We start from the raw sequence: 52171 nt of genomic DNA, 5'->3' as shown, positions 1-52171 counted from the left end.
ATCGTGTGGATGTACCGGCCTCTTCCCGGCTAAAGCCGGTCCCACGTCGTCGCGCGAATATTGAGATCACTCGCTCCAACAGTCAGATCACCGTTCCCGCAAACTCCGCTCCATCCGCGCAATCCCTTCTTCCAGCAAGGCGCGGGGGCAGCCGAAGTTCAGGCGCACGAATTGCTGACAGTCCGGGCCGAATTCACGGCCAGCGCTGAGGCCAACTTTGGCGCTGTCGAGGAAGAACTGGTACGGGTCTTCCAGCCCCAGTGCCGAGCAATCCAGCCAGGCCAGGTAAGTGCTTTGCGGCAGATGCATGACCACGCCCGGCAGACGGGTACGTACGGCCTCGGCCAGGTAATCGCGGTTGGCCTGCAGATAGGCGTTGACCTCGCGTAGCCAGTCGGCGCATTGGCTGTAGGCGGCGCGGGTCGCTTCCAGGCCCAGCACGTTGACGCTGTCTACCAGGCCCAGGCGTCCGGTGTTGAAACGCTTGCGCAACTGCGGGTCTTGAATCACTGCAAACGCGGTCTTGAGGCCGGCAATGTTGTAAGCCTTGCTGGCCGACATCAAGGTTACCGTGCGGCTGGAGATTTGCGGGCTGAGAGATGCGATGGGGATATGGCGACGGCCGTCGAACAGGATGTCAGCGTGAATCTCGTCGGAGATGATCAGCACATCGTGGTCAACACAAGCCTGGCCGATCATGTGCAGTTCTTCGCCACTGAACACCTTGCCCAGCGGGTTATGCGGATTACTCAGGAGAAACGCCCCTGCACCCGCCAGATGGGTATTCAGTTCGGCCATATCAGTGTGGTATTCACCGTTGCTATCGGCTTTGAACGGCAGTTCGATACTTGGCTGATGCCGATGACTTGGGGCCTGGGCGAGAGGTGCGTAGTTGGGCATTTGCAGCACCACCGGCGCGTTGTCGGCAACCAGCGCATTGAGCGCCATATTGAAGCCTGGCTCGACACCAGGCAGGAATACCAACTCCTCGGGCAATACACGCCATGCATAGCGCTGCCAAAGGTAATCGACCACCGTCTTGCGCAGGTTGTCCTGAGCCACGCCGTAACCCAACAGTGGGTGTTGCAGGCGTGTTTGCAGGGCTTCAATGATGGGTTGAGCCACCGGAAAGTCCATGTCCGCCACCCACATCGGCAGCACATCGGCGGGGTACAGGCTCCACTTCTTGCTGTCGGTGCCGTGGCGTTCGAATACGGTGTCCAGGTGGGTTGTCATTTGGGGCTCTAAACCGAGGGGCGAGGCGACAGGTTAGAGCAGGGTCCAGAGTGGAGCAAGACCTGTGGGAGCGAGGCTTGCCCGCGATAAGGTCAACTCGGTTTGTCGGGAAATCGCGTCCAGCCTTATCGCGGGCAAGCACCGCTCCCACAAGGGACCGCATTCACACGGGCACGCGCGGTATTCGCCATTCCACAGCACTCAATCACCCCGAATGTACTGCTCCAGCTGTTCGATCATGTTGGCCTGTTCGGCGATGGCTTCTTTCACAAGGTCACCAATGGACAGCAGGCCCAGCAGTTGTCCGTCTTCCACCACCGGCAAATGGCGCAGATGGCTGTCGGTCATGATGCCCATGCAGGTTTCGACGCTCTGGGACGAGGTCACGGTGATCACCTTGTTGCTCATGATCGCGCTGACCGGTGTGCCCACGGATGAGCGGCCCATCAGAATCATCTTGCGGGCGTAGTCCCGTTCACTGACCACACCCACCAGCTTGCCGTCGTCTACCACCGGCAAGGCACCGATGTTCTTCTCGGCCATAAGCCTGAGAGCATCGAGCACCATTTGACCGGGAGCGATGGTGTGGACCTGTTGATGGTGCTGCGCTTTGAGCTTGAGCAATTGTGCGACGGTTTTCATTTGTTGTTCTCCCGATACGACCCCAGGCGGCGTTAAGCGGCCTGCTTGTTGTCATTTAAGCCAAGCCAGTAGCATGTTAGAGCGCAATTCCCGGGGCAAGCGGCAAAACGACATCCAGGCAATAGAAAACGCTATCTGTGCAGAATAGCCTGATGCATGTCATGCAGCGGCAAGATGCGCTGGGCGGCATTGAGTTTGATGGCTTCCTTGGGCATGCCGAAGACCACGCACGAGGCCTCGTCCTGGGCAACAGTGGATGCGCCAGCATCGAGCATTTCCTTGAGCCCCCGCGCGCCATCGTCACCCATGCCGGTCATGATGATGCCGGTGGCGTTCTTGCCGGCAAACCGGGCTACGGAGCGGAATAGCACATCTACCGATGGCCGATGGCGATTGACCAGTGGGCCGTCAATGACTTGCACGTGATAAAAGGCGCCACTGCGGGTGACCATCATGTGCTTGCCTCCGGGCGCAATCAGGGCCAGCCCGGGCAGGATGCGATCATTGTTTTTCGCTTCGCGGACTTCGATCTGGCTCAGGCTGTTGAGGCGCTCGGCGAACGAAGCGGTGAATTTCTCCGGCATGTGCTGAACGATGACCATACCCGGGCAAACCCGAGGCAGCGCGGTCAACACCGCTTCCAGCGCCTGGGTGCCACCGGTGGAAGTGCCGATGGCGACGATCCGCTCGGTGGTTTGAGCCATGGCCTGGCCCTGGGCGGCGGGCAGTACGGCGTCAGCGCTCAGCCGTGTGGCTGGGGTCAGCACTGGCGCGGCGGGACGCTTGCCCAGGTTGCGCACGTTGGCATTGGCTGCGGCACGAATCGCACCCACCAACTCTGCAGCCGATTCCAGCAGGAAATTTTTCAGCCCTGTGGTGGGCTTGGTGATCACTTCAACCGCTCCGGCGGACATCGCTTGCAAGCTGGTCTCGGCGCCTTTCTGAGTCAGGGACGAGCAGATAACCACGGGGGTAGGGCGCTCGCTCATGATTTTTTTCAGAAAAGTGATCCCGTCCATGCGCGGCATCTCGACATCCAGCACGATCACGTCCGGCCACTCTTTGGCCAGCTTGTCCATGGCAAAGATGGGGTCGGACGCTGCACCCATGACATGGATGTCCGGCGTGTCATTGAGAATTGCCAACAGAACCTGACGCACCACCGCCGAATCATCGACTAGCAGTACGCTTATTTTTTTCGTCGCCATGTTCTGAGCTTGTCCTAATTGGTTGGTGCCTGACCCAGACATGTCCGTTGCAGAGGTCAAAAATGACGTTGCGATAGCCGGTGCTGCCCATGTCCTGGGCAATCAGGTCCAGATCATGGCTGTCGGCAAGTTCCAGCGCCGCGCGGATATTCATCCGCGCGACATCACTGAAATGCACGTTGCGCCTGTGATTAGGGAACATTTCGCCGCCGCCGAACAGCTTGATTTCATAGTCCTCCGGCGCCGTTCGGTGGGCACGAGCCTGTTCAATGAACATCTCGATGGCCTCGTCCCCGTATTTGCCGTTGAGCGCGCCGCATCTGTGGGTTCGGCTGGGTAACATGAAATGGCACATGGCGCCGATTTTACGCGACGGATGCCAAAAGGTAATACCGACGCAGGAACCGAGGATTGTGCGGATACGTGTGGGGCTGGTCGCGAAGCAGAAGTCGCCGGGAGCCAGAAAGACTTCGTCTATGTGGGTGTTCATGGCTTGCGATAGATCGACGGTGCTACCAGTTTCACCGCATCGCTGACGCCATTGAGGCTCTCGGAATGGCTGACAATGAAATATCCGCCGGCCTTCAGGCGCGGCAGCAGACGGGCAACCACCTTGATCTTGGTGTCTTGATCAAAATAGATCATCACGTTGCGCAGGAAGATCACGTCGAACTCGCCGAGGTCCGGCAGCGCCTCATTGAGATTGACCTGGATGAAATTGACCCGGCTGCGCAAGCTCCTTTCCACCAGAAAGGTGCCAGCCTGATTGCCGATGCCCTTCAGGCAATATTTGTGCAGCAGCGGTTGGGGCAGGTTGGTGGCGCGTTCCATGGGGTAGTGCCCGGCGCGAGCCTTGGCCAGCACTTGGCTGCTGATATCCGAACCGATGATTTCCCACGGCGTGGTGCCCAGGCTTTCCGCGAGGGTCATTGCCAGGCTGTAGGGTTCCTCCCCGGACGAACTGGCGGCACTCCAGACCCGGAAGGTCTTGCCCGGCGTTGCTTTGGGCAGTACCTGTTGGCGCAGGAAGTCAAAATGCCTGGGCTCGCGGAAAAAATAGGTTTCGTTGGTGGTGAGCAAGTCTAGAGCGACCTGCAGTTCGCCATTGCGCTGGCCGCTCATGATCAGCTTGAAGTACTCGCCATAACTATCAAGCTCGTAGTGCTTGAGGCGTTTGAACAGGCGGCCGGCCACCAGTGCCTTCTTGGCAGGTGACAGGTTGATACCCGCGGCCCCGTAAAGCCAGGACTGAAACTGACCGAACTCCCGATCGTTTAGCGCTGTTCCATTCACGATTTCGGTCCGTCCCTGCTCAGCGTGGTTCGGCTTCAACAGCCGCGATCTGATCGACTTCGGCCAACCGCGACATTTCGTCGATGGACAGCACCTGATCGACCTCAAGGACGATGACGAACTTGCCATCGACCTTGGCCATGCCGCTGATGAAGTCGGCACGGATCTTGGCTCCGAAGCTGGGGGGCGGTTCGATTTGCGAGGCGGGGATGTCCATCACCGCCGACACGGTATCCACCAGCAGACCAATATCCTGAGCCTGGCCATCGGTCGCATTGGCTTCAATGATCACCACGCAACTGCGGCGGGTAATCCCGGAGTTGGGACGACCGAAGCGCGCTGACAAGTCCACCACTGGCACCACGGCACCGCGCAGGTTAATGACCCCGCGCACGAACGCCGGCATCATCGGCACCACGGTCAGGTTGCCGTACTCGATGATTTCCTTGATGCCCAGAATTCCAATGGCGAACATCTCGGCGCCGAGCATGAAGGTCAGGTATTGCTCTTGTTCCTCAACGACCGTGGCGATCTGTCGTGTACTGCTGATTGCGCCCATGTCTTTCTCCTTCAAGGCAAGCCGGTGGGGGAATCCACTCAGAATCGAGTGAACTCGGATTCATCCGGGGCGCTGGCCATGTTGTACGCAAAAGCTTTCTGCGGCGCTGGCACAGCCGGGCGCGACGGCTTGCGGTTTGCGGAACCGGGCGGATTGCTGGAACGAGCGGGCTGGGTGGCCGGTTTTACCGGGCCGTCCAGGGTGAAGAAGCTCATGGCCTGTTGAAGCTGTTCGGCCTGGCTGCTCATTTCTTCGGCAGTGGCTGCCAGTTCTTCGCTGCTCGACGCATTTTGCTGGGTGACCGAGTTGAGCTGGGTCATCGCCGTGTTGATCTGCGCGACGCCTGCGGCCTGTTCTTCGGAAGCTGCGCTGATTTCCTGGACGAGGTCCGAGGTCTTGTTGATAGATGGCACCATTTCGTTCAGAAGGTTGCCGGCTTTCTCGGCCATCTCGACGCTGCTGGAAGACAGCTCGCCAATTTCCTGCGCCGCCACCTGGCTGCGTTCGGCCAGCTTGCGCACTTCGGCGGCAACCACCGCAAAACCTTTGCCGTGCTCCCCGGCCCGGGCCGCTTCGATGGCCGCGTTGAGCGCCAGCAGGTTGGTCTGGTAGGCAATGTCGTCGATGATGCTGATCCGCTGGGCGATCTTCTTCATGGCCACGACGGTTTGTTGCACTGATTCTCCGCCGTCAGTGGCTTCCTTGGCGGCCTTGCTCGCCATGCCGTCGGTAACCTTGGCGTTCTCGGTGTTCTGGTTGATGCTGGCGCTCATCTGTTCGATAGAGGCGCTGGTTTCTTCGACGCTGGCGGCTTGCTCGCTGGTCGCCTGGCTCATGGATTGGGCCGTGGCGCTGACTTCTTCGGAAGCGCTGGCCAGGTTGTCGGCGGCGTTACGCACCTCACCAATGATGTGCGAAAGTTTGCCGACCATGTTCTGCATGGCGTTGATCACCATGCCGGTTTCGTCCTTCGAGCCCGGCTCGATGTGGACGTTGAGGTTGCCTTCGGCCAGTTGTTCGGCGGCCGCGGCGGCTTGTTGGAGCGGTCGGGAAATGATCCGCGAGATGAACAGCGCCAGGCCCAGGCCAATCACCAATGCGGCGATCAGTACGCTGATGATGGAGATTCGTGCGTTGTCGTAGAGCATATCGCCACGCACGCTAGCAGCTTCGGCCCCGACATCATTGAGCTCTACGAGCTTTTGCAGGTCGCCGGTGACCAGATCGAACTGACGCTTGGATTCACCAGCCAGCATGGTCCGGGCTTCTTCTTCGCGGTTTTGGCTAGACAGCGCCTGCAGGTCTTTGCTGACCGCCAAGTAGCTTGCCCAGTCATTTTTCGTCACTGCAAAGAGCCGGCGATCTTCATCGTTGGTCAGCAGTTTTTCGTAGGTGTCCAGACGGGTTTCAAACTGCTTCCGCTCGGCAAGGGCTTCTTGAGCGATGGCGTTTTTGTCTTCAATCAGCGCGGCCGCCACATGACGGTTTTCCTTGATGCGGTAGTTGGCGGCGTAGAAACGCATGCCCGATGCTGCACGCATGGACGGCATCCAGTTGTCGCGAATTTCGCCGGCGGTGTCATTTACGGCACCCAGCTGAATGATGGAAAACACACCCATGACTGCGGTAAGGGCGAGCACCGTCAGAAATGACGCGATCAACTTTGTGGCGATCTTCAGATCGTAAAACCATTTCATCGGGTGTTACCTCCATGGAAAAACAGATGCATCAACGGGCAGTTGCAGGCAGTTGGGTTGCTTGGGCGGTGTAGCGTGTTTCGAGTTGTACGATCTGACTGAGCAGTGCCGGGATGTCGAGAATCAGCGCCACAGCGCCACTGCCCAGAATGGTTGAGCCACTGATGCCGCGCAGTGCGCCGAACAGCTTGCCCAAGGGTTTGATCACGGTCTGGAATTCCCCGAGCAGGTCATCCACCACCAGCCCGGCCTTGTGTTCGGCATAACGCACGACCACCACGTTCTGGCGTCGGGCAGCCGGACCTTCGTGCTGGAAATGGTCACGCAGGTACACCAGCGGCAGCACTTCGCCCCTGAGGTCCAAATAACCTTGCTCGCGGCTGACCTGCCGATCGTCTTCGCTGAGTTCGATGCACTCTTGAACCATATCCAGCGGAATGACGTAGGTGGACTGACCGATACCCACAAGGAATCCATTGATGATGGCCAGGGTCAGGGGCAGGCGGATGCGGATAACAGTGCCCTGGCCGGGCTTGCTGTCCAGGTCGACTGTGCCCCGTAGCAGGGTGATATTGCGTTTGACAACGTCCATGCCAACGCCACGCCCGGACAGGTTGGTGACAGCCTGGGCGGTGGAGAAACCGGCTTCGAAAATCAGGTTGTAGACTTCCTGATCCGTGAGGCTTGCGCCGGGTGCGATCAGGCCGCGTTCCTGGGCTTTCTCCAGAATCCGGTCACGATTGAGTCCGGCGCCGTCGTCGGCGATTTCCAGCACGATGCTGCCCGAGTCATGGTAGGCGTTGAGGTGCAGGTGACCTTTGGCAGGTTTACCGGCAGCGAGTCGCTCGGCAGCGCTTTCAATGCCGTGATCCATGGCGTTGCGCAGCAGGTGCATGAGCGGATCGCCAATTTTTTCCACCACCGTCTTGTCCAGCTCGGTTTCGGCTCCGCTGATGACCAGCTCGATGTCTTTGCCCAATTCCTGGCTGACGTCGCGGACCACCCGACGGAACCGGTTGAAGGTATCGCCGATGGGGATCATCCGCAGACGCAAGGCGCCATCAAGGATTTCCTCGACCAATCCGGAAACGGTGGAAGTCGATTCCTGCAGGGGATCGTTATCGCAGGTACGGGCGAGCAGGGTAGCGCCGGCACTGGCAATGACCAGCTCGCCCACCAGGTTGATTAACTCGTCGAGCTTGTCGGCGTTGACCCGCACGTAGCGGCCGTCTTTGGCTTTGTTCTCAGCCGGCTTGTCGCTCGAAAGCTGCTTGTCGTTGGAAAGTGGAGCCGGCACCCGTGGTTCCGAGCGCTGGTCTTCCAGCAGTTCGCCCATGGGCACCATGGCCGTGCCTTGCCCTTGCCCGATGTTGTCCGGCATTTGCGAAACAAGTGCTGTGCCGGGGTTTTGCGGCAAATCAGAATCTTGGTTTGTGTCGGCCTGAATAATTTCGATCTGGCAGTCCTCGCGCACAAAATCGAAGACTTCATTGATCGCTGCGTGACTCGCACTGGAATGGAAGTCGATTTCGAAACCCAGGTAGCAAGACTCGGCATCCCATGCTTCGAGGTGCGGCAGGTTGTCGGTCAGGGTCTGCACTGTGACGATCTCGCCCAAGGTGTTCAGGAAGCGCAAGAACGACAAAGGGTCCATGCCATTACGGAACACGTCTTTGGCAAAAAGTAGGGAGATATGCCAAAGCACCGCCTGGGTCTCTGCACTTGCAACGTCGGTGTCAGGAAGTACTTCCGGCGCTACGCTGTCTGAGTGCGAGGGCGCCTGATAAGCCTGCAAGGACTTGCGCAGCTCGGCTTCCCGCGCCAACGCTGGCGCTTGCAGTTGTGCACCCTGACTGGCGACCACATCAATCAGTTCGAGCATGTGATCGCCGGACTTGAGCAGCACTGCGATCAGGCCAGCGTCCACGCTAACGCTGCCATCGCGCAGACGGTCTAAAACGTCTTCGACGATGTGGGTGAAACTGACGATCGGATCGAGCCCAAACAGGCCAGCCGAGCCTTTGATGGTGTGCGCGGCACGGAAGATCGCGCCAATGGCGTCATCGTCGCCAGGCTCGCTTTCCAACTGCAGCAACGACTCTTCCATCGCCTGCAACAGCTCGCGCGCCTCGACAATAAATGTCTGTAATGCCTGATCGAGATTGATGCTCACGCTCACGTCCTTTGTGACTGTTTAAGGTGTCAGAGCGCTAAGCCCAGACCGCTCAATTGCAGGGTTTCCAGTACGGCCTTGCTATGCCCGGTCAAGGTGAGCGCCGTTCCGGCCCTGGAGGCTTCGCGAGTGACCATGATCAGCAGTTGCAGACCGGCTCCGTCCATCTCGGTGATTTGCGACAGATCGATCTGCATCTGCGGCGTTGCGCCCAGTCTGGGTAACAACTCGGCAGACAGTTCCGAGGCGGTGTAAATGGTCAGCTCGCCGTCGATGTTCACGTGCGCTGTATCGTTGAGAATTTCGTAGAGCAGCGGCATCGCAACCTCCGGGTGTGCGGCAATCAGGGCAGAATCAGTTTGGACACGGCCGCGAGCATCTGCGCAGGCTGGAATGGCTTGACTACCCAGGCTTTTGCACCTGCGGCCTGGCCTTCCATTTTTTTCGATTCCTGAGATTCAGTAGTGAGCATGATGATCGGCGTGAACTTGTAGTTAGGCAGCTTCTTGACTTCCTTGACGAAGGTGATGCCGTCCATGTTCGGCATGTTCACGTCACTGATGATCAGGTGGACTTTCTGGCCGTTGAGTTTGCCCAGGGCATCCTTGCCGTCGCAGGCTTCGATGACGTCATAACCGGCGCTTTTGAGGGCAATACCAACTACTTGCCGGACGCTGCTGGAGTCGTCGACAACCAATACACTTTTAGCCATGAGGGGCTCCTAGAAGAAGGTGATTTCCTGAGAATTCTGTTGTGCGCGGGCGCTGCCATGGTGGCTGTGGCGCTGCTCATCCGTGGCGTAGGTCGCTTCCATTTTTGCCAGCCAGCTTCGCGCATCGATGGTCACGGTCTGGTCGGGCATCTGCGTGGCTTGCTGAAGGTGGGCGTGCAAGTCGTCGATGTTGTCGCGCACGTGAGTCAGGATCTGGCTGACCCGATCCTGAAATTGCAGGCTGACCAGTACTTCCGTCATCTCGTCACGTATGCCGAAACTTTCCTGCTGAAGCATCTCGGCAGATTCAGCCAGACGCCCGGTCACATTTTTGAAGCTTTCCAGGACCCGTTCAATGCTGCTTTCAGACGCTGCCACTGAATCCTGATCCTGATCCGCGCCGCTGGAAGCCGCCTGTACCAGTTGGCTGATGGCGCTGTTGATGATGTCGACCTTGGCGGACATCTGCTGGCCGGTTTCGCTGGATTTGCTGGACAGGCTGCGCACTGCATCGGCCACGACTGCAAACCCCCGACCGGCTTCACCAGCACGGGCGGCTTCGATGGCAGCGTTGAGGGCAAGCAGGTTGGTCTGTGCGGCAATGGCGGCGACATCGGCCGCCATGGAGCGCAGCTCTCCGGTGTAGGCGGTGAGGTTGCGAACCTGGGCCAGGGTTTCATCGCGACTGGTCTGGGTAGCCTTGAGGGAATTTATGACTTGCACCAGATCATGGTCGCTCTGGGCCAGCACCTGCAACGCGCCCCCGGTACTTTGGCCTGCCAGATCACCGGCCGCTTGCTGGGATGCATGCACAGTCTCTTGCAGCCGTGAGGAGATGCCGGTGAATCGGCCGGTGAGGGAAACAATGGCGGTTTCGGTCTGCTGCCGCGAGCTTTCCACCTGCTTGGCCCAGATTGGCATAGCGCCCATCAGAACTTCATTGATCTGCGCATGGGATTGCAGGGAGGTGTTATCAGCGGTTTCCAATTGATGCAGCGCGGCGGCCTGGGAGATGGCCCGTAACTTGCGATTCTGCGCGGCGGCGGCGAACAATCCGGTGGCGACACCGACGGCTAATACAGCGGCACTCAGGCCGATATTCAGTTGCGTAGGCGCCGATAGAACAAGCGCCGCGCATCCGGCCACGGCAGGGGCCAAGGGAAACCAGAGGAAGATTGCCTGGCGGCTTTGGGCAGAAGAGCTACCGTGTTGACTTGGCGTCATGGTTCGGTCCTTGAACAGCTGAAAAGGCTTTTGCGAATACCCAGTTATCTGCCTGGCCGGGTGAGACTTTAGTCACAAATATGACACCAGGCTTTTGTCACCAGGTTGCCGTATTGTTTTTTGTCGTGGCGACAATTTACCGGCGCATGATTTTATTGCTCTAAGTGACTGATTATTAATGATATGTCTATATTTTGCGCTCGATGACGGGCAAGGCTAGGCGCCATTTACACATCCAAAATTGCGGAATTATTTTTTACTGGCGGTGTCGCCATCCAAGGCGTCGCCTAATGTATTCCCGGGGTCTTCAACCGTGGGTAGTACGAACCCTTCCGCATAAGGAGAAGCACCATGCAATATCGGCAATTTGGCAATACCGGACTCAGCGTTTCCCGGCTGTGTCTGGGCACCATGACGTTTGGCCTGCAAACCGAAGAGCAGGTATCGCATCGAATCATCGATCGGGCCGCCGATGCGGGCGTTAACTTCATCGATACGGCTGACGTTTATCCCTTGGGCGCGAAGCTCGATACGGTTGGGCGTACCGAGGAAATCGTCGGCGGCTGGCTCAAGGGCAAGCGCGACCAATTCATTCTGGCCACCAAGGCCAGCGGCGTGATGGGCCCGGCAGCGTGGAATCAAGGTAATTCGCGCAAGCATTTGCTGGATGCGATCGAGGCGTCTCTCAAGCGTCTGAACACTGATTACGTCGACCTGTATCAGCTGCACCTGGACGATCCGCTGACCCCGCTCGACGAGACACTTGAAGCGCTGGACATCATCGTCAAGCACGGCAAGGCACGGTACATCGGCGTTTCCAATTTTCTCGCTTATCGCATGGCACGGATGCTTGGCCGTGCGGACACGTTGAGGCTGGCGCGGTTCGTCTCAATCCAGCCTCGCTATAACCTGTTGTTCCGACAGATTGAACGGGAGCTGCTACCGCTGGCGAAAGAAGAAGGGTTGGCTGTGATGCCCTATAACCCGCTGGCGGGTGGTTTGCTCACGGGCAAGCACGCCCTGGAACAAACTCCCAGCGAGGGGCGCTTTACGGCAACCGTGGGTGAGGCGGGGGAGATGTACCAGAAGCGCTATTGGCACGAGCGCGAGTTTCACAGCATTGCGCAGCTCAAGACGCTGATCGGCGAAGCTGGCCTGTCCATGACCACGACCTCGGTGGCCTGGGTCCTGGCCAACCCGGTGATAACCTCAGCGATCATTGGTGCCAGCCGTCCAGAGCAACTGGATGACACCCTTGCCGCGGCGGACGTGGTGCTGGATGAGTCGCTCAAAAAACGGCTGGACGATGTCACCCATGAGTACCGGTGGGGTGATGCGGCGCGCTAGGGAATGTCTGGGCGGTATGAACTTGCAGCGCCGCATTTCTCCCGGCGAAAAATAATCCTTGTAGGAGCGCGCTTGCCCGCGATTGCGATAAACCAGATGGTATTCATTTCACTGGACCTCCGTTATCGCGGGCAAGCGCGCTCCTACAGCGTCCGTTGTTTACTGCACGAGTAGGGATTTCCTACAAAATATGATTCATATCTCGTTGGCGATATTTTACGGCCTGCCCCAAAGCTCCATCACAAAGTCTACAAAGCTGCGCAACTTCGGCGATCGGTAACGATCCTGCGCGTACAGCAAGCTCATGGGGCGGCTGGGCAGTGTGTAGTCAGGCAGCAGCGCAATTAGCCTGCCATCGGCAAGGTCTTCGCGCACCAGCGCGTCGGGCATCATCACGATGCCTGCGCCAGCTCGGGCAGCTTTGTGCAGGCCTGCCGAGGTGTTCATGGTGATCGGGCCGTTGACCGGAACCAGCACCTCATCGTTACAGCCGGTCAGGCGCCAGTGTTTCTCCACTGCACTCCAGTCATCGCCTGCCGGATAGGCAAATGCCAGGCAGTCATGGTTTTGCAGATCCATCGGTTCAACGGGCGTTCCTCTGCGTTTCAGATAGTCCGGTGCGGCGCAAAGGGTGAGGGTGTAATCCACCAGCGGCCGGGCGATGAGGCTTGAGGTGGGCAAGACGCCGAGACGAATGGCGGCATCGAAGCCCTGACCGATCAGGTCCATCCGCTCATTGCTCCACACGATGTCCAGCTTGATCTTCGGATAGCGACGAATGAATTCACTCAGCGCGGGGGCCAGACTCTCCGAGCCAAACGTGAACGGCGCGGTGATTCGCAAAGTGCCTTGGGGCGTGTCCTGGGACTGCGCTGCCAACTGTTCAGAGTCCGCCACAAGCGCCAGAACATCTACACAACGCTGATAGTACGTCGCCCCGAACTCTGTCAGGCCCTGGCGACGCGTGGTGCGTTTGAGCAGGCTGACCCCTAATCGCTGCTCCAGTCCGCGCAAGTGGTTACCGACCATAGTGGTCGATAGACCGCACTCCAGCGCTGCGGCCGTCATGCTGCCGGTTTCTACCACTTTTACAAATACCGACATTGCCTGAAGTAAGTCCATTATCAAGCCTGGCTTTAAAATGAATGAAGGAATTGGCCGTTTATCCAGCCCGGGTTGCTAACGATACTGGAAAAAACAACGCCTGATGATGGAGTTTCAGCCCATGACCGCCAATTGCCTGATGGACACTTACAAACCGCTACCACTATGTTTTAGCCATGGGCTGGGGACGCGACTGTGGGACAGTGCCGGGCGCGAGTACCTGGATGCGGTAGCCGGCGTTGCCGTCACTAACGTCGGGCACTCCCACCCCAAAGTGGTGGCGGTGATCAGGGATCAGGCCGGGCTGCTCATGCATACCTCGAATTTGTACACCATCGAATGGCAGGCGCGGCTGGCGACCAGGTTGACCGTGCTATCGGGGTTGGAACGGGTGTTTTTCAATAATTCGGGCGCCGAAGCCAACGAAACCGCCCTAAAAATCGCCCGGCTCTACGCCTGGCACAGGGGTATCGAAAAGCCGCTGGTGGTGGTCATGGAAAACGCATTCCATGGACGCACCCTGGGGACGTTATCGGCGAGCGACGGCCCGGCGGTACGACTTGGGTTCAACTCGCTTCCGGGTGATTTCCTGAAGGTGCCGTTTGGCGACCTGCCTGCGCTGGACAAGGCGTGCCAGACCTACGGCCATCGCATCACGGCGGTGCTGATGGAGCCGATTCAGGGTGAAAGTGGTGTACAGCTGGCACCACCTGGTTATCTGAAGGCGGTACGCGAGCGTTGCAGCCGGCGGGGCTGGTTGTTGATGCTCGATGAGATCCAGACCGGCATGGGCCGTACTGGACAATGGTTCGCTTTCCAGCACGAAGGCGTCGTTCCGGATGTCATGACGCTCGCCAAAGGCCTGGGCAACGGTGTACCCATCGGAGCTTGCCTGGCCCGTGGCAAGGCCGCCGAATTGTTCACGCCGGGGAGCCACGGCAGTACTTTTGGAGGTAATCCGCTGGCCTGTCGGGTGGGTTGCACTGTCGTCGACATCATTGAAGAACAGAATTTGCTGCAGAACGCACGGCAACAGGGTGAACGCCTATTGGCCGGGCTGCGGGCCAGGCTCAGCGAGCATCCGGACGTGCTGGCGATCCGTGGCAAAGGCTTGATGATCGGCATCGAACTGACCCGTCCGTTGCCTGATCTGGCGCTTTGCGCGGCACAGGATCACGGGATATTGATCAACGTCACTCGTGGCAAGACGATTCGCCTCTTGCCGCCGCTGACCATCGATGAAACGGATGTGGACGCGATTGTCATGGGGGTTTGCCGGACGCTGGCGTCGTGTACGGGAATTGGGTGGGTTGATTCGTCGACCGGGCTGATACCCGATGAAGCCAGAGCTGTACCGGTCTGACTTTGCCCGGGAACCGGTTGATTTCCTGTGGGAGGCTCTATGTTGGTCCGGCAAGATGGGCCGTGATGGACCGGCGCCATAGCGATCAAGCTCACTCCTGCAGACGACCAGATCCCTGTGGGAACCGAGCTTGCTCGCGATAAAGGCGACGCGGTTTAACAGAAATACCCCGTCATCGTTCTTCGCGAGCAAGCTCGCTCCCACAGGTTCTGTTTTCTGGCGACTGCGCAGTGTCAGCGACACCGCGCACCATCCGTTGGCTATTTGACCACTCGATAACAGGGCTCATAAGCCGCGCCACCGGGCAGTTTCATGCGGTGCTGTTCAACGAAGGCATGCAGCAGTCGGTCCAACGGCTGCATGATTTCGCTGTCACCGTGGATTTCGTAAGGACCGTGTTCCTCGATCAGGCGGATGCCTTTGTCTTTCACGTTACCCGCTACGATGCCTGAAAACGCACGGCGCAGATTGGCTGCCAACTGGTGAGGCGGCAACGAACGGCTTAACTGCAAGCCAGACATGTTCTCGTGGGTGGGATCGAACGGGCGCTGGAAGCCCTCGTCGATTTTAAGCAGCCAGTTGAAATGAAAGGCGTCGTTGCGCTCGCGGCGGAACTGTTTGACGGTCTTGAGCCCGGCGGTCATTTCCCGAGCCACTTCTGTCGGATCATCGATGATGATCTTGTAGTGCTTGTGGGCGGCTTCGCCCAAGGTCGCGCCGACAAAGGCGTGCAGCTGCTGCAGATATGGCGCGGCGCTCTTAGGCCCGGTGAGAATGACCGGGAAGGGCAGGTCGTGGTTGTCCGGATGCATGAGGATGCCCAGCAGGTACAGGAACTCCTCCGCCGTGCCTGCACCGCCGGGGAAAATAATGATGCCATGGCCGACCCGCACGAACGCCTCAAGGCGTTTTTCAATGTCGGGAAGAATCACCAACTCATTGACGATGGGGTTAGGCGCTTCGGCGGCAATGATCCCGGGCTCGGTCAACCCCAGATAGCGCCCGGCATTGATCCGCTGTTTGGCGTGGGCGATGGTTGCGCCTTTCATCGGTCCTTTCATGACGCCAGGGCCACAACCGGTGCAGATGTCCAGGCTGCGCAAGCCCAGCTCATGGCCGACTCTCTTGGTGTATTTGTATTCTTCGGTGTTGATCGAGTGGCCACCCCAGCACACCACCATCTTCGGCTCCAGGCCCGGGCGCAGAGTGCGCGCATTGCGCAACAGGTGAAAAACGTAGTCGGTAATGCCCTGAGAACTCTCCAGATCAATGCGCTGACTGTCCAGTTCGCTCTCGGTGTAGACGATATCGCGCAAAGCGCTGAACAGCATCTCACGAGTACTGGCGATCATTTCGCCATCAACGAACGCGTCGGCGGGCGCGTTGAGCAGCTCAAGACGAACGCCGCGATCCTGCTGATGAATGCGCACCTCGAAGCTTTTGTACGCCTCGAGAATGGTTTTGGCGTTGTCCACATGGGCGCCGGTGTTGAGAATCGCCAGGGCACACTGGCGGAACAGGGTGTAAATGCTGCCTGAACCGGCTGCGCTGAGCTGTTGTACTTCGCGTTGGGAAAGTGTTTCGAGGCTACCCTTCGGGCTGACCGAAGCATTGATGACTTGGCGTTGAGACATTCTGAATTCCTTGAAAAATGCGCGCAGGCCAAACGGGCACTGACGCATTTGATATTGAAACCCTGAGCAACCGTGGATAAAGCCACAGCGGTCGCGCAGGGCAAGCGTCGCGGCAACATCATCGGGGGGCGTTAGCCAGCACCGCGATGAAGAACTCACCGACAAAAGCCTTCGACTCGATATCCTCCATGTCGGGTTTTGACAAACGGTTGAATGGACCGAGCGGGCCATTCAACCGGTGATTCAATTCAGCGTCAACTGCGCGCTATTGGCTGGTTACAGCTGCATCCTACTCCCGATCAAAGTTTGCTTGCAGCCTTCGTTGTACGCCGGGTCTTGCCAGGGGAGCCAGCGGTTTTTTGTTTGCCCGTCTTGCGTTGCTTTTTCCAGGGGGCGCTAGCGGCCGGGCTGGCCGGACCGGTTATGGTCAGGCGCAAACCCGCGCAGCGGCTGAGCTGTCTGCTCATCCATCCGGCCTGCTTGGCGACGAATTCCTCGAGACTCATCTCACCGCTTTGCACCATGTCCAATGCCTGCTCCCAGATGGCCGTGGTGCCAGGATCGGCAATGGCTCGGGGCACCGCGTCGATCAGGCTGAAGGCCGCCGCTGTCGCCGCCAGAGCCTTGCCGTTCTTGGTCAGGTAACCGCGATCCAGCAAACCCTGGATGATGCCAGCGCGGGTTGCTTCAGTGCCGATACCGGTGGTGTCCTTGAGTTTCTGTTTAAGCAGCGGGTCCTGTACCAGTTTCGCGACGTTCTTCATCGCCTTGATCAGGTCCCCTTCGGTGTAAGGTTTTGGCGGCTGGGTCCACAGGTCTTTGAGGGTCACATTGTCCACCTTGCACTCGCAGCCTTGCTCCAGCATGGGCAAGGGCTGCGGGGCAGGGGCTTCGCGGCCTTTTGCAGGTGCCAGCGCTTCGGGCAACGCGCGCTTCCAGCCTGGCTCGACGATTTGTTTGCCCACTGCCCGGAGATTTTCCCCGGAGCAGTCGAAGTCGGCCTGAGTGCGATCAAATTCATGATTGGGCAGAAACTGGGCCAGATACCGCGCCCGGATCAGGGTGTAGACCGCCCGTGGCTTACCCGTCAACTGATCGACGGACTTGCCTGCGCCGGTGGGGATGATGCCGTGGTGAGCGCTGACTTTGGCGTCGTTCCAGGCTCGGGAGCGTCGCGTCGGGTCCAGGTGCCTGAGCAGTTCACTCAATGCCGGATCGGCTCGCCCCAGGCTGGCGATGATCGAAGCGGCGTCACCGTGCTGGCTGATCGGCAGGTAACCGCAGTCACTGCGCGGGTAGGTGATGACCTTATGTGTTTCATACAGCGCCTGGGCGATATCAAGGGTTTCCTGTGCGCCGAGGCCGAGCTTTTTCGAGCAGATTTCCTGCAAGGTGCCCAGGTCAAAAGGCAGCGGCGCAACTTCACGAACACGCTCGGTGCGCAGTTTGATCAGTCGTGCGCTACCTGCGTTGCTGATCGCTTGCGCGGCCCGTTGTGCGGTCGGCTGATTCAGGCAGCGATCGTGTTCGTCACAGTCATCTGGATTTGCTCGCCATTGAGCAATGAACGGCTGCCCCTCGTGCAGCAGTTGCACGTCAATGGCCCAGAACGCCACCGGGACAAAGTCGGCAATGCTGCGGTCGCGGTCCACCACTAGGCGCAGGGTGGGGGTCTGCACGCGACCCACCGGCAGCACCCCCTGGTAGCCCGACTGCCGACCAAGCAGGGTAAACAGGCGGCTCATGTTCATGCCGATCAGCCAGTCAGCACGGGATCTGCCCAGTGCGGAGTGATACAGGCTGAACGTTTCAGCCCCCGGTTTCAGGGCGCTCAATGCCTTGCGAATCGAGGCTTCGTCCAAAGCTGATAGCCAAAGGCGCTGAATAGGTCCGCGATAACGACAGTGATCCACCAGCTCCCGGGCAATCATCTCGCCTTCACGGTCGGCGTCCGTGGCGATCACCAGCTCAGACGCTTCACCCAGCAGGCGCTTGACCGCCTTGAACTGGCTGGCCGTGCGTGGTTTGACCAGCATCTTCCACTTTTGCGGGATGATCGGCAGGTCTTCAAGCACCCAGCGCTTGTAGCGGGCATCGTAGGTGTCCGGTGGAGCGGTTTCCAGCAAATGCCCGATGCACCAGGTCACGGTGACATTGGGCCCGAGCCAGCAGCCATCGCCACGCCGGTTTGCGCCGAGGACCGCAGCGATGTCTTTAGCCTGGGAGGGTTTTTCACACAGAAACAGCCGCATGGTTACCGTCGGGTTTGATTTCGATGGGGCACAGCATGCGGGGCCTGGCAGCTTTCAGCAAGTTTTATATGGATGGATATACAGTCTTTTTCTGTGGGAAATTGCCGCGTAGGTTGCGAGCGTCCTTGCATCCACCGCTCTAGCGCCGCTATTTTGTAAAGCACATTGGTTCCACCTGACGTTAAGGATGATTGATGGGCTGGATGTTTCTGTTGTTCGCGGGAGCCTGTGAAATCATTTATGCGGCCGTCATGCCCCGTACCGATGGCTTTACCCGCTTGTTGCCCAGCCTGTTCTGCGGACTTTTTATCTGCTTGAGCATGTATCTGCTTTCCCTGGCCACTCGCACGATTCCAATGGGTACGGCTTATGCTGTCTGGGTTGGCATTGGGGCAGTGGGTACGGCGACCTATGGGATGCTGGTTCTAGGTGAAGACCGCAGCCTGTTACGAATCATGTGTTTCTTGTTGATTCTGGCTGGCATTGTGGGGTTGAAGCTGGTGTCGACCGCGCGTTAACGAGCCCCCAGGTATTGAGCTATACCAGTTAGAACAAAACACGAAACACGGCGTCGAAAACTCGAACACGTTTGAAGGAGCCCTTTATGTTTATCCGGTCATTGACCATCGCCACTTTGCTGGCCGCCGCAAGCCCACTGTTTGCGGCCGACAGTGATAGCCCGCTGAATCAGGACCGCGGCAAAGCCAGGCCGTTAATCGTCATTGCTCCCAATAGCGTGGATCCGACCTTGGTCAACCTGCAGAAAGCGCTTAAAGAACCGGATAACAAGAAGGGTTTTGAAGAACGCAATATGGTGCTTTACACGGTGATCAACACCATCGGCCAGCGCGACGGCAAGAACCTCGACGCCCAAGCCACGATGGCGCTGATTCGCGAGTTGAAGTTAGGGGCCAGCACTGGCACCAAGGTCATTCTGGTCGGCAAGGACGGCGAGAAGAAGCTTGACCAGCTCGGCCCGGTTGGGGTCAAGGAATTATTCAGCGCTGTTGATCAGTTGCCCGCTCAGGAGAAAACCGCAGCCGCGCCTGCGGCACCGGTGACCCCGGAACCCGAGGCCAAACCGGGCAAAGCAGAGAAGGGTGGCAAAGCGGTGAAAGGGGCTCCGAAAGCGCTGGAGGATTGAGGTCATAACCCATGGTGCGAAGGTTCTGTGGGAGCGAGCTTGCTCGCGAAGAGGGCTTCTTATCCATCGCGAATCCTGAGGCCTGAAACATTACTTTCGCGAGCAAGCTCGCTCCAACGGAACGACACCATTAGATTTGGGGAAAGCTCCGGTGCCACCGCACAAATCGGTACAATCCAGTCGGTCATCGGCTCCGCAGCCACTCGATGTCGAGCCATGACCGTGACCGCTTTGACAGCGATTCTGGCGATGCAAATACCATGAAGACCGTAGCTATCATCCTGTTTCCCGATTTCCTTCTGCTCGATATGGCCGGGCCGATGGAGGTATTTTCCATTGCCAATCGCTTTCTCGACGCGAACAAGCACTATCAGCTAACCACCATTGGCACGCAGTCCAGCCCGATTCGCGCTTCAAATGGCGTATCTGTGCATCCCGATATCTGTGTTGCAACCGCCAGTACCAACCATGACGTGGTGCTGGTGCCAGGTGGTCCGGGGTCTTATAACGACGACCATCCGCCGCTCTGGGCCTGGCTCCAGACTATTGCACAGGGGCCCGGCCTCTACGGTTCCATCTGTACCGGCGCCTTCATTCTGGGCAAGGCCGGTTTGCTTGATGGTTACCGGGTCACGACCCACTGGCATTACACCGATCGCTTGATTAACGGCTTCCCCGAGGCGCAGGTTACGACCGATCAGATTTACATCAAGGATCGTCAACTGGTGACCTCCGGTGGCGTCACTGCCGGGATCGATCTGGCGTTGGCCATGGTCGAGGTGGATCACGGTCGAAAAGTCGCCCTTGATGTCGCCAAAGTGCTGCTGGTGGTGATGAAGCGCCAAGGTGGTCAGGCGCAGTTCAGTCCCTTGATCGCCACCGTTGCGACTCAGGAGACGCCCATTACCAAGGTGCAGAATTACCTTCTGGAACATCTCGAAGAGGAATTAAGCATCGAGCGCATGGCTACCATGGCGACCATGAGTCCACGGCATTTCGCTCGGGTTTTCAGTCGTGAAGTGAACATGACGCCCATGGAGTTCATCCAGAACGCTCGCCTGGACCGCGCTCGCCACCTGCTGGAAACCAGTGCACTGCCGCTCAAGACCGTGGCCCATCGCAGCGGTTTTGGCAGTGTGCGCTACATGCGCTCGCTGTTCACTGACAGGCTCGGACTCACCCCCGTCCAATATCGCCAGCAATTCGGTTAATCGTCCCGCCCTGAGTGTGTTTTCGGCTCAATGTGCGGCGGCATGTCGCTATTGCGCATAGGTTTGGCCGTTCTGATCCCCCCGCGAAGGTTGTCTGCGAAGCGATGCCTGCGAAGATGAGATGGAATTTTCGCAAGATTCAGGGTCATGGAAAAACCTCTCAGCGAACGGGCTGGATGTGACGATACGTTAGCCCATGAAGCAATGAACCTTAACGCTCAGGCGACTGTGATTGGCGGTCTGGCGTCTTGGCGTCTGGAGTTGGTCAAGCAAATGATCAGGGCTGACCTGGGCAAGAAGATCTCGGTGCCGATGTTGGCGCAGTCCTGTGCCCTGACCCGCAGCCATTTTTCACGAGCGTTCAAGCGCAGCATGGGGCTCTCGCCACAGGACTGGATTCGTCAGCAGCGCATTGATCAGGCCAAGGACTTGATCCGAAACTCCCCGTTGACGCTGACGCAAATCAGCGCCGAGTGCGGATTTTGCGATCAGGCGCACTTCTCGCATATGTTCAGCAAAACCGAAGGTACCAACCCGGCCTCATGGCGTGGCCAGGAACGCAAAGCCGCAGCCGTGCGTTATCGGGCGTTGGGAAGCGGCCGCCACATGTGGACTTTGGAAACGAATCCATCATCCACGGCCACCGCCATCGGCTCCAGCCCGAAAGCTGTAAATCCGCACTGCTCGTAGAGACGCAAGGCTGCTGCGTTGTGCTCACTGACGGTGAGCTGGATCAGTGACGCGTGAGGTCGAAGGCTCGCCTGGAGCAGGGCGGCATCCACCAGCTTTCGGCCGATGCCCTTGTGCTGCTGGGCGTGGGGGACGTACATGCCAAACAGTGAGACCTTGTGGCTGGCTTTTTCCTGGCAATTGAACCCAAGCCCGACCACCCCATGGATTGCTTCTTGATCGGAGATGGCCAGAACCACTTCCAGGGCGTCCTGCTTATCGTCCAGTCGGGCTTCCCACCAGGACAGCGGCAGGGCAGCCCGTTCGTTTGCCGATGAGGTAAACGCGTCAGGATGCAAGCGGTACGCCTCCAGCATAAGCGCGCGATAGGTTGCCGCATGTCGAGGTTGCAGGCGTTCGATAGTGCTCATGTTCTGATCCGCTTCTGCTGATTGCGATGACACTTAAACGACGGCGATCAGGTCCAGTTCGACCGTGGCGTTCTTGGGTAGCTGATAAACGCCAATCGAGCTTCGGGTATGCGCGCCAGCCTCTCCCAGCACGAAGAACAGCACCTCGGAAGCCCCATCGGCCACTTCGCTTTGCTGGGTGAAGTCTGCTGCACACTGTACGTACAGGTTCATGCGCAGCAGCCGTTTGATTTCGTCCAGTGAACCGACGCTCCGCTGGAGCAAGGCCAAGGCACGCATTGCGCAGACTTTCGCAGCAAGACGGGCTTGCGCCAGGGTGGCGTCAGCACCGGCGCGGCCCGTCACCACGATGGCATCGCCGACCCTTGGAATCTGCCCACTGATATAGATCTCATTACCATTGCGGACCAACGGAACGTAATTGCCGCCGATCTTTATTTCGCCATCAAAGCTGTAACCCAACTGCGTGGCGATCAGGTTGAAGCGAGCGTCTGCTGACATGCGGCGTCCTTGAAGTTGCAGATAGAGGTGAGAAAGATGGGCGGATTGACCGTGCACAGCAGACTATATCGCCGCTGTAATCCCCACAACCTGCGCGCTGAGGCCAATGCCACGTAGAATCCCTCTCTGAAATCCGGTTTTGAGGTTTGTGGTGGTGGATGTGCAGCAGGGCTTTATCCTGAGTCGACATTGGCGTGATACGCCGGTCGGCACCGAAGTTGAATTCTGGCTGGCGACCGACAACGGTCCTCGGCGCATTCGCTTGCCTGTACAACCTTCAGTGGCGTTTATTCCGGCCGAGCAACGTGCCCGGGCCGAAGCCGTTCTGCGCAACGAATCCGGGGTCGAGCTGCGGGAACTGAGCTTGTGCGACTTCCGCCACCGGCCGGTACTTGGAGTTTACTGCCAGCAGCATCGGCAATTGATGAATCTGGAAAAGGCGCTGCGCAAGGGCGGCGTTGACGTCTATGAGGCCGACATCCGCCCGCCTGAACGCTATCTGATGGAGCGTTTCATTACGGCGCCTGTGCAATTCAGCGGTATAGCCGACGCTGATGGTACCTTGTGCAATGCTCAGATCAAGCCCGCCGAGAGTTATCGTCCGAACCTGCGGCTGGTGTCGCTGGATATCGAAACCACTGAGAAAGGCGAGTTGTACTCCATCGCGCTGGAGGGTTGTGGCGAGCGGCAGGTGTACATGCTTGGCCCGGCCAACGGTGATGACAGCCAGGTGGATTTTCAGCTGGAGTACTGCGAAACCCGCAAGCTGTTGCTGGAGCGGTTGAATCAGTGGCTGGAGCGTCACGACCCGGATGCAATCATTGGCTGGAATGTTGTGCAGTTCGATCTGCGAGTGCTGCATGAGCACGCGCAACGGCTGCAAGTCCCTTTGCGCCTCGGCCGCGGCGGTGAAGCCATGGGCTGGCGCGAGCATGGTTCGCGCAATAATCACTTCTTTGCCGACGCGAGCGGGCGTTTGATCATTGATGGTATCGAGGGGTTGCGTTCCGCGACCTGGAGCTTTCCGTCATTCAGCCTGGAAAATGTCGCCCAGACACTGCTCGGCGAAGGCAAAGCCATTGATACCCCCTACCAGCGCATGGACGAGATCAATCGCATGTTCGCCGAGGACAAACCCGCCCTGGCACGCTACAACCTCAAGGACTGCGAGCTGGTGACGCGGATCTTCGCCAAAACCGAGCTGTTGACCTTCCTCCTTGAGCGGGCGACGGTGACGGGCTTGCCGGCTGATCGCAGTGGCGGTTCAGTGGCTGCGTTTTGCCATTTATACATTCCGCTAATGCATCGTCAGGGCTTTGTCGCTCCTAATCTCGGCGAGCGGATGCCTGAAGCGAGCCCCGGTGGTTTTGTCATGGATTCGCAACCGGGGCTTTATGAGTCGGTGTTGGTCCTGGATTACAAAAGCCTGTACCCGTCGATTATCCGGACCTTTTTGATTGACCCGGTGGGTTTGGTCGAGGGGCTGCGCCATCCTTCGGATGAAGACTCAGTACCTGGTTTTCGGGGGGCGCGGTTCTCCAGAACCCGCCATTGCCTGCCGGCGATTGTCGAGCGGGTCTGGCAAGGTCGGGAAACGGCCAAGCGCGAACACAACCAGCCGCTGTCCCAGGCGCTGAAAATCATCATGAATGCGTTCTACGGTGTGCTGGGTTCCAGCGGCTGCCGTTTCTTCGATACGCGCCTGGCGTCCTCAATAACTCTGCGTGGCCACGAGATCATGCGCAGAACCCGGCAGTTGATCGAGGCTCAGGGTTACACGGTGATCTATGGCGACACTGACTCGACCTTCGTCTGGCTCAAAAGCCTGCACAGCGAGGAGGATGCCGCACGCATCGGCCGCTCACTGGTGGCGCAGGTCAATCAGTGGTGGCAAGGGCACTTGCAGGAAGAATACGGTCTGAGCAGCGCGCTGGAACTGCAGTTCGAGACCCATTTTCGGCGGTTTCTGATGCCGACCATACGCGGCGCGGAGGAGGGCAGCAAAAAGCGTTACGCCGGGCTGGTCAGGCGCGCTGACGGCGCTGAGGAGATGATCTACAAAGGTCTGGAGACAGTCCGCACTGATTGGTCGCCCCTGGCTCGAGAGTTTCAGCAGGAGCTGTATTCACGGATCTTCAATCGCCGACCTTATCAGGAGTACGTGCGCGATTACGTGCGGCGCACCCTGGCGGGAGAGCTGGACGACCTGTTGATCTACCGCAAACGACTGCGGCGCAGGCTGGATGACTACGAGCGCAACGTACCACCCCATGTCCGCGCCGCGCGCCTTGCGGACGAACACAACCAGAGTCTGGGGCGTCCGAGGCAGTATCAGAACGGCGGCTGGATCAGCTACGTCATCACCCTGGCCGGGCCGGAGCCACTGGAAAAGCAGCACACGGCCATCGACTACGATCACTACGTCACTCGCCAGCTACAGCCGATTGCCGAGGCGATCCTGCCGTTTGTAGATGATGACTTCAGTACTTTGATCGGTGGGCAGTTGGGGTTGTTTTAGATCGTCGATCGAGCGCTCAAAGCGGAACATCATCGGATGCATATCCGGCTGGCTGAAGGATAACCGCCGCATCGGCACGCGCGTCGGTGAGCGGGCAATAACGATGGTCTCATTGGTTTTGCGGCGCGGTGTTTACGACAATGTTTTTGGTACAGAGCTTGAATTTTTAGTGGCGCGGAAAGTTGTCTCGCGTTGACTAAAAACGTGCCGCCGCAAGGGGCTTGGAATCGCGTGATATAAACTACTCAGATTATTGCCAATCAATATAGGTTTCTGAGATGCGCGGAGTCATTGGGTCTAATGTAAAAGGGTGAGTTTGATTTAGTCGGGTCGGTAAGTATTGTTGTTGATAGTTGTCGTAATAGCAGCAGTTTGGATCAGTTTCTCTACAGGAGTTTTATTATGCCTAATCAGAGCAAAGTCCTACCCGTACAAGATGAAAAAGGGCATAAGATCGGCAGGCAACAGCTTACGCCTCCCCTGATTACGGAGCTGCGCACCGCCAGCAAGTCTATCTACGGTGGAGGCGTCCTGGACACTCCGGCAGTCGACGTGATAGGCACAGCAGACCCAGGAACAAATATCAGGGTTGATGACACGGCGGGCAGGACCCTCTCTTGCCAAACGGGTGCAGATGGAATATGGATTTGCGGAAGATTAATCCTCGAAAGAGGTCAGCACGTTTTCACCGCCTTAGCCTACACAATCGACCCACCCGTGGAACCAGTACAGTCTCCGCCGTTCTCCATAAACGTTGTTATCGGTGAGAGGTTTCGGATGAACGGATTCTATGCATTGGACGTTTCCGGGTCTCTTTACCCTTGCGGCTCGATTATTCCGATAGTCTCGCCCGCGCAGCACCCCCCACGCCTGCTAATCACTGGACAGGCAGGAACCCGTATTCAAATGGCGAACTCCGGGCAATCAGCTGACACTCCTGCCCACGACAGCCCGTTATGGGGAGAAAAACAGACGATCCCGTATTATGGAATATCACTTGAAGTCACACCCATCGGGTTACTACCCATTAGCAACTGGTTCCACGTCCGCACCGTCGATGAGCTTCCGCCGATTGTAGCCAAGTGTGTGGCGAACTTTGTAAACGTCGGTTAAAACCGCGACGCATTAAAGATGCCACATAGAGCGTCGGGAGTAATAACCAGCCAGCCAGAGCCCCGATAACGAGGGCCAGGCTTGCATGGACCAAGTCGCCCTCTTAACAGGTGATGGGCGAAGCCTTTACTAATGCCGGGATCATTCGAGGTCCACCAATGCCATACCCTCGCTGACCATCTCGCCCTCGCGGCAGTGCACTGCGGTAATGACCCCGGTTTTGCTCGCCCTGACGCTGTGCTCCATCTTCATGGCTTCCAGGACCACTAACTGCGCACCAGCTTCTACATTCTGCCCAACCTCCACCAATACCCTCACGATGCTGCCGTTCATGGGGGCGGTCAGTCCGCCCTGAGGGGTGTGGCTGGCATCTGCTGCTGCAATAGGGTCGTAGCGAGTGATGGTGTGTAGATCACCGGCCCATTTCAGATACAACACATCGCCCTTGCGGACGGCCAGCGGCGGGTTGGCTGGAGTACTTTGATGACCCAGGTGGACGACCTGTTGTTGAGCTGCGCAGGCAAGGTGCAGGTCAGTTTCGTTTGGCAGCCCACAGCGCAAGCCCGTCAGGGACGTCCAAGGCGAATGCGGATCGTCGTGGCGGACAACGTCAGGCTGGCTCTGAAGAAATGCCGCCCCGGCAGCCCGCCAGAACTCGGCAGACAGGTCGGCAGGTTCCGGCAACAGTTGCTCCCGATACCGGGGGATGAAGTCAGTGTCCAGTTCGGCAGCGGCAAATGCAGGGTGGTCGATGATGCGTCGCAGGAACGGCAGGTTGGTTTTCACGCCGCCCACGACGAATTCGTCGAGCATTGCCAACAGCCGCAATCGGGCTTGCTCGCGGTTTTCGCCCCAGGCGATGAGCTTGCCGAGCATGGGATCGTAGAACGGCGAAACCTGGTCGCCTTGCGCTACACCACTGTCGACGCGACGTCCAGCGCCGCTAGCGCTCTCCCGGTAGACCTCAAGGGTGCCGGTCGCGGGCAAGAATTCGTGATCCGGATCTTCAGCGTACAACCGCACTTCAATGGCGTGGCCGCGCAGGGGCACCTGTGCCTGGGTCAAAGGCAGTACTTCGCCCTGAGCGACGCGTAGCTGCCATTCCACCAGGTCCAGACCGGTAATGGCTTCGGTCACCGGGTGCTCGACCTGGAGGCGAGTGTTCATCTCCATGAAGAAGAACTCACCTCGGGAATCCAGCAGGAATTCCACGGTGCCAGCGCCCACATAGCCGATGCTTTGTGCTGCCCGCACCGCGGCTTCGCCCATGGCTGCGCGCAACTGTGGGCTGAGGCCTGGAGCGGGGGCTTCTTCCACCACCTTTTGATGACGGCGTTGAATCGAGCAGTCGCGCTCGTTGAGGTAAATGCAGTGCCCGTGCTGATCAGCGAATACCTGGATCTCCACGTGCCGTGGCTTGAGCAGGTACTTCTCCACCAGCATCTGCGAATTACCGAATGAAGAGGCGGCTTCCCGCTGGGCGGAGGCCAGCGCCTCTGCCATGTCGGCAGCGCATTCCACGACTTTCATGCCTTTGCCGCCACCACCGGCCGTGGCTTTGAGCAGCACCGGGTAGCCGATGCGTTCAGCCGCCGCCAGGAAGGTATCGGCGTCCTGTGCCTGGCCGTGATACCCCGGCACCAATGGCACACCGGCCTGTTCCATGAGTGCCTTGGCGGCGGATTTGCTGCCCATGGCGTCGATGGCCGAGGCGGGCGGCCCGAGGAAGATCAGACCGGAGTCTTCCACGGCTCGGGCAAAGTCAGGGTTTTCTGACAGGAAACCGTAACCCGGATGTATCGCCTGAGCACCGCTGGCTTTCGCCGCTGCGATCAGCTTGTCGATCCGTAGATAACTGTCGGCGGCCTTGCTCCCCCCCAGATCCACCCTGATATCCGCTTCCCGGCTGTGGCGGGCGTCTTTATCAACGGCGCTGTGTACCGCGACGGTGGTCAATCCAAGGTTTTTTGCCGTGCGCATGATGCGGCAGGCGATCTCTCCGCGATTGGCGATCAACAAGGTAGTAAGAACGGGCGCGCTCATGGGCGAGGCTCCTGAGTGGTGTCGGGTTTCCAGGCAGGGGCACGCTTGCCGAGAAAGGCCCGCAAGCCTTCCTGGCCTTCAGGGCTGACACGAATGCTGGCAATGGTGCTTTCGCAGTGCTGACGTAGCGCCGGGGTCAATACGCCGCTGCCCACTTCCAGCAGCAGCGCCTTGCTGGTGCGCATGGCCTGCGGGCTGTTGAGCAACAGATTGTCGGTCCAGTGCCCGACGTGCAGGTCCAGTTCAGCCGACGGATAGCATTCGGCAAGCAGGCCGATCTCCCGTGCCCGGCTCCCACTGAAGCGTTCGGCGGTCAGGGCGTAGCGGCGCGCAGCCCGTTCGCCAATGGCCTGAACCACGAACGGGCTGATCACCGCAGGCGCGAGGCCAATACGGACTTCCGACAGGCAGAACTGTGCGTCATCGCTGCCAATCGCCATGTCGCAACAGCTGATCAGGCCAAGCGCGCCGCCAAACGCCGCGCCCTGGACCACGGCCAGGGTCGGGATTTGAAGGTTTACGAGGCGATACATCAGCTCGGCCAGCTCTCGAGCGTCTTTTAGATTACTGTCGTAGTCCAGATCGGCGCACTGTTGCATCCAGGCCAGATCCGCACCGGCGCTGAAGTGTTTACCGCGGCCACGAAGCAGCAAAAAACGCAGGCTGGCGTCGGCCTGAACCTGATCCAGTGCCGCGATCAGCTCGCGAATCATCTGCCCGTCGAAAGCATTGTTTTTCTCTGGGCGGTTGAGCCATAAAGTGGCGAAACCCTGGGGGTCGTGAAGCAGTTCTACGCTATGCAAGTCAGTCATGATCGTTTCCCGGTCTACAGGTACTGCTTTACAGGCGGTGGTTTACATGCGGAACAGGCCGAAGGTGGTCGGCTCGATGGGGGCATTCAACGAAGCGCTCAGCGCGAGGGCCAGGATGTCCCGGGTTTGCGCCGGGTCGATGACGCCGTCGTCCCAAAGACGAGCGCTGGAATAGTACGGATGGCCTTGATGTTCGTACTGGTCGAGGATTGGCTGCTTGATTTGTGCTTCTTGTTCTGCGGTGAAGGCCTGGCCGCTGCGTTCGGCTTGCTCGCGTTTGACCTGCACCAGTACGCCCGCCGCTTGTTCGCCGCCCATGACGCCAATCCGGGCGTTGGGCCACATCCACAGAAAACGCGGGTCGTAGGCACGGCCGCACATGCCGTAATTGCCGGCGCCAAAGCTGCCACCAATGATCACCGTGAATTTCGGGACCTTGGCGCATGCCACGGCGGTTACCAGCTTGGCCCCGTGCTTGGCGATGCCACCCGCTTCGTATTTCTGACCCACCATGAAGCCGGTGATGTTCTGCAGGAAGATCAGCGGGATACCGCGTTGGCAGGCCAGCTCGATGAAGTGCGCACCTTTCTGCGCCGACTCGGCAAACAAAATACCGTTGTTGGCGAGGATGGCGACCGGGTAGCCGTGCAGACGGGCGAAGCCGCACACCAGCGTGGTGCCGAACAACGCCTTGAACTCATCGAACACTGAGCCATCCACCAGCCGCGCGATCACTTCTCGAATATCGAAGGGCTGCTTGGCGTCGGAGGGGATCACGCCATACAACTCCTCGGCTGGATACAGTGGGGAGATTGGCTCAACGCTGTTGAGCTCGCCCAGCTTGCGCCAGTTGAGATTGGCGATGCTGCGTCGCGCCAGCTCCAGGGCATGTTCGTCGTTGTCCGCGTAATGATCGGCGACCCCTGACGTGCGGCAATGCACATCGGCGCCGCCCAGATCCTCGGCGCTCACCACTTCGCCGGTCGCAGCCTTGACCAGGGGTGGTCCGGCGAGAAAGATCGTTGCCTGCTGGCGGACCATGATCGCTTCATCGGCCATTGCCGGCACATAAGCGCCGCCCGCCGTGCAAGAACCCATGACCACGGCAATCTGTGGGATGCCCAATGCGCTCATATTCGCCTGATTGAAGAAGATCCGACCGAAGTGTTCGCGATCCGGAAACACTTCATCCTGACGCGGCAGGTTGGCACCACCGGAATCCACCAGATAGATACACGGCAAGCGATTCTGTTGTGCGATAGCTTGCGCACGTAGATGTTTTTTGACAGTGAGAGGGTAGTAGGAGCCGCCTTTGACCGTCGCATCGTTGGCGATGATCATGCACTCGACGCCTTCGACCCGGCCGATCCCGGCAATGATGCCGGCGGCGGGAACGTCCTCGTCGTAAACCCCAAGGGCGGCGAGCTGGCCGACTTCAAGGAACGGCGAGCCGCAATCAAGCAAGCGATTGATTCGTTCACGGGGCAGCAGTTTGCCTCGGGAGGTATGCCGTTCCTGAGCCTTAGGTCCGCCGCCTTGCTGGACGTTGCCCAGCAGATCGCGCAGGGCGTTGACCTGCTCCAGGAGGTTCGCGCTATTGGCAGCGAACTCGGCGGAGCGAGGGTTGATACGAGTGTGAAGAATGGCCATGGCTACTCCGTAGCAGCTGCAAGCTATAAGCCGCAAGCTGCAAGATGACTGGGCTTGGCGCTTGAAGCTTGTCGCTCGCAGCTGCTCTTATTTCGACTCATTGAACAGCTCGCGCCCAATCAGCATTCGCCGTATCTCGCTGGTGCCTGCGCCGATTTCGTAGAGTTTGGCGTCGCGCAGCAATCGGCCGGCGGGGAATTCATTGATATAGCCGTTGCCGCCGAGGATCTGGATGGTCTCCAGAGCCATTTGCGTGGCACGTTCAGCGCTATAGAGGATCACGCCTGCAGCGTCCTTGCGCGTGGTCTCCCCGCGCTCGCAGGCTTGCGCTACGGCATAGAGGTAGGCGCGGCTGGCATTGAGCTGGGTGTACATGTCAGCGACTTTGCCCTGAATGAGCTGAAATTCACCAATGCTCTGGCCAAACTGTTTGCGGTCGTGGATATACGGCACGACGACATCCATACACGCCTGCATAATCCCGGTCGGGCCACCGGAAAGCACCACGCGTTCGTAATCAAGGCCGCTCATCAATACCTTCACACCACAATCCAGAGCACCCAGCAGGTTTTCTTCGGGGACTTCCACATCGTCGAAAAACAGCTCGCAGGTGTTGGAACCGCGCATGCCGAGTTTGTCGAACTTGTTACCCCGGGAAAATCCCTTCCAGTCACCCTCGACGATGAACGCACTGATGCCGTGGGCCGCCTTTTGCACGTCGGTCTTGGCGTAGATCACGTAAGTGTTGGCATCGGGACCATTGGTGATCCAGGTCTTGCTGCCATTGAGAATGAACCGGTCACCGCGTTTCTCGGCTCGCAGCTTCATGGACACCACGTCCGACCCGGCATTGGGTTCGCTCATCGCCAGCGCACCGATGTGCTCGCCGCTGATCAGGCAAGGCAGGTATCGCTCTTTCTGCGCGGCGGTACCGTTGCGATTGATCTGATTTACGCAGAGGTTCGAGTGGGCCCCATAAGACAAAGCCACCGAGGCCGACCCCCGGCTGATCTCCTCCATGGCAACCACATGGGCCAGATAGCCAAGACCGGCACCGCCGAATTCTTCGCTGACGGTGATACCGAGCAGACCCATGTCGCCGAACTTGCGCCACAGATCAGCAGGGAACAGGTTGTCCTTATCGATTTGCGCGGCACGAGGCGCTATTTCAGCCGCAACGAATGACTGCACCTGGTCACGCAAAATGTCGATGGTTTCGCCGAGAGCGAAGTTCAGACTGGGATAACTCATGGTGAGCGTCCTTATTATTTTTGGATGAGTCGCTATGACCTTTACGTTAACGTAAGCCTGCAGATGCAGACATGTCAATGAAGAAGGCGGCGGTCTGACTGATATGAAATGAGCGAAACGACCCAAAGCTGCGATGTAGAGCTTTTTAGCTCTTGATCTGCTTTTGCTTTTCTTTCGAAAGCCATGTGCAGAAATAGCAGGCACCGCGAAACGAGCGTCGGGAGGCTGAGTGGAGGTGCCGTGGTGTGGGTCGCTCGGCATGGATGCCGAGCGAGCGCCGCTGGGCCAGGGATGGCCCTTCGGCGCGTGCCCGCACCACGGTGCCGGAGCGAAGGAACCCCTGGGAACCAGGGGCCGGACGCCAGCGAAAATGGTTTTGGTTACTTTTGCCAAAACAAAAGTGACCCGGCCGCCAGGACGGAACCGAAAATAAGCAGCGCAGACAATTGGGCTGACACCACACCATTCCCAAACCCCAGACAGCAGAAAGGGGAGCCTGAGCTCCCCTCTAAATTACTGCATGCTCTTTTTTATTATTGGGCGGCCTATTGTTGTTTTTGGTGGCCGTACCCTTGTCGCTGTTTTCGAGCGATCCCCATTCGAGATCAAGAGCAAACGTATTTTTTTGAGCGCTGATGCTGCTTTCATCACTGCTTCACAACAATGATCCAACCAGTGCGGGAGCTACCTGAAGGTAGTTTTATTGTTTTCTGCCCGGTTGCGAGGTCCTCTTTCAAGGTCCTACGAAAAGCTATCCACTCCAAAAAAATCTGTTAGCTGCGCCTCTGTCCGTGTTGTTCTTGTTATGTCAGAGCCGTACATGTTGTTTTTATTGGGTTACTGCATATTTTTTTGTTTTTGTTGTACCTGAGATATAGCAGGAGCCGTGCCAGTTTTTGTAAAGCCCATTAAATCAAGGGCTTGGAGGAAAATGGCGTCAGGCGAAGGATGTCCATTCGTCAGCAATTGTTTCCGTGTTACCCGCTTTTCCTCTGCGTGCCGGGCTAGGGTAACACTCTGTGACAACATGTCGCACCAGCGATTGCCCTAGAGGCTCAATCGCGCCTTCGCCACCCGCGAGCCATTTGGCCGCCCCAATAGCAAAGAAATTCGCTGCCCCGCACTGATCAGCCGGTCAAGATCAACACCGGTTTCAATCCCGAGTCCTTGCAACATGTACAACACGTCTTCGCTGGCGACATTGCCACTGGCGCCCTTGGCGTAGGGGCATCCGCCTAGGCCTGCGACCGAGCTGTCGAACACCTCAATGCCTTCGAGCAGGCTCGCATAGATGTTGGCCAGCGCCTGCCCGTAGGTATCGTGAAAGTGCCCGGCGAGTTTGCCACGGGGAATTTGACCGGCCACGACATTCAGCAATGTCCGCGTCGCGCCTGGTGTGCCGGTGCCAATGGTGTCGCCCAGGGAAACCTCGTAGCAGCCCATATCGACAAGCTCGCGGGACACGGAAGCCACCTGCTCAGGGGCGATCTGACCCTGATAAGGACAACCCAGCACGCAAGAAACATATCCCCGCACTTTGATCCCATATAACCGGGCCGCCTCGAGGACCGGGGCAAAGCGCGCCAGGCTTTCGCTGATAGAACAATTGATGTTGCGCTGCGAGAATGCCTCCGAGGCTGCGGCGAACACGGCAACCTCCCTTACCCCGGCGGCGAGGGCGTCTTCGAAACCACGCAGATTGGGCGTTAACGCGGCATAGGTGACACCTTGGTCCCGCTGGATCTGAGCGAAGACTTCCGACGACCCGGCCATTTGCGGCACCCATTTGGGGGACACGAAGCTGCCGACTTCGATATGCCTCAACCCGCTGCGGGTCAGTTCGTTCACCAATTGCACTTTGTCGGCGATGCTGATCAATTGCGCTTCGTTCTGCAGCCCGTCACGAGGGCCGACTTCAACCAGGCGTACTTTCTGGGGGAACTGCATATCAGGCTCCAACCTCGATAGATTCGAGGATTAGTCTGTAACCAGCTGATTTTCATTATTCTTATCGAGCTCAAGCTTGCAGCGCTCTTCTGCGGTGTCGAGCTCGATCTGCATCTGTCTGATATCCAGCAGCTGTTCTTCAAGTTGCGCCCTGCGCTCGCCAATTTTGCCCAGCATGGTATGTAACTGCTTGTGGTTGCCGCCACTTGGCTCGTAGAGCTCAATCAGCTCGCGGCATTCGGCGAGGGAAAAACCGATGCGTTTGCCGCGCAGGATCAGCTTCAGGGTAACTTTGTCTCTAGCCGAATAAACACGCTCAAGTCCACGGCGTTCGGGGCTCAACATGCCTTGCTCTTCGTAAAAACGGATCGTGCGAGTGGTGATGTCCAGCTCGCGAGCGAGATCGGAAATGCTATAGGTCTGGGTGCTCATGGGCAGGCTCAGCGGATAAGCGAAGGGCTCAAACTAAGGCGTCCTTTACGTAAACGTCAAGTGCGGTAAGCATCAAACTAGTAGGAGCGCAACGAGCAACGCGAGGCCGCGATGGCGTGTATTAGACAAGACGCCATCGCTGCCTTGCGTTGTTCGAGAGCTCCTACAGCGTTTCGATTGAGAATTAAAACAATAGGTTAAATGCCAGGAATCAAGCCACTTCCAGCTTGGATTCATGGGCCGTCACCTGCTGACAGAGCTCAATCATCTGCTCGCGCATCCAGCGATTGGCCGGGTCCTGATCGGTGCTTTCGTGCCAATAAAGATGAGTTTCCACTGTCGGCACATCCTGCACGGGCAAGGGGAGGTACCGCAGATCATGGCGCTTGGCGAAGCGTTCCGGGACGGTCATGACCATGTCCGTCTGTTGCAGCACTTGCGATGCCATCAGGTAATGCTGGGAGCGCAGCGCGATCTTGCGCTGAATGCCCATTTTACCCAGCGCCAGATCGACGTAACCCAAACCGCTGCGACGGCTGGATATATGGATGTGGGTCATCGACAGGTAGTCGTCGAGCTTGATGGCTTCTCGAGTGGCCAGCGGATGGCCCTTGCGCATGGCGCAGACGTATTTGTCTTCCATGAGTTTGACGTGCCGCACCTGCGGGTCGGTGTTGAGCGGCGCATCTACAGCAAAATCCAGGCGTCCGGCGGCCAGCTCCTTGGTCGTTTCACGGCGTTTGGAAAGAAAACTTTCGATGGTGACGTTGGGTGCAAGGCGCTTCAGGCGCTGGAATAGCGGCGGCAGAATCACCGCCTCGGTCAGGTCGGTCATGCTGATCCGATAATTCTTGTTGGCCTGCAACGGGTTAAAGATGCGGCTTTCCTGAACCGAAACCCGTAACAGTGATAACGCATTGCGCACCGGGCCAATGATGTTTTGGGCCATGGGGGTGGGCACCATGCCTTGGGCCGTGCGGACGAAAAGCGGGTCGTTGAAGGTTTCGCGAAGCCGCGCCAGGGCGTTGGATACAGCGGGCTGAGTAATGCCCACGATCTGGCCTGCGCGGGTCAGGTTGGCTTCGGTATAAATCGCGTCGAAGACAATGAATAGGTTGAGATCGACCTTGCTCAGGTTCATGCCATGCCCCTCTTTACCGTTCTTGTTTTGTCGCTCTCATACCGGAGCGTGGGTCGATCATATATCGGTTATGAATGTTTATACACGCCGAGAATAGATTAGATAAATGTTGCCTGCCGGCCTAGCATCCCCTCCATGACCTGACAAACCTCATTCAGAAGGTAGCCTCACATGGATTTTGCTTACTCTGCGAAGGTTCAAGAACTGCGCGAACGTGTGACGGCGTTCATGGACAACTACGTTTATCCTGCCGAGCAGGTGTTCGAGCGTCAGGTGGCGGAGGGCGACAGATGGCAGCCGACGGCAATCATGGAAGAGCTCAAGGCTAAAGCCAAAGCTGAGGGGCTGTGGAACCTGTTTCTGCCCGAGTCAGAGCTCGGAGCCGGGTTGAGCAATCTGGAGTACGCGCCGCTGGCGGAAATCATGGGCCGTTCGCTGTTGGGGCCCGAGCCCTTCAATTGCTCAGCACCGGACACCGGCAACATGGAAGTTCTGGTGCGCTATGCCAATGACGAACAGAAACAGTTATGGCTGGAGCCTTTGCTGCGCGGCGACATACGCTCGGCGTTTGCCATGACCGAGCCCGACGTGGCGTCATCCGATGCCACCAATATGGCTGCCCGTGCAGAGCGCCAGGGCGATGAGTGGGTGATTAACGGCCGCAAATGGTGGACGTCCGGGGCCTGCGACCCGCGCTGCAAGATTCTGATCTTCATGGGCTTGAGCAATCCCGATGGGCCGCGCCATCAGCAGCATTCGATGATTCTGGTGCCCACCGATACTCCGGGCGTGAAGATCGTCCGTCCGGTCCCGGTGTTTGGCTACGACGACGCACCCCACGGGCACGCCGAAGTGCTGTTTGAAAATGTGCGGGTGCCTTACGAAAACGTATTGCTGGGTGAAGGGCGTGGGTTTGAGATTGCCCAGGGACGCCTGGGTCCCGGCCGAATTCATCACTGCATGCGCTCAATCGGAATGGCCGAGCGTGCCCTCGAGCTTATGTGCAAGCGGGCCGTCAGTCGTGTGGCATTCGGCCGGCCATTGGCGCGCTTGGGTGGGAATGTCGACAAGATTGCCGACTCGCGTATGGAAATCGACATGGCCCGGCTGCTGACCCTCAAGGCGGCCTACATGATGGACACGGTGGGCAACAAAGTCGCGAAAAGCGAAATCGCCCAGATCAAGGTCGTTGCGCCCAACGTGGCACTGCGGGTGATTGACCGGGCCATTCAGATTCACGGTGGAGCGGGGGTTTCAAACGACTTCCCGCTGGCTTACATGTACGCCATGCAGCGCACCCTGCGCCTGGCCGACGGCCCGGACGAAGTGCACCGGGCGGCGATTGGCAAGTTTGAGATTGGCAAGTATGTGCCCAAGGAGATGCTGCGGGGGTGAAATTGGAAATGCGGTCCTGTGGGAGCGCAAAGCAGGCTAGCGACGTGGGACCGGCTTCAGCCGGGAAGGCGGCATTTCAGACGATAGATACGGAGTGGATCTACTGGCCCCTTCCCGGCTAAAGCCGGTCCCACGTCATCACATCGGCTTTCGGACAAACCTGGAACCTCCCAAGGGGGTGAAATCACCACCATCAAGCTGCAATCTGACTTGCAGCTTGCAGCTTGCAGCTCCGGGCTACCGGTTATTCGTCATACCCCAGATTCGGCGCCAGCCAGCGCTCGGTGACGCTCAGGTCCTGGCCTTTGCGGGCGGTGTAGCTTTCGACCTGATCCTTGTCGACCTTGCCCACGGCGAAGTATTGCGCCTGTGGGTGGGCGAAGTACCAGCCGCTGACGGCCGCCGCCGGGAACATGGCGTAGTGCTCGGTGAGGAATACGCCGCTTTTGCCAGGCTCGCCATTAGGCATTGGGTCGAGCAATTCAAACAGGGTGCCTTTTTCGGTATGGTCCGGGCAGGCCGGATATCCGGGAGCAGGGCGGATGCCGACGTATTGCTCTTTGATCAGTTCGTCGTTGCCCAGCTGTTCGTCCTTGGCGTAACCCCAATACTCTTTACGCACTTGCTGGTGCAGCCATTCGGCGCAGGCTTCGGCCAGGCGGTCAGCCAGGGCTTTGACCATGATCGCGTTGTAGTCGTCGCCAGCGTCCTGATAGGCCTTGGACACTTCTTCCGCGCCAATGCCGGCCGTGGTGATGAAACCGCCCACATAGTCCGTCACGCCGCTGCCCTTGGGTGCGACAAAGTCGGCCAGGGAGAAATTCGGTTTGCCGTCAGTCTTGATGATCTGCTGGCGCAGGTGATGCAGCTTCGCCAGTGGCTGGCCGTCGTCGCCGTAGACTTCCAGATCGTCGTTGTCGATCTGGTTGGCAGGCCAGAAGCCGAATACCGCACGGGCACTGATCAGCTTTTCGTCGATCAGTTTGCGCAGCAGCTGTTGAGCGTCGGCGAACAGCGAGGTGGCTGCTTCACCCACCACTTCATCAGTCAGGATGCGCGGGTATTTGCCAGCCAGATCCCAGGAGATGAAGAACGGCGTCCAGTCGATGTATTCGGCCAGCACGTCCAGGTCGATGTTTTCCAGCACTTTGGCGCCGGTAAACGTTGGCTTGACTGGGGTGTAGCCGGCCCAGTCGAACTGCGGCTTCTTGGCCACTGCCGCGCCGTAGCTCAAGCGCTCGGTGCGTGCGCTGCGGGCCGAGGTTCGCTCACGGACCTCGATGTATTCCAGGCGGGTTTTCTCGATGAACGCTGGTTTCAGCTCTTTGGACAGCAATTGCGTCGCCACGCCCACGGCGCGGGAGGCATCGGTTACGTAGATCACGGCATCGTTGCTGTACTTGGGCTCGATCTTCACGGCGGTGTGCGCCTTGGAAGTAGTCGCGCCGCCAATCATCAGGGGCAGGTGAAAGTCCTGACGCTGCATTTCCCGGGCAACATGGACCATTTCATCCAGCGAGGGGGTGATCAGGCCAGACAAACCGATGATGTCGCATTTCTGCTCTTTGGCGACCTGCAGGATTTTCTCCGCAGGCACCATCACGCCGAGGTCAACGATGTCATAGCCGTTGCAACCCAGCACCACGCCAACGATGTTCTTGCCGATGTCGTGCACGTCGCCCTTGACCGTGGCCATGAGAATCTTGCCTTTGGCTTCGGGTTTGTCGCCTTTTTCCAGCTCGATGAACGGGATCAGGTGGGCTACCGCCTGCTTCATCACGCGTGCCGACTTGACTACCTGAGGCAGGAACATTTTCCCCGAGCCGAACAGGTCGCCGACAATGTTCATGCCGGACATCAGCGGACCTTCGATCACTTCGATCGGGCGTGCGAAGGACTGCCGGGATTCCTCGGTGTCTTCCACGATGTGCGTGGTGATGCCCTTGACCAGCGCGTGTTCCAGACGCTTGTTCACCGGCCAGCCACGCCATTCTTCGGTTTCTGCTTCTTTTACGCTGCCATCGCCTTTGAACTTGTCGGCAATGGCCAGCAAAGCGTCGGTGCCTTCAGGATTGCGGTTGAGCACCACGTCTTCGACGCAGTCGCGCAATTCGGCAGGGATCTGGTCGTAGATTTCCAGTTGCCCGGCGTTGACGATACCCATGCTCAGGCCGTTGCGGATCGCATGCAGCAGGAACACCGAGTGGATCGCTTCACGCACCGGGTTGTTGCCACGGAACGAGAACGACACGTTGGACACGCCACCGGAGGTCAGCGCATAGGGCAGCTCGTCGCGGATGTAGGCGCAGGCATTGATGAAGTCGACGGCGTAGTTGTTGTGCTCTTCGATGCCAGTGGCGATGGCGAAGATGTTCGGGTCAAAGATGATGTCTTCCGGCGGGAAGCCGACTTCGTTGACCAAGATGTCGTAGGAACGCTTGCAGATCTCTTTCTTGCGCGCTTCGGTGTCGGCCTGACCGGCTTCATCGAAGGCCATCACCACCACAGCCGCGCCGTAGCGCTTGCAGAGTTTAGCGTGATGGATGAACTGCTCGACGCCTTCCTTCATGCTGATGGAGTTGACGATGCCCTTGCCCTGAATGCACTTGAGGCCTGCCTCGATCACTTCCCATTTGGAGGAGTCGATCATGATCGGCACCCGGGAGATATCCGGCTCGCCTGCAATCAGGTTGAGGAAGGTCACCATGGCCTTCTTCGAGTCCAGCATCCCTTCGTCCATGTTGATGTCGATCACCTGCGCACCGGCTTCGACCTGCTGCAGGGCGACTTCCAGGGCTTCGGTGTAGTTATCTTCACGGATCAGACGGGCGAAACGGGCAGAACCGGTGATATTGGTACGTTCGCCGACGTTCACAAACAGCGATTGTCGGTCAATGGTGAACGGTTCAAGACCGGACAGACGACAGGCTTTCGGAATATCCGGGATCTGACGCGGGGCATAACCGGCCACGGCTTCGGCAATCGCCTTAATGTGACCTGGCGTGGTACCACAGCAGCCGCCGACGATATTGAGGAAGCCGCTCTGGGCAAACTCTTCGATGATTTTCGCGGTCTGGCTCGGCAGCTCGTCGTATTCGCCAAATTCGTTAGGCAGGCCTGCGTTAGGGTGGGCAGACACATAGGTGCTGGCTTTGTTCGACAGCTCCTGCAGATACGGACGCAGATCGCTGGCACCCAGGGCGCAGTTCAGGCCAACAGAGATTGGCTTGGCGTGGCTGATGGAGTTCCAGAACGCTTCAGTGGTCTGGCCGGACAGGGTGCGGCCGGAGGCGTCAGTGATGGTCCCGGAAATCATGATCGGCAATTCGAAGCCGATTTCCTCGAACACGCCTTGCACGGCAAAGATCGCAGCCTTGGCGTTGAGGGTGTCGAAAATGGTCTCGATCAGAATGAGGTCAGCGCCGCCTTCGATCAGGCCGCGAGTGGCTTCGGAGTAGTTTTCCACCAGCTCGTCGAACGTCACGTTGCGATAGCCAGGGTTATTGACGTCAGGCGACAGCGAGCAGGTGCGGCTGGTCGGGCCCAGGACGCCCGCGACGAAACGTGGCTTGTCGGGGGTTTCCAGGGTTTTGGCGTCAGCGACCTTGCGCGCCAGACGGGCGCCTTCTACGTTCAACTCGTAGACGATTTCTTCCATGCCGTAATCGGCCTGGGAAACCTGGGTCGCGTTAAAGGTGTTGGTTTCCAGAATATCGGCGCCTGCATCCAGATACGCTTTCTCGATGGCGCCAATCACGTCGGGCCGGGTCAGGATCAACAGGTCATTGTTGCCCTTGACGTCGCTGGGCCAGTCGGCGAAACGCTTGCCGCGATAATCTTCTTCCTCGAGGCGATAGCTCTGGATCATGGTGCCCATGCCGCCATCGAGGATCAGGATCCGCTGTTGGAGAGCTTGCTGGAGAGCATGGAGACGGGCGCTGCGATCAGACATAGGGCTACCTGGAAAAGGTCGATACAGAAAGGCCGAAATGATAACAAACCCGAACACTTTTAGTGTTGATAACGCTTTGCTATGAATATCGCTCATGTTGAGGGGCGATCTGACCTGTAGAATGACGGCGCTTTTTCACCTTATGAATAGTTACCTTAATAGTCACTTTGCACGTGACCCTTTGGACGCTGGATATGCCGTATCGCTTCTTTATAAGCATCGTTGTGCTGTTGGTGGGTGGCATATCACAGGTCCAGGCGGATGAACCGTCTGTGCAGCCGAACATTTCATACGTTCGGGACATCCAGCCGATCCTCACGGAAAAGTGCGTGGCCTGTCACGCCTGCAACGATGCCCCTTGTCAGTTGAATCTGGGGGCCGGAGAGGGTGTAGCTCGCGGGGCCAGTAAAATTCCGGTTTACGATGGTGAACGCAGCGTTGCCCAGGCACCGACGCGGTTGTTCTACGATGCCAGTGGCCCGGGAGCCTGGGCGGAAAAAGGCTTTTACTCGGTACTGGATGCTCAGGGCAGCCAGGCTGCCCTCATGAGCCGCATGATCGAGTTGGGGCGCAATGCTCCATTGACGCCTAACGCGAAAATCCCCGATGAAATCTCCTTGGGCATCGGTCGTGAAAATCTCTGCGCGCAACCGGGTGAATTCAATGCCTATGCCCAGGCACATCCCAGAGAAGGCATGCCGCTGGCCGTGGCGGGTTTGAGCGACGCGCAATACCAGACGCTGCAGCGCTGGTTTGCGGCTGGCGCCCCAATAGATGAGGCGGCGCAACAGACTTCTGTCAGCGAAACTGCGCAGATTGCCGAGTGGGAGGCGCTGCTCAATCGGCCCGGTTCCAGCCAGGCGCTGGTGGGACGCTGGTTGTACGAGCATCTGTTCCTGGCTCACATCTATTTTGTTGGCGGCGAACCTGGGCATTTCTTCCAGTGGGTGCGTTCCCGCACGCCGAGCGACCAACCGATTGACCTGATCGCGACCCGCAGACCCGACGATGATCCGGGCAGCAACTTCTATTATCGGCTTATGCCTGTCAAAGGCGTGATCGTGCACAAGACCCATATCACCTATGGTCTGGGGCCGCAAAAAATGGCCCGGGTCAAACAACTGTTCTACGACAACCAATGGCAAGTAGACGCACTCCCGGGCTATGGGCCGGGACGGCAGGCCAATCCATTCGAGACCTTCCAGGCCATCCCAGCGGTGGCGCGCTATCAATTCATGCTGGATAACGCTGAGTACTTCGTGCGCACGTTCATCCGTGGTCCGGTATGCCGGGGGCAGATCGCGACGGACGTGATTCGCGATCAGTTCTGGGTGCTGTTCCAGGAGCCCTCCCATGATCTTTACGTGTTCGATGGCAAATATCGCGCAGCAGCAACGCCGTTACTGGCCATGCCAGGGCAGAACGACGATGTTGGCAGCGTGCTGAGCCTGTGGCGCAGTTATCGGGACAAGCGCAACGAATACGAGGACATGCGTCGTGATGCCTACGCCGAGCTGCCGCCGCCCGGCTGGGCGACGTTATGGGCCGGCAATGACAATGCATTGCTGACAGTCTTCCGTCATTTTGACAGCGCATCAGTCAACAAGGGTTTGATCGGCGAAGCACCGCAGACCCTGTGGCTGTTTGATTTTCCGTTGCTGGAACGCACGTATTACCAATTGGCGGTGAACTTCGATGTGTACGGCAACATCTCCCATCAGGTTCAGACCCGGCTCTATTTCGACTTGATCCGCAACGGCGCCGAGGTGAACTTTTTGCGTCTGATGCCGGCAGACAAGCGCGACGATCTGTTGAGCGACTGGTATCAGAAAGGCGGCAAGCTGAAGATGTGGCTGGATTACCAACGCATCGACGATGACACCGCCAGCGGTATGAAACTGGACGAGAAGGACCCCAAGCGTGACTTCGCACTCAAGCTCGTCGAACGGGCGGGAACGCTGAATGCTGCGCCAGATCCGATCAATCGCTGCAGTGGCGCTTATTGTTCACTGAGTCGCAACGACAGTAGTTTTGCTCCCGTCGAGCAGTCTCTGAGCCGGTTGGTCTCGCGACCGGCGGCAGGCTTGAAGGTCATCGACTTTCTGCCTGAGAACACGGTGCTGCGCGTTGAAGATGCTGCCGGCAAGCGGATGATCTACAGCATGCTGCGTAACCGCGCGCATTCCAACGTGGCGTTTTTGCTGGGCGAATCCCACCGTTATCAGCCAGGCCTGGATACCCTGACGATCTATCCGGGCGTGCTTGGCAGTTATCCCAACTTCATCTTTAACGTCCCGGCCAGCGACGTGACGGTGTTCGTGGACGCGATGCAGCAGGCCCGGCACCAGGTGGAGTTTGAAAAAATCATCGAACGCTGGGGTGTGCGGCGCAGCCATCCGTTGTTCTGGACCTATTTTCATGACCTGAATCGCTACATTCAGGAAACCACGCCGCTGGAGGCAGGGGTTCTGGATATGAATCGGTACGAGAATCTTTAGATTTTTTGGGCCGGACGTTCACCTGTGGAAGCGGTGATCGGTGGGAGCGAGCTTGCTCGCGAAGGCGGTCTATCCCATAAGAATAGGCGGGGGATGTTCTGGCCTCTTCCCAAGCAAGCTTGCTCCCACAGATGTGTGGATGAGCTCGATTCTGTGGGAGCGAGCTTGCTCGCGAAGGCGGTCTATCTCCAAAGAATGGGCGGGAATGTTCTGGCCTCTTCCCAAGCAAGCTTGCTCCCACAGGTTCTGGACCAATTAAGACGCGCAAGCCACACCGGACATGGCCTGCGGCCATCTACCGTTGACCGGAAAACAACAGAAACTGACGATCTTTTTTGAATAACCGCGGTCGGACGCCCTGAGTGTTCAGGTTACAAGCGGTGTTTTTACCGCCCTGAATGGTTGTTCAAAGGCCAAGAGGTTTCTGATGTTGATTTCGGTTCAAGCCCTGCGGGCACTCGCCGCGTGGGTCGTGGTGTGTCATCACTTCATGCAGATTTTTTTCAACTTTCACGCCAGTGGCCCCATTGGTGATTTCTTCGTAACCAAGGGCGCCGTGGGCGTCGATATTTTCTTCGTCATCAGTGGTCTGGTGATCTTTCTGTCTACCCAGAACAGCGAAATGCCCGCCGGGCGGTTCATGCTCAATCGCATCATTCGGATTGTCCCGGCGTACTGGTTCTATACCGCCGCCATGGGGCTGTTGCTGCTGGTTGCCGCCCCGCTGTTGCCGCATCAGGTGATCAATTGGCAGACCTTCATGCTGTCGCTGTTTTTCATTCCGGCGGAAAACCCCGGCGGCTACGGTTTGTACCCGACCCTGAACGTCGGCTGGACGCTCAACTATGAGATGTTCTTCTACCTGTTGTTCTCTACGGTATTCCTGTTCAAGCAGCGCCATCGCCCCTTGATCGTGGCTGCGGCGCTGTTTGCAGTCTGCGAAGTGCTGGCCCGCTCTGGCCTGATCAGTCGCTTCTATGGCAATGACATCATTTATGAGTTTCTGCTGGGCATCGGTATCGGCATCATTTACCGCCGAGGCTGGATCAAGGAAGGGGTATGGCTGCCGTTGTTGGGCGTTGCCTGCGGCCTGACTGCGATCTATCACCTGTCAGCAGACCAGCAACGGTTACTCACCTGGGGACTGCCCAGCGCTTTGATCGTGATGTCGTGTATCGCCATGGAGCCGTTGTTCCGAGGCAACCGAGTGCTCAAGGTATTGGGTGATTGTTCTTACTCGGTGTACTTGCTGCATGTGCTGGTGTTGTACGGTGGCTGGCTCGCTTCTCAGCATTACAACCTCAACCCGTATCTGGTGTTTGCCATCTGCGTGCCGGTTATTGGCCTGGGTGCATGGGGCAGTTACGAGTGGATCGAAAAGAGCCTGTACCGTCGAATGAAGGCCTGGCTGGACAATCGCCGCGCTGAAAATGCTTCCCAGGTTCTTTCCTGACAAAAATACTAGGACTTTGTAGGATGCATTCGATTGGCGTAAACTGCCCGCACGTCTGCGAGGAATTTTCATGACCGCTATCACTATTACCGATGCTGCCCACGATTACTTGGCCGATCTGCTGGAAAAGCAGAATGCCCCGGGCATCGGCATCCGCGTGTTTATTACCCAACCTGGCACCCAGTACGCTGAAACCTGCATCGCCTATTGCAAGCCGGGCGAAGAAAAGCCGGACGACAAGGCCATTGGCCTGAAAAGTTTCACGGCCTGGATTGATGGTTTCAGCGAAGCCTTTCTGGATGACGCCGTTGTCGATTACGCCACTGATCGCATGGGCGGCCAGCTGACCATCAAGGCGCCAAACGCCAAAGTTCCGATGGTCAACGCCGACAGCCCGATCAACGAGCGCATCAACTATTACCTGCAAACCGAAATCAACCCAGGCCTTGCCAGTCACGGCGGCCAGGTCACCTTGATCGATGTGATCGAGGAAGACGCGCAAAACATCGCGGTGTTGCAGTTCGGCGGCGGTTGCCAGGGTTGCGGTCAGGCTGACGTGACCTTGCGCGAAGGCATCGAGCGTACCTTGCTAGAGCGCATCCCCGAGTTGACTGGCGTGCGTGACGTCACCGACCACACCCAGAAAGAGCATGCTTATTACTAAGCGGTTTTCTTTGCTGGATCAAAAACCCCGATGTGTTCGGGGTTTTTTGTGGGTGGGGTAAGCGAAATTCACGGTGAAACCTGTTGGAGCGAGGCTTGCCCGCGAAGAACGAAAACACGGATTTCCTGTTGCACCGCGTTGACCGTTTCGCGGGCAAGCCTCGCTCCAACAGGTGGAGCTACTGTCTGTAGAGATGCGCATGCCCTGCGCGATACAGGGAAGACTCACTGAAAGCATCACTGGCCAGCACGCGCCCGACCAGAATCAGCGCGGTCCTGCGAAAGCCTTTCTCCGTGACCTTTGCTTCAATGTCGGTCAGGGTTCCCACCACCCAGTCCTGATCCGGCCAGCTCGCACGATGCACCACGGCAATCGGGCAGTCGGCGCCATAGTGCGGAGTCAATTGGGCGACGATTTTCGCCAGGTTGTTCACCCCCAGGTGGATCGCCATGGTGGCTTTATGCTGGGCCAGTTCTGCCAGGGATTCGCCTTCCGGCATTGAAGTCCTGTCTGCGTAACGGGTCAGGATCACGCTTTGGGAGATATCCGGCAGGGTCAGCTCGGTTTCCAGCAGCGCAGCGCAGGCTGCGGTAGCGGTCACGCCGGGGATGATTTCGAATGGGATGCCCAGTTCACGCAGATAGCGAATCTGCTCACCGATAGCGCCATACAGGCTAGGGTCCCCGGAATGCACACGTGCCACATCCTGGCCTTGGTCATGAGCGGATTTCATCAAGGTGATGATCTGCTCCAGATGCAGTTCCGCGCTGTTGCTGACTTGAACCGCCTGATGACCCTCAAGCACCGCCGCTGGCACCAGTGAGCCGGCATAGATGATCACCGGGCAAGTCCGGATCAGGCGCTGGCCTTTGACCGTGATCAGTTCGGGGTCGCCGGGGCCTGCGCCAATGAAATAGACCGTCATGGTGCTCCAGAATCGATAGATGGCAAGAACTGGGATTATCGGTCAAGAGAGGGGCTGATGGCCAAGGCGAAAGTTGCCAGGGCGCTTTTTTGCCGGGTGATTCTTAATTGTGCAGGGCCTGACTCGCTGGCCAACGCCAGGGCAGCGCTTTCCGCCACGCCATAACAACCACTGTGCTGGAAGGCGACTGGAGAGCGATGGCTGAGTTGCGTTTCGTACACTGCCAGTTGCGTAGCACTGAAACATTTCAATGGCCGATCAAGCTGTGCGGCCAGTTGCAACAGCCCCGGCTCGCGAGCTTTGAGATCGATGGAGGCGAGGGCGGTGACGTCAGCCAGACAAAAATCAGTGCGGTGCAGGCTGTGCTCGATCAACTCCAGCAACTCGCCTGCAGAGCAACCCCGTTGACAGCCGAGGCCGACGACCAGCGTCGGCCGGGAGGCTTCAGGATTGATCAAGATCAGGCCTGATCGAAGGCAGGATTGTGCCGGCGGAACAGCCAGGCGCTGATCACGCCCATGGCGATCCAGAACAGCGCATTGGTCAGCAGCGAGGCAATCTTGAACTGCGCCGCCAATGCTTCGGGCGCAAGGCTCTCGTGGACTGCCGGTTGTGGCGCACCAATCACATGGGGTACCACCAGAATCGCCACACCCAAAACTTTGAGCAGCCAGTGCTGGCCGAAAACGATCAACGCCAGGGCGACAGCGGTGGAGGCGGCGGTGCCAACCCACCAGATCTGCCGTTGGCTCAGGTCCGCAGCGGCGGTACCCGGCAACTCCGGTGGCAGGCCCAGTGTCGGTGCCAACGTGAAGACTGCAAAACCCGCCAAGCCCCAGAGCACACCTTGAGAGGTTCTACCCGGCGCACGCAAGGTATAGAGCGCCGCGAGCATCAGGGCAAAACCGACCGCTACCACCAGGTTGCCGCCCGTGGTGGACAGGATGCGCTGCCAGCCATCTTCCGGTGACCAGGCTTCGTCGTTATGCACATGCCCGGCAGGTGCAGCTTCACCATGAGCATGCTCATGACTGTGTTCATGAGTCTGTTCGGCGGGAGCGTTTTCATAACTTTCGGCTTGGAGGATCAATGGTGTGACCCAGAAGCTTTGCAGCAGGGTCAGCAGTAATGCCGCGAGCAGGCCGGTAAAGCCTGCCGTTTGAGCGATTCGCTTGAACATGGCGGGTGATTCTCAATGGCAAGGAAAGGCAGAGCTGTGGCGGGTATCGTGGGCAGCGTTGTGTACCGCCTCGATGTGCGAAAAACCACCGAAGTACACCAGGCACGCGCCAAGGATTGCAGCGCTGATGGCGGCCGACAGGCGTTGGCTTTGGGTGGCGGTGGTGCTGGCGGGCTGGGTGGTGGCGGTGATCGACATGGCATGTCCCTCTTGACTGTCGGCAAGTGAGCAAGCGCATGCGTAGCCCGCTGACGAAAGTCAGCAGGGTTCAACAGCGCCCGCCCACCGCGGGGTTAGTTATAACTGTATGTCGGGCCGGTCTCCGGGCTTGCGAGGGGCGGAACGCAGAACGTTCAACCTGCAAGAGTCACCTTCCCATGCCGTTGATCGGCACAGTGGATCTGACTCTTCACTCGCTTACCGTTGCGGGGGCAGCGCCGGACTTGCACAAGCTTGAGGCTTGAACGCACCGGTTTCCCGTTTCACCCTGTGAAGGGCACCCGTAACAAGGTGCGTAGGAGAGCATGGTGCCGTGCAGAACGTCAATCAGTTGATTGACCTGCCAGCGACCACTGCGTAGCCTTGCGGGTTCGAGGTTCTCCGGCCGCCTATTCAGTTCAGCCAGGCGGCAAGGAGCTAAGAAGGGAACGCGGTAATGCCGCGGCTGCCCCCGCAACTGTACCGGTCATGATCGTTGCACAGCCACTGCCAAGCGCGGGAAGGCGCAACGATGGCTCCCAAGATAGACGTGGGAGCGCCGCAAGCCAGGAGACCTGCCTCGATCCGGGCCATGTGCCCGACGAATTCTCACTACAACCGGGCGGGGTGATCCGGTGGCGAATCGATCCTTGTGCCATTGCCCAGGGTTTTCGTCCCGTTTGCCCGCCGCATTGCCAAAGGGCATCCCATGAAAACACTGGCCAAGCTCCCCGTCACCATCGTCACCGGCTTTCTCGGCTCGGGCAAAACCACCCTGCTGCGACACATGCTCGACAACGCCGAAGGCCGGCGCATCGCAGTGATCGTCAACGAGTTTGGCGAGCTGGGTATCGACGGCGAAATCCTCAAGCAGTGCACCATTGGCTGCAGCGAAGAAGAAGCGGTCGGCCGCGTGTACGAACTGGCCAACGGCTGCCTGTGCTGCACGGTGCAGGAAGAGTTCTTCCCGGTGATGCGCGAGCTGGTCGCCCGCCGTGGCGATCTGGATCATATTCTTATCGAAACATCGGGCCTGGCACTGCCCAAACCCCTGGTTCAGGCTTTTCAGTGGCCGGAAATCCGCAACGCCTGCACGGTTGATGCGGTGATTACCGTGGTTGATAGCCCCGCGGTGCTGGCCGGTACTTTCGCTGCGTTCCCTGATCAGGTTGACGCGCAACGTAAGCTCGACCCGAATCTGGACCACGAATCGCCTCTGCACGAGCTGTTTGCTGACCAATTGGCCAGTGCTGATCTGGTGATTCTCAACAAGGCCGACATGATTGATGCGGCAGGCCTGGCCGCTGTGCGTGCCGAGGTGTCTGAAGAGCTGCCGCCAGCGGTCAAGGTCATCGAAGCCAGCAGCGGTCGTTTGCCGATCAATGTCCTGTTGGGCCTGGGGGCGGAGTCAGAGCAGCACATCGACGGCCGCAAGACTCACCACGATCACCATGAAGGCGATGATCATGACGACCACGATCATGACGCCTTCGATTCCATCTCGATGAAGCTGCCGCAAGCCGATGAAAGCTTGCTGCTCGACGCGTTGACTCAGTTGGTGGTGCAGCACGGCATTCTGAGGGTCAAAGGCTTCGCGGCGATTCCGGGCAAACCCATGCGCCTGCTGATCCAGGGCGTGGGCACTCGTTTCGACAAGCACTTTGATCGGGCCTGGAGCGCCGATGAAGAACGCGCTACCCATCTGGTGCTGATCGGCCAGAAACTGGACGCCGCCGCCCTTGAAGCTCAATTGCGCGCTGCGCTTGCTGGCTGACCCATGCATCTACTGAGAACCCAGCCCGGTGGATTTGTCCCGGACGACAATATTGCCGACCTTGGGCAGACGCCCGCCGAGCTGGTGATTCTCTGCAGTGGCGATTCGAGCCTGGCACTCCTGGCCGAGGCAGCGCAGCAACTCCCTGATGACTACCCGAGTCTGCGTCTGGCTAACCCCATGCAGGTACAGAATCATGCCTCGGTGGATCTATACGTCGAGGACGTGCTGCAACATGCCAAGGTGATCTTCATCTCGCTGCATGGCGGGATGGGTTACTGGCGTTATGGGGTCGAGCGTCTCGGGGAACTTGCCGCCCGCGGTGTGCAGATCATCATGGTGCCCGGTTGTGACAACCCGGACCCTGAGCTGGAAGAGCGCAGCACCGCGCCCGCCGAGGACTGCCATCGACTCTGGCAGTTCCTGCGACAAGGCGGGATGCACAACGCGCTGGATTTCTATCGTTGCCTTGCCAGCCGCATGCTGGGTCGAGACTATCCATGGTCTGAGCCGCAGCCGCTGCCGCGCACCGCTGTTTATCATCCCCAAGGGGTCAGCAGTGATCCTGCTGTCTGGCAAGGGCAGTGGTGCGCAGGCCAGCCGGTCGTGGCGCTGTTGTTTTATCGCTCGCACTTACAGGCCGCCAATACCGCATTCATCGATGTTTTCTGTGAACGATTGCAGGCACAGGGTTTGAATCCTCTGCCGATCGCCGTGGCCAGCCTCAAGGAGGCGGGTTGTTCGCGAGTGGTCGAGGACTGGCTGGATGATGTCGGCTGCGAGCTGATTCTCAATACCACCGGCTTCGCCCAATCCAGCCCCGAAGCGCCGCACATGCGGCCGTTTCGGCGCAATATCCCGGTCATTCAAGCGATTTGCGCTCAGGACAACGAGCCCGGCTGGCGCGCCAGCGAACAAGGCTTGGGCGCTCGGGATCTGGCGATGCACATTGCCTTGCCGGAACTGGACGGCCGCATCATCAGTCGGCCTATCAGCTTCAAGGACCTGGCCTGGCGAAGCGAGCGTAGCCAATCGGATGTGGTCTGCTATCGGGCTCAGCCGGAGCGTATGGATTTTGTTGCCGAGCTGGCCCGGCGCTGGGCTCTGCTCGGCCGCTTACCGAATGCGGACAAGCGCGTCGCCTTGATTCTCGCCAATTACCCGACCCGGGACGGTCGGATTGGCAACGGCGTCGGTCTGGATACCCCGGCGGCCGCCCTGAACATCCTGCGGGCCATGCAAAGCACCGGCTACCCGGTGGCAGATTTGCCGGATACCGGCACCGCGCTGATTCATCAATTGCTGGGCGGCGTGACCAACGATCTGGACAGCATTGATCTTCGCCCTTGCGAGCAAAGCATGGCGCTGGAAGAGTACGCGGCGGCTTTCGAGCAATTGCCCGCCGCTAACCGGGATGCGGTGATTGCCCGCTGGGGTGCGCCGCAAGCCGATCCGATGTTTCGCAGCGGCCGGATGATGATCGCCGGGTTGCGCTTTGGGCTGACCTTCGTCGGCATTCAGCCTGCCCGGGGTTATCAGGTGGATGCCAGTGCGGTCTACCACGACCCGGATCTGGTTCCGCCTCATGGCTATCTGGCGTTCTATTTCTGGCTGCGCAAAGCCTACGGCGCGCATGCGGTGGTGCACGTGGGCAAGCATGGCAACCTCGAGTGGCTGCCGGGCAAGGGCGTCGGGCTGTCAGAAACTTGCTGGCCGGATGCGATTCTTGGCGCGATGCCTAACATCTACCCGTTCATCGTCAATGATCCGGGCGAGGGTGCGCAGGCCAAGCGTCGCACTCAGGCGGTGATCATCGATCACCTGATGCCGCCGCTGACCCGAGCTGAAACCTACGGACCACTACGCGACCTGGAGCTGCTGGCGGACGAGTATTACGAAGCCCAGTTACTGGATCCGCGCAGGGCCCTCGAGTTGCAGCGGGACATCCTCAAGCTGGTTCGCGAGACGCATATTGACCAGGAGCTGGGGCTGGACAGCTCTCTCAAGGTCGGGGGGCTCAAGGATGACAATGCCGCTGTCTGGCTACCGCGCCTGGACACTTACCTGTGTGACTTGAAGGAGTCGCAGATCCGCGACGGTCTGCATATCTTCGGGGAGTCACCCGCCGGGCGCCTGCGCGTCGACACTCTGTTGGCCTTGTTGCGGATTCCTCGTGGCGATGGCCGTGGCGCGCAGTCGAGCTTGCTGCGAGCGTTAAGCAAGGCATTCGAATTGGGTTTCGATCCATTGGATTGCGAACTCGCCGAGCCTTGGACAGGTCCCAAGCCCCAGGCTTTGCTGGAAATCAGCGCAGATCAGTGGCGAACGGCGGGGGACGCACGGGAGCGACTGGAGTTGTATGCCAGCCAGATGATCGAGCAAATCATCACCGACGATTCTTATGCATTATCTTTAAATAACAATGAGTTGAATCAGATAGTTGAGAGCTTGCGTGAAGTGGTCGCGCCCCGTCTCGAAGCGTGTGGTCCCGCCGAGATTCAGGGTTTGCTTGATGCCTTGAGTGGACGTTTCGTGCCTGCCGGACCTAGCGGTGCGCCGAGTCGCGGCAGGCTGGACGTACTGCCCACTGGGCGTAACTTCTTTTCGGTCGATGTGCGTAACCTGCCCACCACGACAGCGTGGCGCATCGGCTTTCAATCGGCAAATCTGTTGCTGGAGAGGCACTTACAGGATCATGGTGATCATTTACGTCAACTCGGTTTGTCGGTCTGGGGCACGGCGACTATGCGCACCGGTGGCGACGATATCGCCCAGGCCATGGCATTGATGGGCGTGCGCCCGGTATGGGCTACAGGCAGTCAGCG

General features: G+C 58.6%; 42 protein-coding genes and 2 riboswitches (1 of these 44 only partly in view). Of the genes, 14 read left to right on the top strand and 28 right to left on the bottom strand.

Translation table 11 applies throughout. The features are described 5' to 3' along the window. Positions 1 to 87 precede the first annotated feature (87 nt). From IV01_RS17535 to IV01_RS17580, 11 genes are all read right to left on the bottom strand, one after another. Positions 88 to 1236 (bottom strand): MalY/PatB family protein, encoded by a 1149-nt coding sequence (locus IV01_RS17535; protein ID WP_032627299.1) that lies wholly within the window; start codon positions 1234 to 1236, stop codon positions 88 to 90. A gap of 201 nt (positions 1237 to 1437) precedes the next feature. Further along, positions 1438 to 1878, bottom strand: coding sequence for a CBS domain-containing protein (locus IV01_RS17540; RefSeq protein ID WP_032627298.1), 441 nt, complete (start codon positions 1876 to 1878; stop codon positions 1438 to 1440). 131 nt (positions 1879 to 2009) lie between these two features. After that, entirely contained in the window at positions 2010 to 3086 is a 1077-nt protein-coding gene (locus IV01_RS17545) for a protein-glutamate methylesterase/protein-glutamine glutaminase (RefSeq protein WP_032627297.1), read from the bottom strand. Further along, complete coding sequence (gene cheD, locus IV01_RS17550; RefSeq protein WP_032627296.1) at positions 3049 to 3576, bottom strand: chemoreceptor glutamine deamidase CheD; 528 nt, start codon at positions 3574 to 3576, stop codon at positions 3049 to 3051. The genes IV01_RS17545 and cheD overlap by 38 nt, the downstream gene beginning before the upstream one ends. Then, positions 3573 to 4379, bottom strand: a complete 807-nt coding sequence (locus IV01_RS17555) for a CheR family methyltransferase (RefSeq protein WP_418903517.1) — start codon at positions 4377 to 4379, stop codon at positions 3573 to 3575. Before IV01_RS17555 ends, cheD begins: the two co-directional genes overlap by 4 nt. Before the next feature lie 19 nt (positions 4380 to 4398). After that, positions 4399 to 4938 (bottom strand): chemotaxis protein CheW, encoded by a 540-nt coding sequence (locus IV01_RS17560; RefSeq protein ID WP_032627295.1) that lies wholly within the window; start codon positions 4936 to 4938, stop codon positions 4399 to 4401. Positions 4939 to 4976: 38 nt separating this feature from the next. Next, positions 4977 to 6635, bottom strand: a complete 1659-nt coding sequence (locus IV01_RS17565; protein WP_032627294.1) for a methyl-accepting chemotaxis protein — start codon at positions 6633 to 6635, stop codon at positions 4977 to 4979. A 31-nt stretch (positions 6636 to 6666) separates the two neighbouring features. Continuing rightward, complete coding sequence (locus tag IV01_RS0124810) at positions 6667 to 8808, bottom strand: chemotaxis protein CheA (RefSeq protein WP_032627293.1); 2142 nt, start codon at positions 8806 to 8808, stop codon at positions 6667 to 6669. Between the two features lie 29 nt (positions 8809 to 8837). Further along, positions 8838 to 9128, bottom strand: a complete 291-nt coding sequence (locus IV01_RS17570; protein ID WP_032627292.1) for an STAS domain-containing protein — start codon at positions 9126 to 9128, stop codon at positions 8838 to 8840. A 23-nt stretch (positions 9129 to 9151) separates the two neighbouring features. Next, positions 9152 to 9520 (bottom strand): response regulator, encoded by a 369-nt coding sequence (locus IV01_RS17575; RefSeq protein ID WP_032627291.1) that lies wholly within the window; start codon positions 9518 to 9520, stop codon positions 9152 to 9154. A 9-nt stretch (positions 9521 to 9529) separates the two neighbouring features. Further along, positions 9530 to 10441 carry a methyl-accepting chemotaxis protein gene (locus tag IV01_RS17580; protein WP_418903518.1) on the bottom strand — a complete coding sequence of 304 codons (912 nt, stop codon included), beginning with the start codon at positions 10439 to 10441 and terminating at the stop codon, positions 9530 to 9532. A 654-nt stretch (positions 10442 to 11095) separates the two neighbouring features. Between IV01_RS17580 and IV01_RS17585 the strand changes: the two genes are divergently transcribed. Next, positions 11096 to 12091, top strand: coding sequence for an aldo/keto reductase (locus IV01_RS17585; protein WP_032627289.1), 996 nt, complete (start codon positions 11096 to 11098; stop codon positions 12089 to 12091). A 216-nt stretch (positions 12092 to 12307) separates the two neighbouring features. On the opposite strand, the gene IV01_RS17590 is transcribed toward IV01_RS17585, so the two are convergent. Next, positions 12308 to 13213 (bottom strand): LysR family transcriptional regulator, encoded by a 906-nt coding sequence (locus IV01_RS17590; protein WP_032627288.1) that lies wholly within the window; start codon positions 13211 to 13213, stop codon positions 12308 to 12310. 103 nt (positions 13214 to 13316) lie between these two features. Between IV01_RS17590 and IV01_RS0124805 the strand changes: the two genes are divergently transcribed. After that, complete coding sequence (locus IV01_RS0124805) at positions 13317 to 14558, top strand: aspartate aminotransferase family protein (protein WP_080290247.1); 1242 nt, start codon at positions 13317 to 13319, stop codon at positions 14556 to 14558. Positions 14559 to 14818: 260 nt separating this feature from the next. Here IV01_RS0124805 and ppnN read toward each other — a convergent pair whose 3' ends face one another. Both ppnN and IV01_RS17600 read right to left on the bottom strand, forming a co-directional pair. Further along, entirely contained in the window at positions 14819 to 16192 is a 1374-nt protein-coding gene (ppnN, locus tag IV01_RS17595) for a nucleotide 5'-monophosphate nucleosidase PpnN (protein ID WP_032627287.1), read from the bottom strand. Positions 16193 to 16491: 299 nt separating this feature from the next. After that, entirely contained in the window at positions 16492 to 18444 is a 1953-nt protein-coding gene (locus IV01_RS17600) for a DNA topoisomerase III (RefSeq protein WP_032627286.1), read from the bottom strand. Between the two features lie 194 nt (positions 18445 to 18638). Here IV01_RS17600 and IV01_RS17605 point away from each other — a divergent pair, with 194 nt between their 5' ends. From IV01_RS17605 to IV01_RS26205, 4 genes are all read left to right on the top strand, one after another. Beyond that, a complete protein-coding gene (locus IV01_RS17605) occupies positions 18639 to 18962 on the top strand; it encodes a DMT family transporter (protein ID WP_032627285.1) in 324 nt (107 codons plus the stop codon). Positions 18963 to 19048: 86 nt separating this feature from the next. Beyond that, the gene (locus IV01_RS17610; RefSeq protein ID WP_032627284.1) at positions 19049 to 19588 is read left to right on the top strand and encodes a DUF4174 domain-containing protein; all 540 of its coding nucleotides are present in this window, start codon (positions 19049 to 19051) and stop codon (positions 19586 to 19588) included. A gap of 260 nt (positions 19589 to 19848) precedes the next feature. Then, complete coding sequence (locus IV01_RS17615; protein WP_032627336.1) at positions 19849 to 20799, top strand: GlxA family transcriptional regulator; 951 nt, start codon at positions 19849 to 19851, stop codon at positions 20797 to 20799. A gap of 204 nt (positions 20800 to 21003) precedes the next feature. Further along, positions 21004 to 21489 carry a helix-turn-helix domain-containing protein gene (locus IV01_RS26205; RefSeq protein WP_080290246.1) on the top strand — a complete coding sequence of 162 codons (486 nt, stop codon included), beginning with the start codon at positions 21004 to 21006 and terminating at the stop codon, positions 21487 to 21489. Here IV01_RS26205 and IV01_RS17620 read toward each other — a convergent pair. Both IV01_RS17620 and IV01_RS17625 read right to left on the bottom strand, forming a co-directional pair. Further along, on the bottom strand, positions 21378 to 21899 hold the full coding sequence (locus IV01_RS17620; RefSeq protein WP_032627283.1) for a GNAT family N-acetyltransferase: 522 nt from the start codon (positions 21897 to 21899) through the stop codon (positions 21378 to 21380). The two genes, IV01_RS26205 and IV01_RS17620, sit on opposite strands and share 112 nt — an antisense overlap. 33 nt (positions 21900 to 21932) lie before the next feature. Then, positions 21933 to 22400 (bottom strand): RidA family protein, encoded by a 468-nt coding sequence (locus tag IV01_RS17625; protein WP_032627282.1) that lies wholly within the window; start codon positions 22398 to 22400, stop codon positions 21933 to 21935. Positions 22401 to 22554: 154 nt separating this feature from the next. Between IV01_RS17625 and IV01_RS17630 the strand changes: the two genes are divergently transcribed. Together IV01_RS17630 and IV01_RS17635 are read left to right on the top strand one after the other, a co-directional pair. Then, positions 22555 to 24918, top strand: a complete 2364-nt coding sequence (locus IV01_RS17630) for a DNA polymerase II (RefSeq protein ID WP_032627335.1) — start codon at positions 22555 to 22557, stop codon at positions 24916 to 24918. A gap of 402 nt (positions 24919 to 25320) precedes the next feature. After that, a complete protein-coding gene (locus IV01_RS17635; protein ID WP_032627281.1) occupies positions 25321 to 26031 on the top strand; it encodes a hypothetical protein in 711 nt (236 codons plus the stop codon). A gap of 141 nt (positions 26032 to 26172) precedes the next feature. On the opposite strand, the gene IV01_RS17640 is transcribed toward IV01_RS17635, so the two are convergent. The 7 genes from IV01_RS17640 to IV01_RS17670 form a co-directional block, all read right to left on the bottom strand. Continuing rightward, the gene (locus tag IV01_RS17640; RefSeq protein WP_032627280.1) at positions 26173 to 28074 is read right to left on the bottom strand and encodes an acetyl/propionyl/methylcrotonyl-CoA carboxylase subunit alpha; all 1902 of its coding nucleotides are present in this window, start codon (positions 28072 to 28074) and stop codon (positions 26173 to 26175) included. Continuing rightward, positions 28071 to 28886 carry a gamma-carboxygeranoyl-CoA hydratase gene (locus IV01_RS17645; RefSeq protein WP_032627279.1) on the bottom strand — a complete coding sequence of 272 codons (816 nt, stop codon included), beginning with the start codon at positions 28884 to 28886 and terminating at the stop codon, positions 28071 to 28073. Before IV01_RS17645 ends, IV01_RS17640 begins: the two co-directional genes overlap by 4 nt. 42 nt (positions 28887 to 28928) lie before the next feature. Continuing rightward, complete coding sequence (locus IV01_RS17650) at positions 28929 to 30536, bottom strand: carboxyl transferase domain-containing protein (protein WP_032627278.1); 1608 nt, start codon at positions 30534 to 30536, stop codon at positions 28929 to 28931. Between the two features lie 87 nt (positions 30537 to 30623). Beyond that, positions 30624 to 31787: an isovaleryl-CoA dehydrogenase gene (locus tag IV01_RS17655; protein ID WP_032627277.1), complete on the bottom strand. Its 1164-nt coding sequence runs from the start codon at positions 31785 to 31787 to the stop codon at positions 30624 to 30626. 1047 nt (positions 31788 to 32834) lie between these two features. Further along, complete coding sequence (locus IV01_RS17660) at positions 32835 to 33734, bottom strand: hydroxymethylglutaryl-CoA lyase (protein ID WP_032627276.1); 900 nt, start codon at positions 33732 to 33734, stop codon at positions 32835 to 32837. 30 nt (positions 33735 to 33764) lie between these two features. Continuing rightward, the gene (locus tag IV01_RS17665) at positions 33765 to 34166 is read right to left on the bottom strand and encodes a MerR family transcriptional regulator (protein ID WP_032627275.1); all 402 of its coding nucleotides are present in this window, start codon (positions 34164 to 34166) and stop codon (positions 33765 to 33767) included. Positions 34167 to 34377: 211 nt separating this feature from the next. Next, a complete protein-coding gene (locus tag IV01_RS17670; RefSeq protein ID WP_032627274.1) occupies positions 34378 to 35307 on the bottom strand; it encodes a LysR family transcriptional regulator in 930 nt (309 codons plus the stop codon). Positions 35308 to 35478: 171 nt separating this feature from the next. Between IV01_RS17670 and IV01_RS17675 the strand changes: the two genes are divergently transcribed. Then, positions 35479 to 36702 carry an acyl-CoA dehydrogenase gene (locus tag IV01_RS17675; RefSeq protein WP_032627273.1) on the top strand — a complete coding sequence of 408 codons (1224 nt, stop codon included), beginning with the start codon at positions 35479 to 35481 and terminating at the stop codon, positions 36700 to 36702. Positions 36703 to 36946: 244 nt separating this feature from the next. Here the strand turns inward: IV01_RS17675 and metH are convergent, their stop codons facing one another. After that, positions 36947 to 40654, bottom strand: coding sequence for a methionine synthase (gene metH / locus IV01_RS17680; RefSeq protein WP_032627272.1), 3708 nt, complete (start codon positions 40652 to 40654; stop codon positions 36947 to 36949). 194 nt (positions 40655 to 40848) lie between these two features. On the opposite strand from metH, the gene IV01_RS17685 reads away from it, so the two are divergent. From IV01_RS17685 to nfuA, 3 genes are all read left to right on the top strand, one after another. After that, entirely contained in the window at positions 40849 to 43152 is a 2304-nt protein-coding gene (locus tag IV01_RS17685) for a fatty acid cis/trans isomerase (protein WP_032627271.1), read from the top strand. Between the two features lie 427 nt (positions 43153 to 43579). Continuing rightward, a complete protein-coding gene (locus IV01_RS17690) occupies positions 43580 to 44605 on the top strand; it encodes an acyltransferase family protein (RefSeq protein ID WP_032627270.1) in 1026 nt (341 codons plus the stop codon). A 70-nt stretch (positions 44606 to 44675) separates the two neighbouring features. After that, on the top strand, positions 44676 to 45269 hold the full coding sequence (gene nfuA, locus IV01_RS17695) for a Fe-S biogenesis protein NfuA (RefSeq protein ID WP_032627269.1): 594 nt from the start codon (positions 44676 to 44678) through the stop codon (positions 45267 to 45269). A 178-nt stretch (positions 45270 to 45447) separates the two neighbouring features. Here the strand turns inward: nfuA and cobM are convergent, their stop codons facing one another. The 4 genes from cobM to IV01_RS17715 are packed head-to-tail and all read right to left on the bottom strand — an operon-like array spanning position 45448 to position 47572. Then, on the bottom strand, positions 45448 to 46194 hold the full coding sequence (cobM, locus tag IV01_RS17700; protein ID WP_032627268.1) for a precorrin-4 C(11)-methyltransferase: 747 nt from the start codon (positions 46192 to 46194) through the stop codon (positions 45448 to 45450). Positions 46195 to 46229: 35 nt separating this feature from the next. Next, positions 46230 to 46652 (bottom strand): cobalamin biosynthesis protein, encoded by a 423-nt coding sequence (locus tag IV01_RS17705; protein ID WP_418903516.1) that lies wholly within the window; start codon positions 46650 to 46652, stop codon positions 46230 to 46232. A gap of 2 nt (positions 46653 to 46654) precedes the next feature. Beyond that, on the bottom strand, positions 46655 to 47374 hold the full coding sequence (locus IV01_RS17710; RefSeq protein WP_032627267.1) for a CbtA family protein: 720 nt from the start codon (positions 47372 to 47374) through the stop codon (positions 46655 to 46657). A 12-nt stretch (positions 47375 to 47386) separates the two neighbouring features. After that, on the bottom strand, positions 47387 to 47572 hold the full coding sequence (locus IV01_RS17715) for a CbtB domain-containing protein (RefSeq protein WP_032627266.1): 186 nt from the start codon (positions 47570 to 47572) through the stop codon (positions 47387 to 47389). A gap of 97 nt (positions 47573 to 47669) precedes the next feature. Further along, a riboswitch (cobalamin riboswitch) is annotated at positions 47670 to 47893 on the bottom strand. Between the two features lie 57 nt (positions 47894 to 47950). Continuing rightward, positions 47951 to 48170: riboswitch (cobalamin riboswitch) on the top strand. Between the two features lie 111 nt (positions 48171 to 48281). On the opposite strand from IV01_RS17715, the gene cobW reads away from it, so the two are divergent. Continuing rightward, positions 48282 to 49346 carry a cobalamin biosynthesis protein CobW gene (gene cobW, locus IV01_RS17720; protein WP_032627265.1) on the top strand — a complete coding sequence of 355 codons (1065 nt, stop codon included), beginning with the start codon at positions 48282 to 48284 and terminating at the stop codon, positions 49344 to 49346. A gap of 3 nt (positions 49347 to 49349) precedes the next feature. Then, positions 49350 to 52171, top strand: the 5' portion of a protein-coding gene (gene cobN, locus IV01_RS17725) for a cobaltochelatase subunit CobN (RefSeq protein ID WP_032627264.1). The gene runs 955 nt beyond the window's last position; only the first 2822 of its 3777 coding nucleotides appear in the window; the start codon lies at positions 49350 to 49352; its stop codon lies beyond the right edge, outside the window.

Source organism: Pseudomonas syringae (assembly GCF_000737245.1).
GTDB classification, from domain to species: Bacteria; Pseudomonadota; Gammaproteobacteria; order Pseudomonadales; family Pseudomonadaceae; genus Aquipseudomonas; species Aquipseudomonas syringae_J.
The sequence above is the reverse complement of the archived record's forward strand: the minus strand, read 5'-3'. Positions and strand labels throughout refer to the sequence as shown.

Coding starts and splice junctions, on each gene's coding strand:
- IV01_RS17660 (WP_032627276.1), bottom strand. CDS start 33,734: ATGCAGTTCCCCCAGAAAGTACGCCTGGTTGAAGTCGGCCCTCGTGAC.
- cheD (WP_032627296.1), bottom strand. CDS start 3,576: ATGAACACCCACATAGACGAAGTCTTTCTGGCTCCCGGCGACTTCTGC.
- IV01_RS17685 (WP_032627271.1), top strand. CDS start 40,849: ATGCCGTATCGCTTCTTTATAAGCATCGTTGTGCTGTTGGTGGGTGGC.
- IV01_RS17655 (WP_032627277.1), bottom strand. CDS start 31,787: ATGAGTTATCCCAGTCTGAACTTCGCTCTCGGCGAAACCATCGACATT.
- nfuA (WP_032627269.1), top strand. CDS start 44,676: ATGACCGCTATCACTATTACCGATGCTGCCCACGATTACTTGGCCGAT.
- IV01_RS17625 (WP_032627282.1), bottom strand. CDS start 22,400: ATGTCAGCAGACGCTCGCTTCAACCTGATCGCCACGCAGTTGGGTTAC.
- IV01_RS17675 (WP_032627273.1), top strand. CDS start 35,479: ATGGATTTTGCTTACTCTGCGAAGGTTCAAGAACTGCGCGAACGTGTG.
- IV01_RS17610 (WP_032627284.1), top strand. CDS start 19,049: ATGTTTATCCGGTCATTGACCATCGCCACTTTGCTGGCCGCCGCAAGC.
- IV01_RS17650 (WP_032627278.1), bottom strand. CDS start 30,536: ATGGCCATTCTTCACACTCGTATCAACCCTCGCTCCGCCGAGTTCGCT.
- IV01_RS17635 (WP_032627281.1), top strand. CDS start 25,321: ATGCCTAATCAGAGCAAAGTCCTACCCGTACAAGATGAAAAAGGGCAT.
- IV01_RS17560 (WP_032627295.1), bottom strand. CDS start 4,938: ATGGGCGCAATCAGCAGTACACGACAGATCGCCACGGTCGTTGAGGAA.
- IV01_RS17565 (WP_032627294.1), bottom strand. CDS start 6,635: ATGAAATGGTTTTACGATCTGAAGATCGCCACAAAGTTGATCGCGTCA.
- IV01_RS17600 (WP_032627286.1), bottom strand. CDS start 18,444: ATGCGGCTGTTTCTGTGTGAAAAACCCTCCCAGGCTAAAGACATCGCT.
- IV01_RS17590 (WP_032627288.1), bottom strand. CDS start 13,213: ATGGACTTACTTCAGGCAATGTCGGTATTTGTAAAAGTGGTAGAAACC.
- metH (WP_032627272.1), bottom strand. CDS start 40,654: ATGTCTGATCGCAGCGCCCGTCTCCATGCTCTCCAGCAAGCTCTCCAA.
- IV01_RS17535 (WP_032627299.1), bottom strand. CDS start 1,236: ATGACAACCCACCTGGACACCGTATTCGAACGCCACGGCACCGACAGC.
- IV01_RS17640 (WP_032627280.1), bottom strand. CDS start 28,074: ATGAGCGCGCCCGTTCTTACTACCTTGTTGATCGCCAATCGCGGAGAG.
- IV01_RS17690 (WP_032627270.1), top strand. CDS start 43,580: ATGTTGATTTCGGTTCAAGCCCTGCGGGCACTCGCCGCGTGGGTCGTG.
- IV01_RS17570 (WP_032627292.1), bottom strand. CDS start 9,128: ATGCCGCTGCTCTACGAAATTCTCAACGATACAGCGCACGTGAACATC.
- IV01_RS17605 (WP_032627285.1), top strand. CDS start 18,639: ATGGGCTGGATGTTTCTGTTGTTCGCGGGAGCCTGTGAAATCATTTAT.
- IV01_RS17540 (WP_032627298.1), bottom strand. CDS start 1,878: ATGAAAACCGTCGCACAATTGCTCAAGCTCAAAGCGCAGCACCATCAA.
- IV01_RS26205 (WP_080290246.1), top strand. CDS start 21,004: ATGAACCTTAACGCTCAGGCGACTGTGATTGGCGGTCTGGCGTCTTGG.
- IV01_RS17620 (WP_032627283.1), bottom strand. CDS start 21,899: ATGAGCACTATCGAACGCCTGCAACCTCGACATGCGGCAACCTATCGC.
- IV01_RS17585 (WP_032627289.1), top strand. CDS start 11,096: ATGCAATATCGGCAATTTGGCAATACCGGACTCAGCGTTTCCCGGCTG.
- cobW (WP_032627265.1), top strand. CDS start 48,282: ATGAAAACACTGGCCAAGCTCCCCGTCACCATCGTCACCGGCTTTCTC.
- IV01_RS17645 (WP_032627279.1), bottom strand. CDS start 28,886: ATGACTGACTTGCATAGCGTAGAACTGCTTCACGACCCCCAGGGTTTC.
- IV01_RS17710 (WP_032627267.1), bottom strand. CDS start 47,374: ATGTTCAAGCGAATCGCTCAAACGGCAGGCTTTACCGGCCTGCTCGCG.
- IV01_RS17670 (WP_032627274.1), bottom strand. CDS start 35,307: ATGAACCTGAGCAAGGTCGATCTCAACCTATTCATTGTCTTCGACGCG.
- cobM (WP_032627268.1), bottom strand. CDS start 46,194: ATGACGGTCTATTTCATTGGCGCAGGCCCCGGCGACCCCGAACTGATC.
- IV01_RS17580 (WP_418903518.1), bottom strand. CDS start 10,441: ATGCCAATCTGGGCCAAGCAGGTGGAAAGCTCGCGGCAGCAGACCGAA.
- IV01_RS17665 (WP_032627275.1), bottom strand. CDS start 34,166: ATGAGCACCCAGACCTATAGCATTTCCGATCTCGCTCGCGAGCTGGAC.
- IV01_RS17575 (WP_032627291.1), bottom strand. CDS start 9,520: ATGGCTAAAAGTGTATTGGTTGTCGACGACTCCAGCAGCGTCCGGCAA.
- IV01_RS17615 (WP_032627336.1), top strand. CDS start 19,849: ATGAAGACCGTAGCTATCATCCTGTTTCCCGATTTCCTTCTGCTCGAT.
- IV01_RS17545 (WP_032627297.1), bottom strand. CDS start 3,086: ATGGCGACGAAAAAAATAAGCGTACTGCTAGTCGATGATTCGGCGGTG.
- IV01_RS17715 (WP_032627266.1), bottom strand. CDS start 47,572: ATGTCGATCACCGCCACCACCCAGCCCGCCAGCACCACCGCCACCCAA.
- ppnN (WP_032627287.1), bottom strand. CDS start 16,192: ATGTCTCAACGCCAAGTCATCAATGCTTCGGTCAGCCCGAAGGGTAGC.
- IV01_RS0124805 (WP_080290247.1), top strand. CDS start 13,317: ATGACCGCCAATTGCCTGATGGACACTTACAAACCGCTACCACTATGT.